This window comes from Aeromonas sp. 3P, assembly GCF_051919745.1.
Classification (GTDB): domain Bacteria; phylum Pseudomonadota; class Gammaproteobacteria; order Enterobacterales; family Aeromonadaceae; genus Aeromonas; species Aeromonas veronii.
The window spans coordinates 2,082,501-2,138,322 of record NZ_JBQBED010000001.1; the positions used below are offsets into that span (position 1 = coordinate 2,082,501).

The 55,822-nt window shown below is 59.3% G+C and carries 51 protein-coding genes and 1 tRNA gene (2 of these 52 only partly in view); 25 read left to right on the forward strand and 27 right to left on the reverse strand.

What is annotated here, in order from left to right; genetic code table 11:
- From ACTG19_RS09415 to ACTG19_RS09430, 4 genes are all read right to left on the reverse strand, one after another.
- Nucleotides 1-1,462, reverse strand: the 5' portion of a protein-coding gene (locus ACTG19_RS09415) for a putative bifunctional diguanylate cyclase/phosphodiesterase (protein ID WP_439989022.1). The gene continues 470 nt to the left of window position 1, outside the view; 1,462 of the gene's 1,932 nt are visible here — the first part of the coding sequence; its start codon is at nucleotides 1,460-1,462; its stop codon lies off the left edge, out of view.
- Between the two features lie 23 nt (nucleotides 1,463-1,485).
- Entirely contained in the window at nucleotides 1,486-1,986 is a 501-nt protein-coding gene (locus ACTG19_RS09420; RefSeq protein WP_005349099.1) for a molybdopterin-binding oxidoreductase, read from the reverse strand.
- A gap of 101 nt (nucleotides 1,987-2,087) precedes the next feature.
- Nucleotides 2,088-3,722, reverse strand: a complete 1,635-nt coding sequence (groL, locus tag ACTG19_RS09425) for a chaperonin GroEL (RefSeq protein ID WP_005340575.1) — start codon at nucleotides 3,720-3,722, stop codon at nucleotides 2,088-2,090.
- 43 nt (nucleotides 3,723-3,765) lie between these two features.
- Nucleotides 3,766-4,059, reverse strand: coding sequence for a co-chaperone GroES (locus tag ACTG19_RS09430; RefSeq protein ID WP_005340573.1), 294 nt, complete (start codon nucleotides 4,057-4,059; stop codon nucleotides 3,766-3,768).
- 260 nt (nucleotides 4,060-4,319) lie between these two features.
- Between ACTG19_RS09430 and ACTG19_RS09435 the strand changes: the two genes are divergently transcribed.
- Nucleotides 4,320-5,654 (forward strand): MATE family efflux transporter, encoded by a 1,335-nt coding sequence (locus ACTG19_RS09435; protein ID WP_234923198.1) that lies wholly within the window; start codon nucleotides 4,320-4,322, stop codon nucleotides 5,652-5,654.
- A 47-nt stretch (nucleotides 5,655-5,701) separates the two neighbouring features.
- Here the strand turns inward: ACTG19_RS09435 and ACTG19_RS09440 are convergent, their stop codons facing one another.
- The gene (locus tag ACTG19_RS09440) at nucleotides 5,702-6,178 is read right to left on the reverse strand and encodes an FxsA family protein (protein ID WP_005358147.1); all 477 of its coding nucleotides are present in this window, start codon (nucleotides 6,176-6,178) and stop codon (nucleotides 5,702-5,704) included.
- A gap of 442 nt (nucleotides 6,179-6,620) precedes the next feature.
- Here ACTG19_RS09440 and aspA point away from each other — a divergent pair, with 442 nt between their 5' ends.
- Both aspA and ACTG19_RS09450 read left to right on the forward strand, forming a co-directional pair.
- On the forward strand, nucleotides 6,621-8,063 hold the full coding sequence (gene aspA, locus ACTG19_RS09445) for an aspartate ammonia-lyase (RefSeq protein ID WP_005340569.1): 1,443 nt from the start codon (nucleotides 6,621-6,623) through the stop codon (nucleotides 8,061-8,063).
- A gap of 125 nt (nucleotides 8,064-8,188) precedes the next feature.
- Nucleotides 8,189-9,508, forward strand: coding sequence for an anaerobic C4-dicarboxylate transporter (locus tag ACTG19_RS09450; RefSeq protein WP_021229055.1), 1,320 nt, complete (start codon nucleotides 8,189-8,191; stop codon nucleotides 9,506-9,508).
- 248 nt (nucleotides 9,509-9,756) lie between these two features.
- On the opposite strand, the gene tsaD is transcribed toward ACTG19_RS09450, so the two are convergent.
- Nucleotides 9,757-10,770 (reverse strand): tRNA (adenosine(37)-N6)-threonylcarbamoyltransferase complex transferase subunit TsaD, encoded by a 1,014-nt coding sequence (tsaD, locus tag ACTG19_RS09455; protein ID WP_113740136.1) that lies wholly within the window; start codon nucleotides 10,768-10,770, stop codon nucleotides 9,757-9,759.
- Nucleotides 10,771-10,949: 179 nt separating this feature from the next.
- Here tsaD and rpsU point away from each other — a divergent pair, with 179 nt between their 5' ends.
- The 5 genes from rpsU to ACTG19_RS09480 all read left to right on the forward strand — a co-directional run bounded on the left by rpsU (nucleotide 10,950) and on the right by ACTG19_RS09480 (nucleotide 15,843).
- Nucleotides 10,950-11,165 (forward strand): 30S ribosomal protein S21, encoded by a 216-nt coding sequence (gene rpsU / locus ACTG19_RS09460; RefSeq protein WP_005309452.1) that lies wholly within the window; start codon nucleotides 10,950-10,952, stop codon nucleotides 11,163-11,165.
- 15 nt (nucleotides 11,166-11,180) lie between these two features.
- Nucleotides 11,181-11,624: a GatB/YqeY domain-containing protein gene (locus ACTG19_RS09465; protein ID WP_005349081.1), complete on the forward strand. Its 444-nt coding sequence runs from the start codon at nucleotides 11,181-11,183 to the stop codon at nucleotides 11,622-11,624.
- A gap of 88 nt (nucleotides 11,625-11,712) precedes the next feature.
- Entirely contained in the window at nucleotides 11,713-13,500 is a 1,788-nt protein-coding gene (gene dnaG / locus ACTG19_RS09470; protein WP_113740135.1) for a DNA primase, read from the forward strand.
- A 183-nt stretch (nucleotides 13,501-13,683) separates the two neighbouring features.
- The gene (gene rpoD / locus ACTG19_RS09475; RefSeq protein WP_263718854.1) at nucleotides 13,684-15,579 is read left to right on the forward strand and encodes an RNA polymerase sigma factor RpoD; all 1,896 of its coding nucleotides are present in this window, start codon (nucleotides 13,684-13,686) and stop codon (nucleotides 15,577-15,579) included.
- A gap of 187 nt (nucleotides 15,580-15,766) precedes the next feature.
- Nucleotides 15,767-15,843, forward strand: a tRNA-Ile gene (locus ACTG19_RS09480).
- Nucleotides 15,844-16,007: 164 nt separating this feature from the next.
- On the opposite strand, the gene ACTG19_RS09485 is transcribed toward ACTG19_RS09480, so the two are convergent.
- On the reverse strand, nucleotides 16,008-16,562 hold the full coding sequence (locus ACTG19_RS09485; protein WP_058059721.1) for a cytochrome b/b6 domain-containing protein: 555 nt from the start codon (nucleotides 16,560-16,562) through the stop codon (nucleotides 16,008-16,010).
- Nucleotides 16,543-16,881: a cytochrome b562 gene (locus tag ACTG19_RS09490; RefSeq protein WP_439989023.1), complete on the reverse strand. Its 339-nt coding sequence runs from the start codon at nucleotides 16,879-16,881 to the stop codon at nucleotides 16,543-16,545. Before ACTG19_RS09490 ends, ACTG19_RS09485 begins: the two co-directional genes overlap by 20 nt.
- 108 nt (nucleotides 16,882-16,989) lie before the next feature.
- Here ACTG19_RS09490 and ACTG19_RS09495 point away from each other — a divergent pair, with 108 nt between their 5' ends.
- A complete protein-coding gene (locus ACTG19_RS09495; protein WP_004576012.1) occupies nucleotides 16,990-18,408 on the forward strand; it encodes an IS66-like element ISAs21 family transposase in 1,419 nt (472 codons plus the stop codon).
- A gap of 324 nt (nucleotides 18,409-18,732) precedes the next feature.
- Here ACTG19_RS09495 and purD read toward each other — a convergent pair whose 3' ends face one another.
- Both purD and purH read right to left on the reverse strand, forming a co-directional pair.
- Nucleotides 18,733-20,019 carry a phosphoribosylamine--glycine ligase gene (gene purD / locus ACTG19_RS09500; RefSeq protein WP_005341242.1) on the reverse strand — a complete coding sequence of 429 codons (1,287 nt, stop codon included), beginning with the start codon at nucleotides 20,017-20,019 and terminating at the stop codon, nucleotides 18,733-18,735.
- A gap of 114 nt (nucleotides 20,020-20,133) precedes the next feature.
- Nucleotides 20,134-21,726, reverse strand: a complete 1,593-nt coding sequence (purH, locus tag ACTG19_RS09505; RefSeq protein ID WP_113740133.1) for a bifunctional phosphoribosylaminoimidazolecarboxamide formyltransferase/IMP cyclohydrolase — start codon at nucleotides 21,724-21,726, stop codon at nucleotides 20,134-20,136.
- A gap of 415 nt (nucleotides 21,727-22,141) precedes the next feature.
- On the opposite strand from purH, the gene zntR reads away from it, so the two are divergent.
- From zntR to ACTG19_RS09520, 3 genes are all read left to right on the forward strand, one after another.
- Entirely contained in the window at nucleotides 22,142-22,597 is a 456-nt protein-coding gene (gene zntR, locus ACTG19_RS09510; RefSeq protein WP_005341244.1) for a Zn(2+)-responsive transcriptional regulator, read from the forward strand.
- A gap of 176 nt (nucleotides 22,598-22,773) precedes the next feature.
- A complete protein-coding gene (locus tag ACTG19_RS09515) occupies nucleotides 22,774-23,025 on the forward strand; it encodes a hypothetical protein (RefSeq protein ID WP_162628431.1) in 252 nt (83 codons plus the stop codon).
- 46 nt (nucleotides 23,026-23,071) lie between these two features.
- Nucleotides 23,072-23,272 carry an alternative ribosome-rescue factor A gene (locus tag ACTG19_RS09520; protein ID WP_113740132.1) on the forward strand — a complete coding sequence of 67 codons (201 nt, stop codon included), beginning with the start codon at nucleotides 23,072-23,074 and terminating at the stop codon, nucleotides 23,270-23,272.
- Nucleotides 23,273-23,389: 117 nt separating this feature from the next.
- Here ACTG19_RS09520 and hemW read toward each other — a convergent pair whose 3' ends face one another.
- Together hemW and rdgB are read right to left on the reverse strand one after the other, a co-directional pair.
- Nucleotides 23,390-24,535, reverse strand: a complete 1,146-nt coding sequence (hemW, locus tag ACTG19_RS09525) for a radical SAM family heme chaperone HemW (protein WP_113740131.1) — start codon at nucleotides 24,533-24,535, stop codon at nucleotides 23,390-23,392.
- A 90-nt stretch (nucleotides 24,536-24,625) separates the two neighbouring features.
- Nucleotides 24,626-25,222, reverse strand: a complete 597-nt coding sequence (rdgB, locus tag ACTG19_RS09530; protein WP_005340539.1) for an RdgB/HAM1 family non-canonical purine NTP pyrophosphatase — start codon at nucleotides 25,220-25,222, stop codon at nucleotides 24,626-24,628.
- Nucleotides 25,223-25,460: 238 nt separating this feature from the next.
- On the opposite strand from rdgB, the gene ACTG19_RS09535 reads away from it, so the two are divergent.
- The 3 genes from ACTG19_RS09535 (at nucleotide 25,461) to ACTG19_RS09545 (ending at nucleotide 28,367) form a co-directional block, all read left to right on the forward strand.
- The gene (locus tag ACTG19_RS09535; protein ID WP_162628430.1) at nucleotides 25,461-26,624 is read left to right on the forward strand and encodes a multidrug effflux MFS transporter; all 1,164 of its coding nucleotides are present in this window, start codon (nucleotides 25,461-25,463) and stop codon (nucleotides 26,622-26,624) included.
- Nucleotides 26,625-26,759: 135 nt separating this feature from the next.
- Nucleotides 26,760-27,809 carry an oxidoreductase gene (locus tag ACTG19_RS09540; protein ID WP_113740130.1) on the forward strand — a complete coding sequence of 350 codons (1,050 nt, stop codon included), beginning with the start codon at nucleotides 26,760-26,762 and terminating at the stop codon, nucleotides 27,807-27,809.
- A gap of 309 nt (nucleotides 27,810-28,118) precedes the next feature.
- A complete protein-coding gene (locus tag ACTG19_RS09545; protein WP_005340533.1) occupies nucleotides 28,119-28,367 on the forward strand; it encodes a hypothetical protein in 249 nt (82 codons plus the stop codon).
- Between the two features lie 62 nt (nucleotides 28,368-28,429).
- Here the strand turns inward: ACTG19_RS09545 and rimJ are convergent, their stop codons facing one another.
- Both rimJ and ACTG19_RS09555 read right to left on the reverse strand, forming a co-directional pair.
- On the reverse strand, nucleotides 28,430-28,981 hold the full coding sequence (gene rimJ, locus ACTG19_RS09550; RefSeq protein ID WP_088870132.1) for a ribosomal protein S5-alanine N-acetyltransferase: 552 nt from the start codon (nucleotides 28,979-28,981) through the stop codon (nucleotides 28,430-28,432).
- The gene (locus ACTG19_RS09555) at nucleotides 28,981-29,535 is read right to left on the reverse strand and encodes a GNAT family N-acetyltransferase (RefSeq protein WP_005340529.1); all 555 of its coding nucleotides are present in this window, start codon (nucleotides 29,533-29,535) and stop codon (nucleotides 28,981-28,983) included. The genes rimJ and ACTG19_RS09555 overlap by 1 nt, the downstream gene beginning before the upstream one ends.
- Before the next feature lie 346 nt (nucleotides 29,536-29,881).
- On the opposite strand from ACTG19_RS09555, the gene ACTG19_RS09560 reads away from it, so the two are divergent.
- Nucleotides 29,882-31,657, forward strand: a complete 1,776-nt coding sequence (locus tag ACTG19_RS09560; RefSeq protein ID WP_113740129.1) for a M4 family metallopeptidase — start codon at nucleotides 29,882-29,884, stop codon at nucleotides 31,655-31,657.
- A gap of 32 nt (nucleotides 31,658-31,689) precedes the next feature.
- Here ACTG19_RS09560 and ACTG19_RS09565 read toward each other — a convergent pair whose 3' ends face one another.
- Nucleotides 31,690-32,583 carry a LysR family transcriptional regulator gene (locus tag ACTG19_RS09565; protein ID WP_113740128.1) on the reverse strand — a complete coding sequence of 298 codons (894 nt, stop codon included), beginning with the start codon at nucleotides 32,581-32,583 and terminating at the stop codon, nucleotides 31,690-31,692.
- A gap of 92 nt (nucleotides 32,584-32,675) precedes the next feature.
- Here ACTG19_RS09565 and mdtH point away from each other — a divergent pair, with 92 nt between their 5' ends.
- Entirely contained in the window at nucleotides 32,676-33,872 is a 1,197-nt protein-coding gene (gene mdtH / locus ACTG19_RS09570) for a multidrug efflux MFS transporter MdtH (protein WP_005340523.1), read from the forward strand.
- Between the two features lie 139 nt (nucleotides 33,873-34,011).
- The gene (locus tag ACTG19_RS09575) at nucleotides 34,012-34,926 is read left to right on the forward strand and encodes a bifunctional helix-turn-helix transcriptional regulator/GNAT family N-acetyltransferase (RefSeq protein WP_139440872.1); all 915 of its coding nucleotides are present in this window, start codon (nucleotides 34,012-34,014) and stop codon (nucleotides 34,924-34,926) included.
- 46 nt (nucleotides 34,927-34,972) lie between these two features.
- Here the strand turns inward: ACTG19_RS09575 and ACTG19_RS09580 are convergent, their stop codons facing one another.
- Both ACTG19_RS09580 and prfC read right to left on the reverse strand, forming a co-directional pair.
- Complete coding sequence (locus tag ACTG19_RS09580) at nucleotides 34,973-35,446, reverse strand: ASCH domain-containing protein (RefSeq protein WP_088870136.1); 474 nt, start codon at nucleotides 35,444-35,446, stop codon at nucleotides 34,973-34,975.
- Between the two features lie 57 nt (nucleotides 35,447-35,503).
- Entirely contained in the window at nucleotides 35,504-37,093 is a 1,590-nt protein-coding gene (prfC, locus tag ACTG19_RS09585; protein ID WP_085942070.1) for a peptide chain release factor 3, read from the reverse strand.
- A gap of 429 nt (nucleotides 37,094-37,522) precedes the next feature.
- Between prfC and ACTG19_RS09590 the strand changes: the two genes are divergently transcribed.
- Nucleotides 37,523-38,245 carry an SDR family oxidoreductase gene (locus ACTG19_RS09590; RefSeq protein WP_439989025.1) on the forward strand — a complete coding sequence of 241 codons (723 nt, stop codon included), beginning with the start codon at nucleotides 37,523-37,525 and terminating at the stop codon, nucleotides 38,243-38,245.
- A 141-nt stretch (nucleotides 38,246-38,386) separates the two neighbouring features.
- On the opposite strand, the gene ACTG19_RS09595 is transcribed toward ACTG19_RS09590, so the two are convergent.
- The 3 genes from ACTG19_RS09595 to ACTG19_RS09605 all read right to left on the reverse strand — a co-directional run bounded on the left by ACTG19_RS09595 (nucleotide 38,387) and on the right by ACTG19_RS09605 (nucleotide 43,537).
- On the reverse strand, nucleotides 38,387-40,234 hold the full coding sequence (locus tag ACTG19_RS09595; protein ID WP_439989027.1) for a tetratricopeptide repeat-containing diguanylate cyclase: 1,848 nt from the start codon (nucleotides 40,232-40,234) through the stop codon (nucleotides 38,387-38,389).
- A gap of 225 nt (nucleotides 40,235-40,459) precedes the next feature.
- Complete coding sequence (gene viaA, locus ACTG19_RS09600) at nucleotides 40,460-41,914, reverse strand: ATPase RavA stimulator ViaA (RefSeq protein ID WP_439989028.1); 1,455 nt, start codon at nucleotides 41,912-41,914, stop codon at nucleotides 40,460-40,462.
- Nucleotides 41,915-41,923: 9 nt separating this feature from the next.
- Nucleotides 41,924-43,537, reverse strand: a complete 1,614-nt coding sequence (locus tag ACTG19_RS09605) for an ATPase RavA domain-containing protein (protein ID WP_113740124.1) — start codon at nucleotides 43,535-43,537, stop codon at nucleotides 41,924-41,926.
- Nucleotides 43,538-43,851: 314 nt separating this feature from the next.
- On the opposite strand from ACTG19_RS09605, the gene ACTG19_RS09610 reads away from it, so the two are divergent.
- Together ACTG19_RS09610 and rimI are read left to right on the forward strand one after the other, a co-directional pair.
- A complete protein-coding gene (locus ACTG19_RS09610; protein WP_113740123.1) occupies nucleotides 43,852-44,286 on the forward strand; it encodes a DNA polymerase III subunit psi in 435 nt (144 codons plus the stop codon).
- A gap of 109 nt (nucleotides 44,287-44,395) precedes the next feature.
- Entirely contained in the window at nucleotides 44,396-44,845 is a 450-nt protein-coding gene (rimI, locus tag ACTG19_RS09615; RefSeq protein WP_005349003.1) for a ribosomal protein S18-alanine N-acetyltransferase, read from the forward strand.
- A 39-nt stretch (nucleotides 44,846-44,884) separates the two neighbouring features.
- On the opposite strand, the gene ACTG19_RS09620 is transcribed toward rimI, so the two are convergent.
- A complete protein-coding gene (locus ACTG19_RS09620) occupies nucleotides 44,885-45,388 on the reverse strand; it encodes a hypothetical protein (protein ID WP_371155262.1) in 504 nt (167 codons plus the stop codon).
- Between the two features lie 227 nt (nucleotides 45,389-45,615).
- Between ACTG19_RS09620 and ACTG19_RS09625 the strand changes: the two genes are divergently transcribed.
- Nucleotides 45,616-47,406 carry an AMP-dependent synthetase/ligase gene (locus tag ACTG19_RS09625; RefSeq protein WP_201990778.1) on the forward strand — a complete coding sequence of 597 codons (1,791 nt, stop codon included), beginning with the start codon at nucleotides 45,616-45,618 and terminating at the stop codon, nucleotides 47,404-47,406.
- A gap of 81 nt (nucleotides 47,407-47,487) precedes the next feature.
- On the opposite strand, the gene gshA is transcribed toward ACTG19_RS09625, so the two are convergent.
- The 4 genes from gshA to ACTG19_RS09645 form a co-directional block, all read right to left on the reverse strand.
- Nucleotides 47,488-49,086 (reverse strand): glutamate--cysteine ligase, encoded by a 1,599-nt coding sequence (gene gshA / locus ACTG19_RS09630; RefSeq protein ID WP_439989029.1) that lies wholly within the window; start codon nucleotides 49,084-49,086, stop codon nucleotides 47,488-47,490.
- 61 nt (nucleotides 49,087-49,147) lie between these two features.
- Nucleotides 49,148-51,961 (reverse strand): M16 family metallopeptidase, encoded by a 2,814-nt coding sequence (locus ACTG19_RS09635; protein ID WP_439989030.1) that lies wholly within the window; start codon nucleotides 51,959-51,961, stop codon nucleotides 49,148-49,150.
- Between the two features lie 27 nt (nucleotides 51,962-51,988).
- Complete coding sequence (locus tag ACTG19_RS09640; protein WP_005348990.1) at nucleotides 51,989-52,426, reverse strand: YqaA family protein; 438 nt, start codon at nucleotides 52,424-52,426, stop codon at nucleotides 51,989-51,991.
- Complete coding sequence (locus ACTG19_RS09645; protein ID WP_162628429.1) at nucleotides 52,423-53,400, reverse strand: NADP-dependent oxidoreductase; 978 nt, start codon at nucleotides 53,398-53,400, stop codon at nucleotides 52,423-52,425. The genes ACTG19_RS09640 and ACTG19_RS09645 overlap by 4 nt, the downstream gene beginning before the upstream one ends.
- Nucleotides 53,401-53,456: 56 nt before the next feature.
- Between ACTG19_RS09645 and ACTG19_RS09650 the strand changes: the two genes are divergently transcribed.
- Nucleotides 53,457-53,624: a hypothetical protein gene (locus ACTG19_RS09650; protein WP_201990789.1), complete on the forward strand. Its 168-nt coding sequence runs from the start codon at nucleotides 53,457-53,459 to the stop codon at nucleotides 53,622-53,624.
- Between the two features lie 54 nt (nucleotides 53,625-53,678).
- Here ACTG19_RS09650 and ACTG19_RS09655 read toward each other — a convergent pair whose 3' ends face one another.
- Entirely contained in the window at nucleotides 53,679-54,689 is a 1,011-nt protein-coding gene (locus ACTG19_RS09655) for a Preprotein translocase subunit SecY (protein ID WP_124930216.1), read from the reverse strand.
- A gap of 255 nt (nucleotides 54,690-54,944) precedes the next feature.
- Here ACTG19_RS09655 and ACTG19_RS09660 point away from each other — a divergent pair, with 255 nt between their 5' ends.
- Both ACTG19_RS09660 and ACTG19_RS09665 read left to right on the forward strand, forming a co-directional pair.
- Entirely contained in the window at nucleotides 54,945-55,241 is a 297-nt protein-coding gene (locus ACTG19_RS09660; protein WP_005348982.1) for a hypothetical protein, read from the forward strand.
- A gap of 19 nt (nucleotides 55,242-55,260) precedes the next feature.
- On the forward strand, nucleotides 55,261-55,611 hold the full coding sequence (locus tag ACTG19_RS09665; protein WP_201990775.1) for a hypothetical protein: 351 nt from the start codon (nucleotides 55,261-55,263) through the stop codon (nucleotides 55,609-55,611).
- A gap of 48 nt (nucleotides 55,612-55,659) precedes the next feature.
- On the opposite strand, the gene ACTG19_RS09670 is transcribed toward ACTG19_RS09665, so the two are convergent.
- A protein-coding gene (locus ACTG19_RS09670) for a ferredoxin--NADP reductase (protein ID WP_201990774.1) crosses the window boundary here: on the reverse strand, nucleotides 55,660-55,822 show its 3' end. The gene runs 578 nt beyond the window's last position; only the last 163 of its 741 coding nucleotides appear in the window; its start codon lies off the right edge, out of view; the stop codon is at nucleotides 55,660-55,662.

Consider the following 55,822-nt stretch of genomic DNA (forward strand, 5'->3'; position numbering starts at 1 on the left):
GCTCCATCAATGCCTTGGCCACCAGTTTGAGCAAATTGCGCTGGTACATGCCTGGCGAGATATTCACACACATTTGCAGATCAACCATACCAAGCTGGTGCCACTGATAGAGCTGCTCACAAGCGGTGTTCAGCACCCAGCTGCCAACCCGTTCGGCAAGCTGGAACTCCTCAGCCACCATAATCACTTCGTTTGGCGGAATGAAACCGAGCTCAGGATGCCGCCAGCGCAGCAGAGCCTCGACAGCTTCGCAGCGGCCACTCTCGAGATTGACGATGGGTTGGTAATAGAGTTCCAACGCATTGTGTTCCAGCGCCATGATCATGTCCGACGCCAGATGTTTGCGCCGCGCCGTCTCGTTGAGCAGGGAGTTATCGTAAATCACATAGGGGACATGGGTCTTGCGACTATGGAACAGGGCTTGTTCCGCACGACTCAACAGCTCCTGAGTCTTGTCGCTGTCCATCGGATAGAAGGCAATCCCGATCCCGACTTCAAGCCGGAAGGGATAGTTGTCATAGACAATATCTTGCTTCAGCGCATGCAGCAGTCGTGCTACCAGCCCCCTGACCTGACGCAGATCGCTGCTGCCACGCTGGATAATGGCAAATTGATCCCCCCCAAGACGTCCGCTCCACTCTCCCTCTTCGCAGAGCACTCGGATCCGGGTGGCAAACTCACAAAGCAGATAATCACCAGTGTCATAGCCAAACTTGCTGTTGATATCCCTGAAGTCGTTGATATCGACCAGCACCAGTCCAAACGGCACTTCCTGTGTGGCGTACAGCTCCATCCGCTCCAGCAAGGCAACCCGATTGGACAACCCGGTCAGCGGATCCCGTCTGGCCGCTCTGAAATGACGACGCCCTTCATATATAAGCAGCATGCTGAGCAGCAGCACTGACATGACCAAACCGGAGACCATCAGCAACAAGGCATTGCGCAACTGCCCAAAATGACGATCGTTCTCGGAATAGACGTTAATGTTCTTCTGCATCACAGAAGCGAGGGAGTAGGAGAGCGGCTCTTGCAGCGGGGCAAGGCGCATCATGATCTGCTGATAGTCAGATGCCCCGCTTTGCAACTTGGTGATGTCGGGCTCTATTTGGCGAATATTGGTTTCAATCAGCTGCACCAGACGCAAGGTTTTCTGCTTGTCCTGCATGCTCTTGCGCAACTGGCCGCTCAACAGGATGGGCGTTCTGCTCCAGAGAATGTCATAACGCAACATCAAAGTGTCATGATCAATCCCGCCATAGTGATAGACCTCTACCGCATTGAGGAAACGCCCGAGCTCCAGCTGCAACTGCATCAGCGCCCAGGAGACATCATAGGTGTATTTCTCCATCGCTCTGGTCGCATTCTGGATCTGCATCAGGCAATAGAGGGTGCTCCCGGTAAACGACAGGATGGATACATACAGAATGACGAGCAGTGGCCACGCCCTGGTCTTTCCTTTCACCCCATGCTCCCGTGCGGTTTTTATCAGTGCTGAATGTCTATCAAATCCAGCTGCCAGATCATCATGTCGGTATATTCGGATCGCTTCAATTCCGGATATTGATCAAGAGGCAGCATAAACCAGACCGGCCCCTTGTCACGCACCCGCATGACAGCCCCATTGTCTTCCCATGCAAGAATGGGCTCGTATTTGGCAACCTTGTCCCATTCAATGCGGATCTGGAAACTGTTCAGTGCCGTCAACGTAATGGTCTTGCCATCCGCACCGACTGCAGCCAATACATCGGCCAGTTTTGGGCCTCTGTAGGTGTGCGGCTTATCCACCCACGGGTTGCCGGTCACGATCTCATGTTGCGGCAGAGCCTGCAGTTTGGCCAGATCAAACAACACCTTGCCATCAACTTCGTCTGCCGACCTGATGTTACCACCGACTTTCAGGATCACCGGCCCAGTCAGCGCCTCAGCAGCCATCACCGGCATGATGACTAATGAACACAGTAGTGTCAGCCAACCAAACATTTTCATATCGCCCCCAGATTTGCTGTCTCAACAGACTCAGTTTAGCCAGATATAAAAAAACGGCTCGCCTTGAGCGAGCCGTTTGTCAAACAGAACAAGGGGGATGATTACATCATGCCCATGCCACCCATGCCGCCCATATCAGGCATCGCAGGGGTATCTTTCTTCGGCAGTTCGGTGACCATGCACTCGGTGGTAATCATCAGACCGGCGATGGAAGAGGCAAACTGCAGGGCGGAACGGGTTACCTTGGTCGGATCCAGGATACCCATGGCCAGCATGTCGCCATACTGTTCGCTGTAAGCGTTGTAACCGAAGTTGCCTTCGCCGTTCTTCACTGCGTTGGCAATGACGGAGGCTTCCTCACCGGCGTTGATGACGATTTGACGCAGCGGGGCTTCCATGGCGCGCAGGGCAACCTTGATACCGACATTCTGGTCTTCGTTGTCACCGCGCAGACCAGCCAGTTTGGCTGCAACGCGAACCAGCGCGACACCACCACCGGCAACCACACCTTCTTCAACCGCGGCGCGGGTAGCGTGCAGGGCATCTTCCACGCGGGCTTTTTTCTCTTTCATCTCGACTTCGGTGGCTGCGCCAACCTTGATCACGGCAACACCGCCAGCCAGCTTGGCTACGCGCTCTTGCAGCTTCTCACGATCGTAGTCGGAAGAGGTCTCTTCGATCTGCTGACGGATCTGGGCAACACGGCCTTCGATCACACCGGCATCACCCACGCCATCGATGATGGTGGTATTCTCTTTGGTGATGACGATGCGCTTGGCACGACCCAGATCTTCCAGAGTCGCTTTTTCCAGCTCCATGCCAACTTCTTCAGAGATGACGGTACCGCCAGTCAGTACGGCGATATCCTGCAGCATGGCTTTGCGACGGTCACCGAAGCCAGGCGCCTTGACGGCAGCCACTTTCACGATACCGCGCATGGTGTTGACCACCAGAGTCGCCAGGGCTTCGCCTTCTACGTCTTCAGCAACAATCAGCAGCGGCTTGCCAGCTTTGGCAACGCCTTCCAGCACCGGCAGCATTTCGCGGATGTTGGAGACTTTCTTGTCAACCAGCAGGATGAACGGGTCGTCCAGTTCAACGGAACCGGTCTCTTGCTTGTTGATGAAGTAGGGGGACAGGTAGCCGCGGTCGAACTGCATACCTTCAACAACTGCCAGCTCATCTTCCAGACCCTGACCATCTTCAACTGTGATGACGCCATCGCGACCCACTTTGTCCATGGCTTCAGCAATCAGCTTGCCCACTTTCTCGTCGGAGTTGGCGGAGATGGTGCCCACCTGAGCGATGGCATTGCTGTCAGCGCACGGCTGGGACAGCGCTTGCAGCTCGGCAACAGCAGCCACAACGGCTTTGTCGATACCGCGCTTCAGATCCATCGGGTTCATACCGGCGGCAACGGCTTTCAGACCTTCGTTGACGATGGCCTGAGCCAGAACGGTTGCAGTAGTGGTACCGTCACCGGCGGCATCGTTCGCCTTGGAAGCCACTTCCTTGACCATCTGGGCGCCCATGTTCTGGAACTTGTCTTCCAGCTCGATTTCGCGCGCAACAGACACACCATCTTTAGTAATGGTCGGGGCGCCGAAGGACTTGTCCAGCACCACGTTGCGGCCTTTCGGGCCCAGAGTCACCTTGACGGCATCAGCCAGGATGTTTACGCCTTCCAGCATCTTGATGCGGGCTTCGTTACCAAACTTAACGTCTTTAGCTGCCATTTTTCTTCAATCCTTAAATCAATTCGGGGAAAAGGAGGATGGATTACTCTTCGACAATCGCCAGGATGTCGGTTTCGGAGAGGATCAGGACGTCCTGACCATCCAGCTTCTCGGTCTTAACACCGTAGCCTTCGTTGAAGATAACCTTGTCACCAACCTTCACGGCCAGCGCTTTGACTTCGCCATTATCCAGGATGCGACCAGTCCCCACGGCAAGCACTTCACCACGGGTGGACTTCTGGGCCGCAGTACCAGTCAAGACGATACCGCCGGCAGATTTGGCTTCAGCTTCGATGCGCTTGATGATGACGCGGTCGTGCAGTGGACGAATTTTCATCGATAACTCTCCCAAAATGAGTCTCATTGTTGCTTTGAGGAATGGCCGTTCCAGGCCAAATTAGATATGTCACTGATGTGGGGCAGAGTTGCTAACCCTTCAAGGGCAAATACAAAAAAAATTTTTTCACGTACTATAAACATCTTCGATGGTTCAGCCATGTCCGCACTCTGGAGCAAGGTCGGTTCAAGCCGCCCGGTTTCCATGCCAGAACCTTCAAAGCCAGCTGTAGAGACGAGCCCTTGACCCGCACCAACCCCATGCTGACAGCCCCTATTCCGGTCGTACTGCGCCAGATGACGGGCCCCATGATCTTCGGCATTATCGCCATTCTGGCCTTCAATCTGGTCGATACCTTTTTTATCGGTATGCTGGGCACCGAAGCTCTGGCCGCCATCAGTTTTACCTTTCCTGTCACTTTTGTGGTTACCTCGCTGGCGATGGGATTGGGCGCCGGATTGTCAGCGGTGATCGGTCATACCCTGGGGCAGGGCAAACACGATGAGGCGGCCCATCTCGCCACCGACAGTCTGTTTCTGGCGGTGATCATGGTAGCCCTGCTCTCCGCGGGGGGCGCTCTCACCATCAAACCCCTGTTTACCCTGTTGGGGGCCAGTGCCGAGCTTATCTCTCTCATCCATGACTACATGCTGATCTGGTATCTCACCGTCCCCATGCTGGTGCTGCCCATGGTGGGCAATGCCGCCATACGGGCGACCGGCGATACCAAAACCCCCAGTCTGGTGATGGCAGTAGCTGGGTTGGTCAACGGGGTGCTGGATCCTCTGTTGATCTTCGGCATCGGCCCCTTTCCCGAATGGGGGATCCGTGGGGCCGCCATCGCCACCTCTCTCTCCTGGTTGATGGCGATGCTGGTCAGCCTCTATATCCTGCGTCATCGGGAAGGCTTGCTGCTGTGGCGCCTCTCGCCGCGGGCTCGGTTGCTGACCCACTGGCGGGCCTTGCTCCATGTCGCCGTCCCCGCCTCTTTTACCAATATGCTCAACCCGCTGGCCAACGCAGTGCTGATGACGATTTTCGCCGGTCTTGGTACTGAAGTGGTGGCGGCTTACGGCGCCGCGTCGCGGGTCGAGGCACTGCTGCTGATTGTGATGATGGCCCTCGCCTCCGTACTGGCTCCTTTCATCTCGCAAAACTGCGGCGCTGGCAATCCTGCCCGCGCCAAGGCTGCACTACAAAGCTGCATGGGGTTTGCGTTGCTGTTCCAGCTCGCCATCTATGGCCTGACCTGGCTACTGGCGCCACTCATCGCCAACCTGTTCAGCGATCATCCGCAGGTCATTCGCCTCATCATTCTCTATCTGCATCTGGTGCCGATCGGTTACGGCTTTCAGGGCATGGTGATGCTGCTGGCATCGGCACTCAATGGCGTGCGGGCATCCAGTATTTCTTTCTTGTTCAACGGATTGCGGCTGTTTGGTTTTCTATTGCCAGGAGCCTGGCTGGGGGCAAAGCTGGGGGGAGAACAGGGGATATATCTGGGGATCTTGCTGGCCAATCTGGCGGCGGGCACCCTCGCATGGTGGTATGCCCGACACCGCTTCGAGACCTTGTGCCATCAGGGCAAACCCTGATTCAGTCACTCACCTCGGGTTTTCGTCTCGTCGATTACTCTTTGCGCTCACTCTTTGCGCTCAAATTCGCCTTCGATGGTGGTGCCGCCCTGCTTGGCGTTCCCCAGATGATCATCGGACGGTGCGTTGCCAAACGGCGATTGAGTCGGCTGGAAACCGCCCATCTGCATCCGGAACTGGCTGCTGCCGATCAGCTTGTCAGCCAGTTTGTTGCGCAGCCAGGGTTGCAGCAACAGCACACCGAAAATGTCGGTCACGAAACCCGGGATAATCAGCAGCAAGCCGGCCAACGCCAGCATCATGCCCCCCATCACCTCGCGGCCCGGCATCTCGCCCATCTGCATCTTTTGCTGGGCGCTGAACAGGGTTTTGATCCCTTCACTGCGCACCAGCGAGGAGCCCAATACCGCAGTCAGGATGAGCAAGCCGACAGTCGGCAGCGCCCCGATTACCGAGCCGACCTCGATCATCACGGTGAGCTCCAGCACAACCAGACCCACCAACAACAAAAACAACTTGCCCATATCCACTCCAGCACCGGTAAATTGAGAAAAAGTGGCGCCTATCCAACGATGGTCAAAGGCGATTTTGCCGCCCCGTCATCACCACTTTCTGCCCTGAATAAATGGGGGCAACCCCCCTCTTTTCAAGTTGGCCAACTGACCCCTACGTCATCAGCAATCTAAAAAACCAGCAAAAAGTCACAAAAATTTATAAAAATCATCATGATAAAAACTTCATAACATATGTGTACTTTCCTCAAAGTAATTTGAAAATGTCGCAAATTTAGTGATCCACCTCTAATAACCGATACCTCAATTGGAGTAGTATATTGATTAGTTTTTCGGGAGGTCATTCTCCCAACCGCCCCACTCGATGTGTGGTGCTTCAGGATGAGCTGTGCGCAAGGAACTCGCGACCACTCGGTGAGGATTTTTCCATTTATCTGATTTCTGAGGCATTACAATGAGCGACATCAAGAACGTCCGCATTGAAGAAGACCTGCTGGGCACCAAAGAAGTTTCCAATGATCTCTACTACGGTGTGCACACCCTGCGCGCTGTCGAGAACTTCAAGATCAGCTCTCAGAAGATTTCTGACGTTCCGGAATTCGTCCGCGGTATGGTGCTGACCAAGAAGGCCGCTGCGCTGGCAAACGGTGAATTGGGTACCATCCGTCCTGAAATTGCTGACAAGATCGTAGAAGCCTGCGACCTGATGCTGAACACCGGCAAATGCTTCGACCAGTTCCCGGTCGACGTTTACCAGGGTGGTGCCGGCACCTCCGTCAACATGAACACCAACGAAGTACTGGCTAACATCGCCCTGGAAATCATGGGTCTGGAGAAAGGCCGTTACGACGTCATCAACCCGAACGACCACGTCAACAAGTGCCAGTCCACCAACGATGCCTACCCCACCGGTTTCCGCGTTGCTGTTGTGAACAGCACCGACGTGACTCTGCACGCGCTGGAGCACCTGATCGCGGCATTCGATGCCAAAGCGAAAGAGTTCAAAAACATCCTGAAGATGGGCCGTACCCAGCTGCAAGATGCAGTTCCGATGACCCTGGGTCAGGAGTTCCACGCGTTCGCCGTGACCCTGCGTGAAGAGATCAAGTCCATCAAGCGTTGCCAGGAGCTGCTGCTGGAAGTGAACCTGGGCGCGACCGCCATCGGTACCGGTCTAAACACTCCGCCCGAGTACTCTGCACTGGCCATCAAGCGTCTGGCCGAGATCACCGGTCGTGCCTATGTGCCGGCAGAAGATCTGATCGAAGCGACCTCCGACTGTGGCGCCTACGTCATGCTGCACGGCGCCATCAAGCGTCTGGCCATGAAGCTGTCCAAGATCTGTAATGACCTGCGTCTGCTCTCCTCCGGCCCGCGCACTGCACTGAAAGAGATCAACCTGCCGGAAATGCAGGCGGGTTCCTCCATCATGCCGGCCAAGGTCAACCCGGTTATCCCGGAAGTGGTCAACCAATCCTGCTTCAAGGTATTCGGTAACGACATCACCATCACCTTCGCCGCCGAAGCCGGTCAGCTGCAGCTGAACGTCATGGAGCCGGTGATTGGTCAGGCGATGTTCGAATCCCTGAGCCTGATGGAAAAAGCCTGTATTTCCCTGCGCGAGAAGTGCGTGGAAGGTATCACCGCCAACCCGGAAATCTGCATGAATCACGTGCTGAACTCCATCGGTATCGTGACCTACCTGAACCCTTTCATCGGTCACCACGAAGGGGATATCGTCGGCAAGATCTGTGCCCAGACCGGCAAGAACGTCCGCGAAGTCGTTCTTGAGCGCGGTCTGCTGAGTGCCGAGCAGCTGGACGAAATTCTCTCCATCGAGAACCTGATGAACCCGCAATACAAAGCTAAGCGTTTCACTCGCGAAGCTGCCGTATAAGCGAGTGTGGGCCGGGATCTTCCCGGCCCATAAAGTCAGTTCCCGATTGGTCTTTATCCCCAGCCCGATCGGGAATTGGCTTTTTGCCAAATAAAAACCAAAAACTAAAAAATGGAGTTATCGCTATGATTGGAATCGAGTTACTTGTCGTGCTCGCCGCTATCTATCTGGGGGCCCGGATAGGCAGCATCGGCATCGGCTTTGCCGGTGGTCTGGGGGTACTGGTATTGACGTGGGGTCTGGGCATGCCCATCCCGAGCGATCAACTGGTCAGCTACATCCCTTGGGATGTGATCATGATCATCGCATCCGTCATCTGTGCCATCGCCTGTATGCAACTGGCTGGCGGGATGGACTACCTGGTCTTCCTGGCAGAAAAAGCGCTGCGCAAGAACCCCAAATACATCACCTTCGCCGCCCCGGTGGTCACCTACCTGATGACCATGCTGGCCGGTACCGGTCATACCGCCTTCTCCACCCTGCCAGTGATCGCTGAAGTGGCCAAAGAGCAAGGGATCCGCCCATCCCGTCCGCTCTCCATCGCGGTTGTCGCCTCCCAGATCGCCATCACAGCTTCCCCGATCTCTGCCGCTGTGGTTGCCTTCTCCGGCATGCTCGAGCCGTTTGGTGTTGACTACCTGACCCTGCTGGCCATCTGTATCCCCTCTACCTTCCTGGCCTGTATCCTGGGTGCCTTCATTGCCAACATGATGGGCAAGCCGCTGGAGCAAGACGAAGTCTATCTGGAGCGTAAAGCCAAGGGCCTGATCAAACTGCGTGGTACTACCAAGCTCGAGATCAAGCCGTACGCCAAACTCTCCGTGTGGATCTTTATCGCAGCCATCGTAGCGGTCATGGCCTATGCCACTGCTATCTCCGGTAAAGTGGGTCTGATCACCAACCCGCCGATCCCCCGTGACGGCGCCATCATGGGCATCATGCTGGCCGCGGCCACCATCATGACCCTGGTGTGCAAACTGGACGCCACCCAAGTGACCAACATGCCGACCTTCAAGTCCGGTATGTCCGCCTGTATCTGCGTACTGGGTGTCGCCTGGCTGGGTAACGTCTTCGTAAAAGGCAACATGGACACCATCCAGCTGATCGCTGGCGACCTGCTGAACCAGTACTCTTGGCTGCTGGCCGTGGTGCTGTTCTTCGCTGCCATGCTGCTCTATTCACAAGGCGCCACCACCAAAGCGTTGATGCCTGCCGCACTGGCACTGGGTGTCAGCCCGCTGACTGCGATTGCCTCTTTCGCAGCCGTGAGCGCCCTGTTCGTACTGCCGACCTACCCGACCCTGCTGGCTGCGGTAGAGATGGACGACACCGGCTCCACCCGTATCGGTAAGGCGGTCTTCAACCACCCCTTCTTCGTACCGGGCACCGCCACCATCGCCATCGCCGTGGCGCTGGGCTTCTTCTTCGGCGGCATCCTGCTGTAATCCTGTCGCCTGCCGATAGCCAAACAAAAATCCCCGCCAGTTGGCGGGGATTTTTTTATCTCTTTACTCTGTACTTGGCTTGGCTGTCTGGCAGCGAGAGACCTGACGTATTATCCGGATGGCTCAACCACGGCGACAGCAGACACCACCACAGCGTGCCAGCGGCGCTATAACCACCGCTGCCGGATTGCCGGAGTAGTAGGCCACCATGGTACTCACCACCACGCCAGAAGGCGGGATCCTTCGGATCAGACCGGATCCAGGGTATCCAGCGGCCAGCGCGGCACGGCTTTAACAACCAGCGGCTCAAACACGCCTGCTTTAAGGCGCTGCATACCGGCGTAAGCGATCATGGCGCCGTTATCGGTGCAATATTCAGTGCGCGGATAGAACACCTCGCCCTTGAGGCTCTCCATCAGCTCGGCCAGTTGGGCGCGCAGATGACGGTTGGCACTGACGCCGCCAGCAACCACCAGACGCGTGAGACCTGTCTCTTTCAAGGCACGACGGCACTTGATGGCCAGGGTATCAACCACCGCATCTTCAAACGCCCGAGCGATATCGGCACGGGTCTGCTCATCATCACCATTGGCGGCAATGGTGTTGGCGGTGAAGGTCTTGAGGCCGGAGAAGCTCATGTCGAGCCCGGGACGGTCAGTCATGGGACGGGGGAAGTGGAAGCGCCCGGTGGTGCCCTTCTCGGCCAGACGGGAGAGCAGCGGACCACCCGGATAGTCCAGCCCCATCAGCTTGGCGGTCTTGTCGAACGCTTCGCCAGCGGCATCATCGATGGATTCCCCCAGCAGCTTATAGCTGCCGATGCCATCAACCCGCACCAGCATGGAGTGACCACCGGAGACCAGCAGCGCCACGAAGGGGAACTCGGGGGCTTTCTCTTCCAGCATGGGAGCCAGCAGGTGCCCTTCCATATGGTGGACAGCGATAGCAGGCTTGTTCCATGCCATCGCCAGCGAACGACCAATAGTGGCGCCTACCAGAATGGCGCCAACCAGACCCGGACCCGCGGTATACGCGATGCCGTCGATGTCATCTTTGCCCAGTCCCGCCTCTTGCAATGCGGCCTGGATCAACGGGATCGTCTTGCGAACATGATCCCGGCTGGCGAGTTCGGGGACGACGCCACCGTAGTCCGCATGCAGCTTGACCTGGCTGTATAACTGATGGGAAAGGATCCCTTTTTGATCGTCGAAGATCGCGATCCCGGTTTCGTCACAGGATGTCTCTATGCCCAATACACGCATTGCTAAAAAATTTCACTGCTAAAATGAGACGGCTATGGTAACCTTCGCGGGTTTTTTAAACCAGAGCGATCTCTGCGGGTTTACTTTCATTCCCTGTCCAGAGTATAATTTCGCACCATTTTAAGACATGCTGATCGATTGAAGATCAGCTAACAATTTATCACTGAGGTGAAAGGCACATGCCAGTAATCAAAGTCCGTGAAAATGAGCCGTTTGACGTTGCTCTGCGTCGTTTCAAGCGTTCTTGCGAAAAAGCCGGTATCCTGTCCGAAGTTCGTAGCCGTGAGTTCTACGAGAAGCCGACTACCATTCGTAAGCGCGCCAAAGCGTCTGCTGTCAAGCGTCACGCCAAGAAGCTGTCTCGCGAAAACGCACGTCGTATCCGCCTGTACTAATCGGGAGATATTGCCGTGTCTCTGAAGGATCAACTCAAGGATCAGCAAAAACTTGCCATGCTTGCCAAAGATAAGGCACGTCTGGGAGCGATCCGCTTGTTGATGGCAGAAATCAAGCAACGTGAAGTCGATACCCGTATCGAGCTGAATGATGAGGATATCCTCGCTGTCGTGACCAAAATGGTCAAACAGCGCCGCGATTCCATCAGCCAATTTGAAGCTGCCGGTCGCCAGGATCTCGCCGACAAAGAGTCCGCCGAGATCGTTGTGTTGCAGGAATTCCTGCCGCAACAGCTGACCGCAGATGAAATTGCTGCCCTGATCGAGCAAGCCATCACTGAAAGTGGTGCTGCCGTCATGGCTGATATGGGCAAGGTCATGGCTGTCTTGAAGCCGAAAATTCAGGGGCGTGCCGATGTCGGCGCCGTCAGTGCTCAGGTGAAAACCCGCTTGGCGTAACAGGCAACTCTCTTGTTTGGTCGAAGAAGCCGTGCTTCCCTTGGAATGCGCGGCTTTTTTATTTTCTCCGCAATGAAACAGGACGGTTATGGCAGGCAGGATCCCCCAATCCTTTATCGACGATCTGCTCGTACGCACAGACATAGTCGAGCTGATCGACTCGCGAGTGCGGCTGAAAAAAGCCGGTAAGAACTACCAGGCTTGCTGCCCTTTTCATAACGAAAAAAGCCCCTCTTTTACCGTTAGCCAGGAGAAGCAGTTCTACCACTGTTTCGGTTGTGGCGCCCACGGCAACGCCATCGGCTTTGTCATGGAGTACGACGGGCTCGAATTTCCCGATGCCATCGAAGAGCTCGCCAGCATGCAAGGCATGCAGGTGCCTCGCGAGCAGAGCATCGGTGGTTCGGCCAATAGCCAGCCCGCCGTCAGCAAGGATCTGTTCGAGCTGATGAACCAGATCGCCCGCTTCTACGAAAGCAACCTCAAGAGTGCTCCCCATGCGGTGGAGTACCTCAAAGGGCGCGGTCTGACCGGTGAAGTGGTCAAGCGCTTCAATATTGGCTATGCACCTAGCGATTGGGATCAAGTGCGTCGTCGCTTCGGCGCCAGCCGGGATCACGAACAGTTGCTTATCTCGGGGGGCATGCTGATCACCCGTGACAATGGCCCGGGGAGTTATGATCGTTTCCGCGATCGCATCATGTTCCCGATCCGCGACAAGCGTGGCCGGGTCATCGGCTTCGGTGGCCGGGTGCTCGGTGATGGCACACCCAAGTATCTGAACTCGCCGGAGACCCCCATCTTCCATAAAGGGAGGGAGCTGTTCGGTCTCTACGAGGTGAAGCAGGCACACAAGGATCCACGCCGGATCCTGGTGGTGGAAGGCTACATGGATGTGGTGGCACTCGGTCAGTACGACATCGACTATGCGGTGGCGGCGCTGGGTACTGCAACGACCAGCGACCATATCCACACCCTGTTTCGCACCACTGCCGAGGTAGTCTGCTGCTACGACGGTGACAACGCCGGTCGTGAAGCCGCCTGGCGCGCGCTGGATAATGCCCTCCCTCATCTGCAGGATGGCCGCGAGCTGAAGTTCGTGTTTCTGCCCGATGGCGAGGATCCCGACTCGCTGGTACGCCAGATCGGCAAGGAGGGCTTTGAAGCCCTGCTCGATCAAGCCCAACCGTTCGCCGACTTCATGTTCGAGCGTCTCGGCCGGGATGCGGCCCTCTCCGGTGAGGCAGGCAAGTTCGAAGTGGCCAACAAGGCCGCCGAGCTTATTCGTCGCGTTCCGGAAGGGTTTACCCGCGAAGGGCTGATCACTCGTCTCTCCAGCATGATGCGTTGGGGCGAGAACAAGCAGCGCATCGCCGAGCTCTTTGCCCGCAACAGTCAGCCCAAGGCCGAGGTCAACAAACCCAAGGCAGCCAAGCTGACGCCACTGCGGCGTGCGCTGGCACTGATGGTGCAATATCCGGCAGTAACGGCTGAGCTTCCCCCCATGCCGGAATTGGCCGGGCTACGCGTACAGGGCATCAAGTTCCTGCTGCAACTGCACCAGCAAATCCTGGCACAGCCCGGTATCACAACCGGTATCCTGCTGGAACACTGGCGTGGTACCAAGGAGGGAGAGATCCTTGCTCAGCTGGCCATGCACGACCTGTTCGAGGAGATCAAACTCGATCAAGAGCCGGATATTCTGGGAGAATTGCAGGACACCTTCGTCGGCTTCATCAACCAGTTTCTGAAACAGCGGATCGAAGAATTGCAGGCCAAAGTGGCTCAGGAAGGACTAAGCTCCGAAGAAACCCAAGAGCTGATGATGCTGATAAGAGAGGTGCAAATTGAGAAAAGAAATGAGAGTGGGGCTTGATATTTGAGTGATTAGTCCCAATATGGATAACGTTGCCCGAATCGACGGGATGAAAAGCAAAAATTTTATAACCGCCTGGCCCCGACAATACTGCGGGCAGGGGTTTCTCATGACCGACGCCGCAACCAGACATAGCATGTCTGGCGGTTTTCTATTAGAATTGGCTATTTGCGCAGCAGCGCACTGTACGCGCAACCTAGCAACACCAACCGGATGAGTTCTATGGAGCAAACCCCGCAGTCTCAGCTTAAACTCCTCGTTGCCAAAGGTAAAGAACAGGGCTACCTGACCTATGCCGAGGTGAACGATCACCTCCCGCAAGACATTGTCGATTCAGACCAGATCGAAGACATCATTCAGATGATCAACGATATGGGCATTCAAGTGGTTGAAAACGCTCCGGATGCCGATGACCTTATCATGGCTGAAGGTGGTACCGCCGATGAGGACGCTGCCGAAGCAGCGGCCCAGGCTCTGGCATCTGTTGAATCTGAGATTGGTCGCACGACCGATCCCGTCCGCATGTACATGCGGGAAATGGGTACCGTCGAACTGCTGACCCGTGAAGGCGAAATCGACATCGCCAAGCGGATCGAAGACGGTATCAACCAGGTACAAAGCTCCGTAGCCGAGTACCCTGAAGCAATTACTTACCTGCTCGAACAGTACGACAAGTACGAAGCCGAGCAGCTGCGTCTCTCTGACATCATCTCTGGCTTTATTGACCCGAACGAAACTGAAGATATGGCGCCTACCGCCACGCATATCGGTTCCGAGCTCGGCGAAGACGATCTGGCCGACGAAGATGAAGAAGACGAAGAAGACGAAGACGAAGATGGCGACAGCTCTGACGACGACGGTGACGGTGGTCCGGATCCGGAAGTCGCTCGCGAGAAGTTTGGTGAACTGCGTGCCCAGTATGAAGTGACCCGCCTCTCCATTCAGAAGAATGGTCGCGCGCACGAAGATACCCAGGCCGCCATCGCCCAGCTGGCCGATGTATTCCGTCAATTCCGCCTGATGCCCAAGCAGTTCGATCGCTTGGTCAACAACATGCGTGAAATGATGGAGCGCGTCCGCGTGCAGGAACGCATCATCATGAAGCTCTGCGTTGAGCAGGCCAAGATGCCGAAGAAAACCTTCGTCGCGGCCTTCACCAACAACGAGTGTGAAACTGCCTGGTTCGAATACCAGAAGCAGGCTGGCAAAGCCTGGTCTCCTCGTCTGGTTGAAATGGACGAGGATATCCAGCGCGCCATCGGCAAGCTGCAGCAGATTGAAGAAGAGACCGGTCTGTCGATTGCCCAGATCAAGGATATCAACCGTCGCATGAGCATCGGTGAGGCCAAAGCCCGCCGTGCGAAGAAAGAGATGGTTGAGGCCAACTTGCGTCTGGTTATCTCTATCGCCAAGAAGTACACCAACCGCGGTCTACAGTTCCTGGATCTGATCCAGGAGGGCAACATCGGTCTGATGAAGGCGGTAGACAAGTTTGAATACCGTCGTGGCTACAAGTTCTCGACCTATGCTACCTGGTGGATCCGTCAGGCCATTACCCGCTCCATCGCGGATCAGGCCCGTACCATCCGTATCCCGGTACACATGATCGAGACCATCAACAAGCTCAACCGTATCTCCCGTCAGATGCTGCAGGAGATGGGGCGCGAACCGAACCCGGAAGAGCTGGCCATGCGCATGGGCATGCCGGAAGACAAGATCCGCAAGGTACTGAAAATCGCCAAAGAGCCTATCTCCATGGAGACGCCCATCGGTGATGATGAAGATTCCCACTTGGGCGACTTTATCGAAGATACCACCCTGGCTCTGCCAGCGGATGCGGCGACCAGCGAAAGCCTGCGCAACGCCACCCGCGAAGTGCTGGCTGGCCTGACCGCCCGTGAAGCCAAGGTACTGCGGATGCGTTTCGGTATCGACATGAACACTGACCACACCCTAGAGGAAGTGGGCAAACAGTTCGACGTTACCCGTGAGCGTATTCGTCAGATCGAAGCCAAGGCACTGCGCAAACTGCGCCACCCGAGCCGCTCGGAAGTGCTGCGCAGCTTCCTGGACGAATAGTCCTGACCCTGTGTCAAACTGCTCTGCCAAAGCCCCGCCATGCGGGGCTTTGTTTTGTCTGGCATTTACCCTTGCGACCGGCTCTTCCCCCTCTATCGACCTGGACAATTAGTCGCCAAGTGGTTGATATGCCTATAGACTGCCCTTTCCTCTTCCCCTATAATCCACGCCGCTAAACGCACAATTTGGCCCCTTAGCTCAGTTGGTCAGAGCAGTCGACTCATAATCGATTGGTCGTGGGTTCAAGTCCCCCAGGGGCCACCAAATTGAAAAAGGCCGCTCATGATGAGCGGCCTTTTTGCATCTGCGGATCGAGCAATGTCCCGTGATAAGCTCGAGGAGGCCATAGAAAAGACCCGCCATGGGCGGGTCTGGGCAGGGTCCGGATCAGGCGCCTCACTCAGAGACAAGGAGCCTAATGCTGAGCCTCAGATTTGCTCGTTGCTGCCGCTCTGGATGGATGAGCGACGCTCGGCGGGTAGCATCCGGGTAACCAGATTGCTGCGCTGACGCCAGGAGGTGAAGACGATGGCCAGCAGGTGCAGACCAATCAGCCCCTGCAGCGCCACCACGCACCACTCATGCCACTCGTCAGCCCCCAGTTCAAATCCCGCCTCGGTATTTTGAAACCAGCCGCTGCCTGCTGTCGCCAGCACGACCAGCCAGAGCGCCCACACAGCCAGCTTGCCGCTGCCGTGATGACCCGGTGCCGGAGGCTGCCGCTCACGCATCTCGCGCGCCTGCTGGCGAAAGTCCTCACCGCTAGGAATGAGGGCACCAAGGCGGGCGTAGCCACGGGCAAAAGTGAGCCCCCAGAGCAGACGCAAGGAGACCAGCCCAATGGCGCCGTAACCCAGCCACTCGTGCCACTCCTCCCCCGCTTCGTTAACCCAGAGGTTGCCGATGCAGACCGCCGCCAAGCCCCAGTGGGTCAGGCGAACCAGCGGATCCCAGCGAAAGGGCTCACCCTTTTTGCTTGGCATATTTGTGGTACTCCTTCTTCAGGTCGTTGACCTTGGCCAGATGTTCGCGCGCCTTGGCCTCATCACCCGCCTTGAGTGCGGCCAGGCTGGCGTCCAGCTCGGCCTGTACCTCGTTCATCCCTTCAAGGAATTTCTCTTTCTTGGCGGCCGGCATGTTCTTCTGCTTGGCCACATCAAGCTGGGCCTTCATCTCGTTGATGTGCTTCTCCATGGTGGCTGCATCATCAGCCTTGACGGCCTGCTTGTAGTTGAAGCCAATCTTCTTCATCGGCTGTTCCAGATCACCCGCCACGGCAGGCAGGGTCATCAGGCCAAACATCAGGGGTAACTGTTCACCCAGATGGCATTGACAGGAAAAAGTGAGACGATCATCCCTTGATCCACTGTTGCCCCTTGCCTGATCCCGCCAGCTTGGCACCATCACGTCATGAGCAAACCCATTACGCCACCACCCGGCCTGCCGCTGACCCTCGAGCAAGCCAACGAGCTGATTTACAAGCTGATGGCGCGCATCGCCGAGCTTGAAGACCGCCTCAACCAAAACAGCAATAACTCCTCCAAGCCCCCCTCCACTGATGGCTCGGGGACCCCGCCTGCGCGCAAGCGCCCCGCTTCCGGCAAGGCTCGTGGTGCCCAGCCTGGCCACAAGGGGCAGCGGCGTGAACGTCATCCTGAGGACGACCGACTGACGGCAATACCACACTATCCTGCCCGGCAGTGCGCCTGCTGTGGTGAGCAGGTGGTGTCCCATGACAAGCCCTACCGGGTTCATCAGGTGTTTGACCTGCCCGAGGTCAGCTATGTGGTGACAGAGCATCAGCTGTATCGGGGCACCTGCCGTGGGTGCGTCACCACCAGTGAAGCAGCCCTGCCCGATACGGTGAGCCACAGCCAGATGGGGGCTAATCTGCTGAGCTATATCGCTTTGCAGAGTGGTCAGTTCCACCAGAGCATCAGCAAGATACAGCAGCAGCTCAAGCAGCACTTCGGTTTGAGCTTTAGCCGAGGCGCCATCAGTGAAGCGCAAGGCCGGGTCAGCGCCATGCTCACCCCGACCCACCAAGCCATCAAACAGCAAGTGCAGTCTGCCGCCATCATCCATGCCGATGAAACCCGGCACCAGCGGGGCGGTGAGCGACGCTGGATGTGGCTGGCCCTGAGCAAGGTCGCGGTCTGCTTCATGACGGCGTTTGGCCGCGGTCAGGAGGCAGCGAAGCGGTTGCTGGGCAGTGAGCTTGATGGGGTGCTGGTGACCGACCAGTATGCGGGATACCGCTTCATCGACAGCGCCCAGCGCCAACTGTGCTGGGCGCATGTGCTGCGCAACGTGGCGGCGATTGCCGAGAGTAGCGACGCCGTCAACCAGCCTATCGGAGCCCGGCTGGTACTGCTGGCTGACACGGTGTTCAGAACCCGGCATGGCTATGAACAAGGCTGCTTAAGCCGGGAGCAGTACCAGCGAAGGTTGCAGCGATGTCGGCAAAGCTGGCGAAGGCAGCTGGAGCGGGGCAGTGTACTGTGTTCCAAGCGCTACCGTGGGCGCTGCCAGTTACTGCTCAAGGACGATGAGATGCTATGGCGTTTTATGGAAAACGACGAGATAGCGCTGACCAACAATGAAGCGGAGCGGGCGCTGCGTGGCTATGTGCTGTGGCGCAAGGGAAGCTATGGCGTCTGGTCGCATCGAGGCGAGCAGTTCAGGCAGCGTATCCTATCGTTGGTGGAGACGGCCAAGCGATTGGGCCGCTGCCCGCAGGAGTGGCTGAGGGCAGTTGTCAGGTCCTGCATCGAGAAAACCGACTACCCGTTCCCGGAGGAGTTGGTGCTGTCAACACCGTCCCGGTGAACGGTTACCATCAGGGGCAGCAGCAGGGGGCGGACGGTTTTCAACATGGGATTTCCTTATATAACGACATGCTCGAATTGTTAGGGGTACTTATGAATCCAAACAAGAATTCATCACCAGCATGATGCCATGACTCATGGTGAAACGTTTGTGAAAAATGCTGTTTTTTGTGGCAAATAGTGACAGATATGCCGCGCTTGTTTGCGCTTGGTAACTGACTGAACGGCGGTGACGCGCAGCATGAGGATGGTTGAAAGCGGTAAACAGGGACAAAAAACCCCGCCGTAGCGGGGTCTGAATCAGCTGGCCAATGGCTTGCGTCAGTTACTCCTGTTCGCGAGCAATGGCGCGCCAGCCTATATCCTTGCGGTAGAAGACGCCATCCCACTTGATGCGGCCAGCGAGCTGATAGGCACGCTGCTGGGCTTCTGCCACAGTATGGCCGAGGGCGGTTGCGCACAACACGCGGCCGCCAGCGGTCAGGCTGGTATCGCCCTCCAGGCGGGTACCGGCATGGAACACCTTCTCACCCGCCACTTCATCCACCGGCAAGCCGCTGATGGGGTGGTTGGTGCTGTAATCGCCAGGATAGCCTCCCGCCGCCAACACCACGCCGATAGCGGCGCGGGGATCATAAATGGCCTCTTTCTGATCCAGCTTGCCTGCGCAAGCGGCCAGACAGAGCTCCACCAGATCGGATTGCATCCGCAGCATGATGGGCTGGGTCTCGGGATCACCAAAGCGGCAGTTGAACTCGATCACCTTGGGATTGCCTGCGCCGTCGATCATCAGACCGGCGTAGAGGAAACCGGTGTAGACGTTGCCTTCGGCCGCCATGCCGCGCACGGTCGGCATGATCACCTGCTCCATCACGCGTCGATGTACCTCGGCGGTCACCACAGGCGCCGGGGAGTATGCCCCCATGCCGCCGGTGTTGAGGCCGGTATCACCGTCGCCAACCCGCTTGTGATCCTGACTGGTGGCCATCGGCAGCACGTGCTCGCCATCGACCATGACGATGAAGCTCGCCTCTTCACCCTCCAGAAACTCCTCAATCACCACCCGGGAGCCCGCTTCGCCAAAGGCATTGCCGGAGAGCATGTCGCGCACCGCGTCTTCCGCTTCTTGCAAGGTCATGGCGACAATCACCCCCTTGCCTGCCGCCAGACCATCGGCCTTGATGACGATGGGGGCGCCCTTCTCACGCAAGTAGGCGAGTGCTGGCTCCACTTCGGTGAAGTTCTGGTACTCGGCGGTCGGAATGGCGTGACGGGCCAGGAAATCCTTGGTGAAAGCCTTGGAGCCTTCCAGCTGGGCAGCGGCAGCGGTCGGGCCAAAGATGGGCTGACCGGCAGCGCGGAAGGCATCCACCACCCCTTTCACCAGCGGCGCTTCCGGCCCGACGATGGTGAGGCCGACCTGCTTCTCTTTGGCAAAGGCCAGCAGCCCTTCGATATCGGTCGCCTCGATGGCGACGTTCTCGACACCCGGCTCAAGCTGGGTGCCCGCATTGCCCGGCGCCACAAAAACGTGACGTACCAGTGGGGAGTGTTTGGCCTTCCAGGCCAGAGCGTGTTCGCGGCCACCGTTGCCAATGATCAGTACTTTCATCGTATCGCTCGCTTCTATTTGTGGTCACTGGACGGCCACCCGGGCCGTCAGTCAGTGGAAATAGTCAGTTGAAAAGAGACAACAAAAGGGCCGCCATCGGCAGCCCCTGACCCATCAATGACGGAAATGGCGCATGTTGGTGAAGACCATACACATACCGTGTTCGTCGGCGGCATCGATCACCTCCTGATCGCGCATCGAGCCACCCGGCTGGATCACGCAGGAGATACCGGCCTGCGCGGCAGCATCGATACCGTCGCGGAACGGGAAGAAGGCATCGGAGGCCATCACGGAGCCCGCCACGGTCAGCCCTTCGTCCGCCGCCTTGATACCGGCGATTTTGGCCGAATAAACACGGCTCATCTGGCCGGCACCGACGCCGATGGTCTGGCCATCTTTGGCGTAGACGATGGCATTGGATTTGACGAACTTGGCCACTTTCCAGCAAAACAGCAGATCCTGCAGCTCGGCCTCGGTCGGCTGGCGCTTGCTGACCACGGTCAGGTCACCCAGCGTCACCATGCCGAGATCCCGCTCCTGTACCAGCAGGCCGCCGTTGACGCGCTTGAGGTCAAACCCTTGCGCCGGAGCCGTCCACTGACCGCATTCGAGCAGACGCACGTTCTGCTTGGCGGCGACCGCATCGCGGGCCTCCTGGCTGACGCTCGGGGCGATGATCACCTCAACAAACTGGCGGGCCACGATGGCTGCCGCAGTGGCGCCATCCAGCTCACGGTTGAAGGCGATGATGCCGCCGAAGGCAGAGGTGGGGTCGGTCTGGTAAGCGCGATCGTAGGCACTCAGCAGGTCGTTACCGATGGCCACGCCGCAGGGGTTGGCATGCTTGACGATGACGCAGGCCGGCTCGTCGAACTCCTTCACACACTCCAGCGCAGCATCGGTATCGGCGATGTTGTTGTAGGAGAGCGCCTTGCCCTGCAGCTGGATAGCGCTGGAGACGGAACCCGGCGCGGCATGCTCCTCGGCATAGAAAGCGGCAGCCTGATGGCTGTTCTCGCCGTAGCGCATGTCCTGCTTCTTGATGAACTGGCTATTGAAGGTGCGCGGGAAGCGGGACTCCTCGTCACCCTCCTTGTTGTCACCGTAGGAAGGAACCATGGTGCCGAAGTAGTTGGCGATCATGCCATCGTAGGCGGCGGTGTGCTCGAATGCCGCGATGGCCAGATCGAAACGGGTCGCCAGTTTCAGGCTGTTGCCGTTGGCATCCATTTCGCGAATAACCCGATCATAGTCGGCAGCTTTGACGACGATAGCGACATCTTTATGGTTTTTGGCGGCAGAACGCACCATGGTCGGGCCGCCGATGTCGATGTTCTCGACCGCATCCGCCAGGGTGCAGCCCGCTTTGGCCACGGTGGCGGCGAAAGGGTAAAGGTTGACGACGACCATGTCGATGGGGGAGATAGCGTGCTGAGCCATGATGGCATCATCCTGATCCCGACGACCAAGGATGCCGCCATGAACCTTGGGATGCAGGGTCTTGACCCGGCCATCCATCATTTCAGGGAAACCCGTGTAGTCGGAGACCTCGGTCACCGGCAGACCCGCCTCGCCAAGCAGCTTGGCGGTACCGCCCGTGGAGAGCAGGGCAACACCACGCTCGTTGAGTGCCTTGGCAAATTCCAGAATGCCAGTTTTGTCAGACACACTCAGCAGTGCACGGCGAATGGGTCGAGCTTGTTCCATCACACTATCGTCCTCAACATAACGGGGACCGTTCCATGGGAGGCGAGGCTCAACACAGAGAGTCCCCAAATAAATGGAAGTGGGGGATTTCGCAAACCACTCTCGCCCCGACATCCGGCAAAAGCGTTTTAGGAAATGCCCGCTTGGTGCGGCGCTCTGTTATGGGCGCGTATTCTACACAAAAAATGTGACCTGTGGTGGATTTTTTGAAACAGCAAAGCCTTATTTGGCGCGGCGTTAAACGTTTTCCACTTGATTTTCTCGAAACGTTTGCACTTTCAGTGTTTTATGGGAAAAAGGGTCGCCAGGAGATGTTTATCTGCCCCTTTTATGCCCTTGGCTGGCAATCCATGGGCAAAGGGGTGATAGTGGATTCCGGTTTTTGTGGCGGCATACATTCAAGGGGAGAGAGAGCATGTATCGGATCGGTGAACTGGCCAAGGCGTGCGGGGTCAAGGCAGATACCCTGCGTTTTTACGAGAAGAACGGGCTCATCTCACCGGGGATCCGCAACGAATCCGGCTACCGCCTCTACAGCGAACAGGACAAGCGGCGGCTGGAGTTTATTATCCGCGCCAAGTCGGTGGGATTCTCGCTGGCCGATATTGGCGAGCTGCTCGACCTCGATACCAACAAGGCCAAAGTCACCTGTCAGGAGGTAAAAGCGGTAGCCGACACCAAGCTGGCCCAGGTGGAGCAGAAGATCATCGAACTGACCCGCTTTCGCGACAACCTACGCGAGCTCTCCAATATCTGCTGCGGCGGGCCGCGCTCGGCGGAGCACTGCGCCATCCTCGAGACGCTGGAATCTGGCGCCCCGGCCCATCACGAGCATCACAGCCACGACCAGCATGACCCGGTTCACGGCTGACATGGTATGCCTGACTGAGCTTGCCTGGCTCAGTGTGACTGACTCGGCACGCCCGACGCATTGCTCCGGCGGCGATTTGGTGACAAAATCGCCGCATTTTTAACCTCTTCCGCAATCAAAATTGGGGGCTTTGCCAAACGCGAAGTCTCTATAACTAAATTTCACGAGATAAAAAGATGAATTATCAAGCTTATCAGTTGGCTCAGTCTGCAATTGCTGATTTAAAAAGTGCAGTTTATTTAGCCCTTGAGGCGTCAGGGGATGCTGGACTCACGAATGCGGAGCTGGGTCGTTCGTTAGGTATTTATGGCGGGCATGTGGGTCATGAAGGCCACATTTCAAGAACGTTACTGGGGCTATTAGAAAATGAAGGGGTAGTAGTTCAAGTGGCAGACACTAAACGCTGGTTTTTGAAGAAGTATAAGTAGGCAAAACCAATGAGGACTAGTTGTGATTAAGCACAGAAATAAACATATGAATGAAATTCCCGATATCACCTATGCCCATCAGCGCGGCGAGATAAAGGATAACCATCTGCATGCCCTGCTCTCCGATCCCCTGTTTCGCAGCCGGGTCGAGCGCAACAAGAAGGGCAAGGGGAGTTACCAGCGCAAGGCCAAATTCGGCAAGCGGTGGGAGCCCGGCCAACAGCAGATGATCCGCGTCTGCTGCTGATCGGGTTTCTACCGACCATAAACAATCAGGGCGCCATTGGCGCCCTGATTGTTTTGACAGAAGAAGCGATTTGGCAACGCCAACTCACCACCTCAAAGTTGCGCCTCAACAGGCCACTCACTCATCCATAAAGAGTTCGAGCAGCACGTTGAGATAGCGATGACCGAGGGAAGTAAGCTGCCAACTATCTCCCAGATCCTCGATCAGCTCCTTGCTTTGGGCAATGGTCAGCACCGTCTCCACCCGCTCCAGCGGCAGGCCGGTATAGGCCTCGAACTCCGCCTTGGGGGCCGGTTCAAACAGGCGGAAGCGGTTCATAAAGTATTCGAGCGGCAGATCGTCTGCCGTCACCTGCCACTGCTCGTCCAGATAGGGGCGACTCTTGTCCAGATACCCTTTCGGATGCTTCACCTTGGCGGTGCGCAGGATCTGCTGATTCACGAGATCGGTCACCTTGCCGTGGGCGCCACAGCCGATCCCCAGATAGTCGCCGAAACGCCAGTAGTTGAGGTTGTGATGGCACTGATAGCCCTCTTTGGCGTAAGCCGAGATCTCGTACTGGCGATAACCGCTGGCGGTGAGCATGGCGTGGCCCTGCTCGTAGATATCCCACAGGGTGTCATCTTCCGGCAGTTTGGGCGGTTTGGAGGCAAATGCCGTGTTCGGCTCTATGGTGAGCTGATACCAGGAGAGGTGCGGCGGGGCGCAGTCGATCGCCTGCTGCAGGTCATAAAGGGCGTCATCCAGACTCTGATCCGGCAGACCGTGCATCAGATCCAGATTGAAGGTAGGCAACTTGATGGCATGGGCCAGTGCAGCGGCCTTGCGCGCCTCTTCCGGGCCGTGAATGCGGCCGAGGCGGGTCAGCTTCTCCTGCTGGAAGCTCTGCACCCCGATGGAGATACGGTTGATGCCGGCGCGCTGGAAACCGGCGAACTTGTCCGCCTCCACCGTGCCCGGGTTGGCCTCCATGGTGATCTCGCAATCTGCGGCGAGCGGAATACGGGCCCGCACCCCGTCCAGCAAGGCTTGCATCGCCTCCACCGTCAACAGGCTGGGGGTGCCGCCACCGATAAAGATCGAGGAGAGCGGCCGCCCCTGTGCCCACTTCAGATCCTGATCCAGATCCTCCAGCAGGGCGGCGACATATTCGAGGTGAGGCAACTCCCCCTTCTGGGCATGGGAGTTGAAGTCACAGTAAGGGCACTTCTGGACGCACCAGGGCACATGAATATAGAGAGAGAGCGGCGGCAGTTGCAGCATGGGGCTTCCAATAAAACGGGGGCTCAAGGCCCCCATTGTAGATGACTATGTGTAATTGACCGTGTGTAACCGACAAGGTGGCGAATTGGCTCAGTGCGCCGCAGCCAGCGCCGCTTTGAGCTTGGCCAGCGCCTGACCGCGATGGCTCAGCTGGTTTTTCAGCTCGGCGGGCATCTGGGCGGCGGTGCAGTCGTGATCCGGCACGAAGAAGACCGGGTCATAGCCGAAACCATGCTGACCGCGCGGCTCGTCGATGATCATCCCTTCCCAGCTCGCCTGACAGATGATGGGGGTGGGATCATCGGCGTGGCGCATATAGACCAACACACACCAGAAGCGGGCGCTCTTCAGGTACTCGGGGGCACCTTGCAGCTCGCCGAGCAGCTTCTCGATGTTGGCCTTGTCGCCGGCACCCACACCGGCAAAGCGGGCGGAGTAGACGCCGGGGCGCCCTTGCAGCAGATCGACTTCCAGACCGGAATCATCGGCCACGGCGGGCAGACCGGTAATGCGGGCGGCGTGGCGGGCCTTGATGATGGCATTCTCGACGAAGGTGGTGCCGGTCTCATCGGCATCGGAGACCGCAAACTCGCTCTGTGGGATCACCTGGATCTTCATATCGGCCAGCATGGCGGCCAATTCCTTCACCTTTTTCTGGTTACCTGTTGCCAGGACAAGCTTGTTCATCGAGCACCTCCGCAAAAATAATCTGCGCATTCTATGCGGCGCAAGCGTTTAGTAAAAGCGTCAATTACACCCGCTGTGATGGGGTTACGGGGGATTTGTCGCCATCTAATAACCAGCTTTTTAATACATGTTTCCATAATGGAATAACCAAAGTGATTAAATACCATTTCTATTCATTACTGTGAGTCAGTAGACTCGCGCCCCAATTCATTAACCTGGCTGACTAAAGAGGTGACAGATGCCATTGATACTTTTACTCGTACTACTGGTGCTGTTCAGTCCGCTGGCTATCGACATCTACCTTCCCGCCATTCCGCAGATGGCCGAGCAGCTGGGCGCCGAAGTAACTCTGATGCAGGGCACCATCACCTGGTTCCTGTTCAGCATGGGGCTGGGGCAACTGCTTGTTGGCCCGCTGGCCGATCGCTACGGTCGCAAGCCCATCGCGCTGGGCGGCGTGCTGCTCTATGGCCTGAGCGCGCTGGGGGCCGGTTTTGCCGCCAGCCTCGGTGAATTGATGCTGGCCCGGGTGCTGCAGGGCTTCGGCGCCTGCGCTACTTCGGTCGCCGCCTTCTCGGTGGTACGTGACAGCTACGGCCCGAAAAAGAGCGGCCAGATGATCTCCTACCTCAATGGCGCCATCTGCTTTATTCCTGCGCTGGCCCCCCTGCTCGGTGGCTGGCTCACCGCCAAGGCGGGCTGGTCTGCAAACTTCTGGTTTATGGCCGGTTATGCGCTCATCGTCGGCAGCTGGCTGATGTGGCGGATGCCGGAGACCCGCCCGGAGGAGACCCGCAGTGAAGGGGCCCTCATCAGCTGGTCCCGCTACAGCCCGGTGCTGCGCTCCCCCAGCTTCCTGTTCAACGCGTCCCTGTGCATGCTGGCGATGGCGGTGATCCTCGCTTATGTCACCGCCGCACCGGTGCAGCTGATGGTGAAATTGGGGCTCGATATGAGCGGCTTTAGCTACTGGTTTACCGCCAACGCCGCGCTCAACATTCTGGCCTGCTTCATGGCGCCGCGTTTTATCGCCAAGGTAGGGCCAAGACGCACCCTGCGCATCGGCCTGCTGGTGTTGATGCTCTCGGCCATCACCCTGACTTTGGCCATGCACATCGAGCATCCGCTGGCGATGATGGGGCCGGTATTCCTCTCCAGCATCGGCTTTGCCATGATCTTGGGCGCTGCCGCCGGGATGGCGCTGGCACCGTTCGGCCACTGCGCCGGTACCGCCGCCGCCCTGCTCGGCCTGTTCCAGATGAGCGGATCCGGCGCTCTGGTTGGCCTGACCGGCGCCCTGATGCACGACCCGCTCAGCCAGCTGGCGCTGCATATGTGGCTGCTGCTGCCGCCTCTGGTGATGCTGATGACCCGCCGCGGCCGCCGCTTGTGTTTGCAATAAATCCTGTGCTCTGATGGGTACACTCAGGGGGCCATCGGCCCCCTTCTCGTTTGTATCGCCTTTACAGCATATGGCCATCCGGCAGAGAGCCTGTGATGGCAACCCCACTCACTCGATGTCAGCGGAGAACTCCCGATGAGCCACACTCTCAACGCAGCCCTGGTGGGCTATGGCTTTGCAGGCAAAACCTTCCACGCCCCCTTCCTCTCCACCACCCCGGGCTTGTCCCTCAGTTGGGTGGTGAGCCGCGATGCCGCCAAGGTGCAGGCCGATCTGCCCGGCTGCCGAGTCGGTTCACTGGAGGAGGTGCTAAGCGATGAGACCGTCGATCTGGTGGTGATCGCAACCCCCAACGACACCCATGCCCCCCTCGCCCGCCAGGCACTGCTGGCAGGCAAACATGTGGTGATCGACAAGCCCTTTGCGCTGGATCTGGCCGAAGCGCAAGCGCTGGTCGAACTGGCCGAAAAGCAGCAGCGACTGCTCAGCATCTTCCACAACCGTCGTTGGGACGGAGATTTTCTTACCGTGCGCCGTTTGATTGCCGAGGGGACGTTGGGGCAGATCGCCCAGTTCGAATCCCACTTCGATCGCTATCGCCCCGAGGTGCGCCAGCGCTGGCGCGAAGCGGGTGGGCCGGGTTCCGGACTCTGGTTCGATCTCGGCCCCCATGTACTGGATCAGGCGCTACAGCTGTTCGGCCAACCGGACTGGTTGCAGGCCGATCTGGCCGAGCAGCGCCCCGGCGCACTGGCGGACGACTACTTCCATGTGGTGCTGGGTTACGGTGCTCTGCGGGTTATTCTGCATGGCAGCTGTCTGGTCTCGGCCACCATGCCGCGTTTCATCGTCCACGGCAGCCAGGGCTCGTTCGTGAAATTCGGTATGGATGTGCAGGAAGATCAACTCAAGCTGGGCAAGCGGCCGCCGGCGGCGGATTGGGGCATGGATAGCGAACCCGGTCAGCTCAGCCGCATTGTCGATGGTCAGTTGCAGCAGCAGAGCGTGGTGGGTGAGGCGGGGGATTATGGCGCCTACTATCGCGGTGTCTGCGCCGCCATCAAGGGGGAGGGAAGCAACCCGGTGCCAGCAAGTGAAGCGCTGGCGGTAATGGCGCTGCTGGATCTGGCCCGTCAGAGCCACCTTGAGGGAAAACGGCTGCCCTGTCAGAAGCTGTCTGACTAAGGTGCGGGTCATCAGCCGCTATTGATCAACCTTGACCTTGCTAAACCGCCACAAGATGGCAGCAAAGTGGTGCTTTATTGTGCAATTAGCGCCATTTAACGGCATCTTGTATTGATATCAGTCGTTGCAGTGGAGCTTTTTATCCACGGCACGAAAAAATGTCATTGTGATATCCGTTTTCATCGGTAACTAATGGGGCTATATTGCGCCCGCCTGCTGCCTCCCGGCTTCTTGTTTCAATACCGGGCAACGGTGGGCGCTGTGATGGTTGCACAGACCATCTCTCCATCTTTTTTTGAGGGAATGCACATGAACAAAGTACTGGTAGCCGGTATCCTGGGTCTGATGTTGACTGCTTGCGGTCAGAAAGAAGAAAAAGCTGCCGCTCCTGCTGCTGCTCCGGCCGCCGAAGTTGCTGCCACTGTAGAAAAAGCCGCTAGCGAAGCCACCTCTACCGTAGAGAAGGCCACCTCCGAAGCGACTGCAACCGTAGAAAAAGCAGCTACCGAAGCCGCTACCAAGGTTGAAGCTGCAGTGAGCGATGCCAAGGCCAACTAAGCCTGCACCTCATTCGAAGACGGGTCCGAAGGCAACTTCGGGCCCGTTTTTTTATCTGTCGCTCAGGGGGCCGGATTAATCAGCGAGGTGAGGATGTGATCCTCCCAGCGACCATTGATCATCAGATACGCCCGCGCGAATCCCTCCCGCTCGAAGCCGAGCCGCTCCAGCAAGGCGCCGCTACGCTGATTGGCTGGCATATAGCAAGCCATGATGCGATGCAGATCGTGCTCCCGAAACAGGTAGTCGATGGCGGCTGACAGCACCTCTCCCATCACCCCCTGCCCCTGATGCTGCTGGTCGATGGCATAGCCCAGATGACACGCCTTGAAGACGCCCATCAGGATATTGCTGAAGTTGCAGGTGGCGATCACCCGTTCGCCAGCCGGATCGAGGGCCACCAGATTGACGCCGGTGCCGTTGAAGAACTGGCTATAGCTGTCCTGCAGCCGGGCATGCCAGTAAGAGAGGGTGTAAAAGTGCTCGTCCCGAAGCGGTTCCCAGGGGGTGAGATGGTCACGGTTGCGCCGGTAGAAGTCGAGCATCATGGGGGCCTGATCCGGCGACAGTATGGTCAGGTGGGTGCGGGCCGTCTTGATATGTGGCAGCGCCATCAGGACTCCCGCTGTCTTAGCCACTCATCGCGCAGCAGGCTGTAGTGGGCATGGTCCACAATCCGGTTGCCCAGACGCTCTGCGCGCCGGGTCACCCCCTCCAGCTGCATCCCGAGCCGTTCACAAACAGCCCTGCTGGGCTCGTTATCGGTGGCAGCGCTGATCTCCACCTTCTCCATCCCCATCTCTTCGAAGGCGTGGTGGATCAGGGCCTGACAGGCCCGGGTGATGATGCCGTTACCCTGCCAGCGCTCCGCCAGCCAGTAACCGATGACCACCTTGCCAAGGTCGTGATCGATGCTGTTGTAACCTATGACCCCCACCACCTCCCCCTGATACTCGATGGCGGTGGTGAGCCCCTCGCCCCGGGCGAACTTCTCGATGGCACTGCGAATGAAGAGGGCGCTGTCGACGGGGCGCTGGATCAGTGGCGGCCAGGGTAGCCACTGGGAGAGGTACTCCCGGTTGTCATTGCAGAGGGCAAACAGTTCGCTCGCCATATCGGGCTGCAAGAAGAGCAGCGCAAGCTCGTCGTCCAACTGCCATGAAAACATGGGATTCTCCTTTCAAATCAGTGATCAAATCGCGAACCAGCACCCAATGTAGCCAATCGCCACTGGCCGCGCCAGCCACTTTTACGGCCCTCATCCGGCAGGCTTCGCAGAGGGTGACTGCGCACGATCTCTCCTCCCTCAAAAGAGGAGGGTGGGTGTCTGAAACCGGATAATGCTCTCCACATGGCGCCGATGAATGCCCCAAAACGGCACTTTGGCAGATCCTGCTACCCCTTTGTGCTGCGCTGTCACTTTTGACAGGGGGCACTTTCCCCCACCGGCACTAGCTTCAAAACGCCCGACCTTCGGTCGGTTTATCAACCTCATCGATTTAAGGAAAGAAGAGATGAATAAAATTTATCTGGCCGTTGCGCTGGCCTGCTGGGGAAGCGCCGCACTGGCGGCGCAAGAGGTAGAGATCAACGTAACGGCAAACGGCATCCGGGCCATGACAGGCCTCAGTGCCGCGAGTGGTACCTTGCAGCTGGAAGATGGCGAGTTTCGTCAGGTACGGGTGGTCAAGCTGCCCAACGGCCAGCAGCGGATCCGCTACGAGCAGGTCTGGAACGGCATCCCGGTAATGGGTCAGGTGGTGGTGGCTGACAAGAGCCTGAACGGCCAGCTGCAACAGGCCAGTGGACGCATGCTGCGCCAGATCGATCAGGATGTGGCAAGCCCGGCCGCCACCCTCTCGCCACAGGATGCCGCCAGCAAGGCCAAGGCGGGCAGCAAGGGGAGCAACGAGCAGGTCAAACTCTACGTGATGCAGGATGAGAACGGGCTGGCCCGGCTGGTTTATCAGATCTCCTTCATCGCCGAAGGTGACAAGCCGAGCCGCCCCTTCGTCATTCTTGATGCCCAGAGCGGTGAGGAGCTCAAACGCTGGGAGGGGATCAACCACAAGGACGCCAGCGGCCCGGGGGGCAACATCAAGACCGGCAAATACGTCTACGGCACCGACTTTGGCCCGCTCATCGTGGATGACAACTGCCGGATGACCAGCCCCAACGTCGATACCATCAACCTCAACCACGCCACCTCCGGCGGCGCCATCCACCAGTTCACCTGTCCGGAGAACCGGGTCAAGGAGATCAACGGCGCCTACTCGCCCCTCAACGACGCCCACTACTTCGGCAACGTGGTGTTCGACATGTATCGCAACTGGTACAACACGGCGCCCCTCACCTTCAAACTGAAGATGCGGGTTCACTACAGCAAGAATTACGAGAACGCCTTCTGGGATGGCAGCCAGATGACCTTCGGTGACGGCGCCACCACCTTCCACCCGCTGGTGAGCCTCGATGTGGCGGCCCACGAGGTGAGCCACGGCTTTACCGAGCAGAACTCCGGGCTGATCTATTCAGGACAATCCGGCGGTATCAACGAGGCCTTCTCCGATATGGCGGGGGAAGCGGCCGAGTTCTACATGAAGGGGAGCAACGACTGGCTGGTCGGCGCCCAGATCTTCAAGGGCAACGGCTCCCTGCGCTACTTCGAGGATCCGACCCGGGATGGCAGATCCATCGGCCATGCCGCGGACTATCAGGAGGGGATGGATGTACACCACAGCTCAGGGGTCTATAACCGCGCCTTCTACCTGCTCGCCACCAGCAGTGGCTGGAACACCCGCAAGGCATTTGAAGTGTTCTTGCTGGCCAACCGCCTCTACTGGGGCGCCAACACCAACTACCAGCAAGGGGCCTGCGGCGTCAGCCGGGCGACCGCCGACCTGGGTTACAGTCAGGCGGATGTGGCACGGGCCTTCCAGACCGTCGGAGTCGATGCCAGCTGCGGCAGCACACCGCCACCAAGCGACAACGTACTGCAAAACGGCGTGCCGGTGAGCAACCTCGCCGCCAGCAAGGGTGGCAAACTCAACTACACCCTGAACGTACCGGCGGGCACCAGGTCGCTGCAGATCAGCAGCAGCGGCGGTACCGGTGATGCCGACCTCTACGTCCGCTTTGGCAGCGCCCCCACCAGCAGCAGTTACGACTGCCGCCCCTACAAGGGGGGCAATAACGAAAGCTGCTCGTTCACCAATCCCAAGGCGGGCACCTGGCATGTGCAGCTGTCAGGGTTTTCCGCGTTCAGTGGCGTGACCCTCAAGGCCAGCTACTGATCCACCCGATGCGGGCCTTGTCCCGCATCGCTCTACTCATTGCGCCACCGTTTCGCCAGCGTGCGGGCGGTGGCCAACACGGTTTCCCGGGCCGGGTTGGGCCGCTTGCCACCGCGCCACGCCATCATCACATCCCAATGCTCCTGCGGCAGATTGCGCACATCGAGCCTGACCAGCCGCCCCACCTCCAGATCCCGCTTGATGGCTAGCTCCGGCATCAGGGTGATAAACCCGTGTTCCAGCGCCAGATCCCGCGCCGCACTGGCGGGCTGCACCGCATGCAGGGGGCTGGCGGCCCGCCGCAGCCGCCGCAACTGCTGGATAAAGACGTCACACCCCGGTCCCCACACCTGAGGCGCCAGCCGCTGGTCGGCAATATCCTCCAGGGTGAGGCCGTGACAACCGGCCAGCGGATGCAATGGCGAGGCGATAGCGATAATGGGGGAGCAGCAAAGCAGCTCCATCTGCAGGCCCGCAACCGGCGGGCGCTTGAGCACAAAGCCGATATCGGCCTCGCCGGTCAGCAGCGACTGCATGATCTCGCCGGAGTGATCCGTGGTGCAGCGGATTTCGAACGGCTCATCCACCAGCTCCATCAATAGCGAGCCAAACACCACCGAAGTAAGAGATGGCAGGCTGGAGAGACGGATACATGGCAGTGCTGGCGCCCCCTGCAGTGCCAGTCGCCCTTCGCTCAGAGTGGCCAGCACCGAGCGGGCGGCAGGGAGAAACTCCTCGCAGGCACGGGTCGGCGTCACCCCGCGCCGATGACGCTGAAACAGCGGCGCCCCGAGGCTCTCCTCCAGCTGGGCAATCCGCTGGCTCACCAGCGGCTGTGACCAGCCACGAATGGCCGCCGCCTGACTGAAGCTGCCCAGCTCGGCCACATCCAGCAGCAGTTGCAGATCGTCCAGATCCATAGACATAAATAATCCTGATATGAAATATAGGTAGTTGTCGTCTACCACTATATCTAAACCCTCTCCAGAATGAAGGTATCTGTGAATGAGAGGGCGTTATGGTCGATAGGGCGAGGTTTTGGGGACGCTGGTTTCTGGCGCTGGATACCACACTGGTGATCCTGGGTTTCTTTGTGGTGATGCCGATGATCAGCCTGCGCTTCGTCGATCAACTCGGCTGGGCGGCCGGTCTGGTGGGGCTGGCCCTCGGCCTGCGCCAGCTGACCCAGCAGGGGCTGGGGATTTTCGGCGGCTCGCTGGCCGACCGCTTTGGCGCCCGCCCGCTCATCGTCACCGGCATGCTGTTGCGCGCCGTCGGCTTTGCCACCCTGGCCTGGGCCGACAGCGGCGCCATGCTGATCTTCTCCTGCTTCCTCTCCGGACTGGGCGGTTGCCTGTTCGACCCGCCACGGGCGGCACTGGTGATCAAGTTCACCCGTCCCCATGAACGGGGCCGCTTTATCTCCCTGCTGATGATGCTGGAGAGTGCGGGAGCCGTCACCGGTGCCCTGCTAGGCAGCTGGCTGCTGCGCTTTGACTTCACCTACGTCTGCCTGCTGGGTGCCGGGCTCTTCACCCTGGCGGCTCTCTGCAACTGGACCCTGCTGCCCGCCTACCGCCTCTCGGTCAAACCGACCCCGATGCGGGAAGGGTTGGGGCAGGTGCTGGCGGATCGCGCCTTCTGCCGACTGGTACTGATCCTGAGTGGCTACTACATGCTGTGGGTACAGGTGATGCTGATTTTCCCCATTCTGGTCAAGCAGCTCTCCGGCACCACCACGGCAGTGGGCTGGATGTACAGCCTGGAGACGGCGCTGTCACTGGCGCTGCTCTATCCTATCGCCCGTTTCAGCGAGCGGCGCTATCGGCTGGAGAGCCGACTGATGGCAGGTATCCTGCTGATGACGGTGGGGATCGGGCTGGTCGCTTTCGTCAGCACCCTCTCCGGCATCTTCGTACTGCTGGCCTGCTTCTATCTGGGGATCATCATCTGTGAACCGGCCCGGGAGACCCTGATGACCCGGCTGGCCAACCCCACAGCCCGCGGCAGCTACATGGGCTTCAGCCGCCTCGGACTGGCGCTTGGAGGCATGACCGGCTATGTGGGCGGCGGCTCCCTCTATGACTTCTCGCTGCAACAGGGACAACCGGCCCTCCCCTGGCTGGTGCTCGGTACCATAGGCGTCGCCACCATGTTGCTGCTGGCCCGCTGCTTCTCCCGCCGCCCGGAGCTGGCCATCAGAGCCGCCGCCTGACGACCGCCCCACCTGCGGCAGCCCAATCAACGGGGCTGCCGCTCACCCCATATTCTGCAAGTCATCACAGCAAAAGGTTGCGAATTACAACTTTTACGCTATTTTAGTTGTCATGCACAACTAAAAAGGAAACCACGATATGGATCCCCGTCCCCTGCGCGCCCTGTCGCGCGATCTGGTTCGCGAACTCGGCATGCTCTCCCAGCAATGCGGCAATCTGGCCCTCACCCCCATCGAGGCTCACCTGCTGATCGAGCTGGAAAACGCCCCGGCTACCAACCAGCAGCTGGCAGAAAAGCTGCACATCGACAAATCCAACGCCAGCCGTCCGCTGGCACGCCTCGCCGAGCGGGAGCTTATCAGCTGGCACCCGCACCCCTCCGACGGCCGCAGCAAGGAGGCCCGCCTCACTGTCAACGGTCAGGGGATGCTGCTGGAGTTGCACCGGGAGATGGACGGGGCGATGGAAGAGATGCTGGCGCAGTTGAGCCTGCCCGAGCGGGAGCAGCTGTGGCAAGGGCTGCGGCTCTATCGCAGCGCCCTCTCCCGCGCCCGTCGCCAGCGGGGCTACCAGATCCGCCCCATCACGGCGGCGGACAATGCCCAGATCGCCTTGGTGATCCGCGCCGTATCGGCCGAATATGGTCTCACCGCCGACAAGGGGTATGGGGTCTCGGATCCCAATCTCGACACCCTCTCCCAGAGCTATCAGGGGGAGAAGAGTCGCTACTGGGTTATCGAAGGGCCGGACGGTTCCATCCTCGGCGGTGGTGGTATCGCGCCATTGGCGGGAGAAGAGGGGGTCTGCGAGCTGCAGAAAATGTATTTTATGCCCGCCCTGCGCGGACTGGGCCTTGGCAAACGGCTGGTATTGCAGGCACTGGACGAGGCGCGCGCGCTTGGTTATCAGCGCTGCTATCTGGAAACGACCGAGGTCTTGCGCGAAGCCACCAACCTCTATGAATCACTGGGCTTTGAACACCTGCCCGGCCCCCTTGGCTGCACCGGCCACGGGGATTGCGAGATCTGTATGGTGTTAGACTTGGCGATCTAAAGTGATAGCGGCAAGCAGAAGTATCCCCTGCTTGCCGCTTTGTTTACTATGGCAGCGCCACTACCCGGAATCGCTCCAGCACCAGCGTGGCGTGCTCATCAAATTCTCTCCCTTCCGCCTTCATCTCGCGTTCGAAGAAGGCCTTGTGCGCCTCGTGCCACCAAGCCAGAGAGCCATCTCCCTCCCCTTCCTCGGCGGCAAACGCAGCATCAATCTCATCGAATGGACACAAGGTGACTGACACCAGTTCAACAAGAGCCTTGGGCAGACCACTCCAGTCGGTCACCACCAGTAGGTCCCCCTGTTCCGGCATCCGCTCGCCCTTCTCCAGATACCAGTAAGCGAGGCTACAGGTTGCTCGCTTGCGGCCTGCTACTACCAGCGCGGCACAGAGGTTGGCATTGTGTGCATCAGCACAGAAGTAGTCCGCCGAGACATGACGAGCCCGTGCTGCCACCGGCAGGGATAACAGATAACTCTCAGCCAGAGCCGAGCAGGCAGGATTCATCGATTCAACCATCACCTCTCCTTGATGCATAAAAAAATCCCGCCATCTGGCGGGATTTGGTAAGCAGTATCAGTGCTCGCGAGTCTGGCGGAACTCCACGTCGGGGTGGCGCTCTTGGGCCAGGCGCAAGTTGACCATGGTCGGCGCGATGTAGGTGAGGTTGTCACCGCCATCGAGGGCCAGGTTGACCTCGTTCTTGCGCTTGAACTCTTCGAACTTCTTGACGTCGGTCCCTTCCACCCAGCGGGCGGTAGAGACGTTGACCGCCTCGTAGATGGCCTCGACGTTGTACTCGCTCTTCAGACGAGAAACCACCACGTCAAACTGCAGTACACCGACCGCACCGACGATGAGATCGTTGCTAATCAGCGGACGGAACACCTGTACCGCGCCCTCTTCGGAGAGCTGGACCAGCCCCTTGAGCAGCTGCTTCTGCTTGAGCGGGTCGCGCAGACGGATACGGCGGAACAGTTCCGGTGCAAAGTTCGGGATACCGGTGAACTTGAGATCCTCACCCTGGGTGAAGGTGTCGCCGATCTGGATGGTACCGTGGTTGTGCAGACCGATGATGTCACCGGCGAAGGCGTCTTCCGCCTGCTCACGGTCACCGGCCATAAAGGTCACGGCGTCGGAGATGTTCACATCCTTGCCGATACGCACGTGGCGCATCTTCATGCCCTTGCTGTAGGTGCCTGATACGATACGCATAAAGGCGATACGGTCGCGGTGTTTCGGATCCATGTTTGCCTGGATCTTGAACACGAAACCGGAGAACTTCTCCTCGGTCGCCACCACTTCGCGGCTCTCGGCCTTGCGCGGCATGGGAGACGGCGCCCAGTCAGTCAGGCCATCCAGCATGTGGTCAACACCGAAGTTACCCAGTGCGGTACCGAAGAAGACCGGGGTCATCTCGCCAGCGATAAAGGCATCGTGATCGAACTCGGGAGAGGCGCCCTGCACCAGCTCCAGCTCGTCACGCAGTTGCCGGGCCAGATCTTCGCCGACGGCGGCATCCAGATCCGGGTTGTTCAGCCCCTTGACCACCCGCTTCTCCTGGATGGTGTGGCCCTGGCCGCTCTGATAGAGATAGGTCTCATCCTTGTAGAGGTGATAGACACCCTTGAAGGATTTGCCACAGCCGATCGGCCAGGTGATCGGGGCGCACATGATCTTCAGCTCGCGCTCCACCTCATCCATCACTTCCATCGGATCGCGCACTTCACGGTCCAGCTTGTTCATAAAGGTGAGGATGGGGGTATCACGCAGACGGGTCACTTCCATCAGCTTGCGGGTCCGGTCTTCAACACCCTTGGCGGCATCGATGACCATCAGGCAGCAGTCGACCGCGGTCAGGGTACGGTAGGTATCTTCAGAGAAGTCCTCGTGACCCGGGGTGTCGAGCAAGTTGACCAGACAATCGGCATAGGGGAACTGCATCACCGAGGTAGTGATGGAGATACCACGCTGCTTCTCCATCTCCATCCAGTCGGATTTGGCGTGCTGGCCCGAGCCACGGCCCTTGACGGTACCGGCGCGCTGAATGGCCTGTCCGAACAGCAGGACTTTTTCAGTGATGGTAGTTTTACCCGCATCCGGGTGCGAAATGATCGCAAAAGTGCGTCTCTTGGAGACTTCACTCAGAAATTCAGCTGACATAATTCAACGTTCTTCTATTGAGCGGTGGCATCAACCACCGTGGGAATAAATCCGGAATGCCGCTCACGGCACATGTATACGCAACGAAAGCCACGCCAGCTGGCGTCTTGCCAACCTGGTGGAGAGAGGGAGGAGGGTTGCGTTACATGGGTCTTCTCGCCTGAGTCAAAGCAAAATTGCGCGACATTATACCCGCGCGAGTGAAAAATACCCAGCCTGACAAGAGATGATAATTTGGCCGCTCCTCCGTTCCACAGGTTCCAACTGAACAGAAAATCAAACACTCCGAATCGGATGGCAGCATCCGGACCACGTGGACTTGGCCCCCTCCTCATGCCAGCAACAACCACTCTTGATAAATTTTCATACTTGGACTTTCCCTACCCAGCTACAAATATGTAAATCGTATCTACATAATGGAGAGGTCATTACATGAAACATTCCACCCTGCGCAATCAACAGATCGTCATTATCGGTGGTACCTCGGGTCTTGGCCTGGCCACCGCCCAACAAGCGATCGAGCAAGGCGCCAAGGTCATTATCGGCGGTTCCAGCCGTGAGCAGCTTGCCACAGCACTGGCTGAACTGGGCCCAAATGCCAGTGGCCATCAACTGGATATTCTCGACGTCGACTCCGTCAATCACTTTTTCAACCAGCTGGATTCGCTGGATCATCTCGTCATTACCGCCGCCGTCATGCGACCAGGCAGCTTTCTCACCTCTGCCATCGAGGATTTGAAAATCAACATGGACAGCCGCTTCTGGGGAAGTGTTCATGCGATCCGCGCCGCAGCACCCAAACTGTCCGAACGCGGCTCCATCGTGCTCACGTCCGGGATGGTGACGCGCCGCCCACAACTGGGTAAAGCACTCCCTGCCGTTGCAGCTGGCGCGGTTGAAACGCTGGCTCACAGTCTGGTTACCGAGCTGACCCCCCGTCGGATCAACGTCATCAACCCGGGCCCCATGCGCACACCCATGATGCTTAAAGCTCTGGGCAATGACCCACAAAAAGTGGCTGCCGTGGCGCAAAGCCTGCCGTTGAAGCGCTTGGGAGAGGGAGAGGATTATGCACAGGCCGCACTGTTCCTGATGAGCAACAACAACATGAATGGTGAAGTGCTTCATCTCAATGGTGGCAGCGCCTGGGCATAACGCCCTTCTGACGGTCTTCTGCGCTCGCGCTTGCCAATCTGTCATCGCAGGCAAGAACGAGCGCAGGGGACGAGCATCATCGCCGTATCAGTGTGCTCCCCAATATCGATGACACCCTGCTGAGTGACAATACCCAGCCCGTCACTCGTCTGTTTCCACCCGGTTGCGCCCCGCCTCTTTCGCACGATACAGCGCATTGTCGGCACGCTGGATCAAGGCCGCCAGATCCTGATCATCGTCTCGCAGAGAGGCACATCCGATACTGATGGTTACCGGGTACGACATGCCGGGCAACGCCCGGTTGGCGACCGAGTGACGGATCCGCTCAGCCACCCGGCACGCCTCTTCAAGGCTGGTATCCGGCAGCAGGATCAAGAACTCCTCTCCGCCGGTACGCCCCAACTGATCCTGGTGCCGCAGTTGACGATCTGCCGCCCGAGAGACCCATTGCAGCACCCTGTCTCCTTGATGATGGCCCAGGGTATCGTTGATCCGCTTGAAGTGATCGATATCGAACACCAGCAGACAAAATGGCGTGCCCTGCCTGCGAGCCAGCGCCAACATATCGCTGCCCTGCCGCAGCACCCGACGGCGGTTGTTGATGCCGGTCAGCTCATCGGTAAAGGCCAGACGACGCATCCGACGGTTGCGATCAAGCAGCCACCCCATCGTCAGCAACGCCAGTACCCCGCAAAGCACCATCACCACCAGCAGCCAGAAACGACGCTCCTTGACCTGCTCCAGCTCCTGCTGCTGCAGTCGCTGCTCGACTCGCAGTCGCTCGTTCTCCCCCTCCTGACGGGCCAGTTCGAACTCGCCGCGAACCCAGGCCGTGCTCTGTTCCCGTAACAGCTGATCGAGCCGCTGCTCCTGCACCAGATGCTCCCGCAATGCAGCCAGCGCAGCCGGATAGTCGCCTTGCAACTCGAGCGCCCGACTGCGTACCCAGTAGAGCTCGAGCAAAAAGCGTACGTGCCCTTCCACCTTCAAAATCGGCTCAATCTTCTCAAGCGCACGCAAGGCTGGCGCCGGTTCCTGCTCTTCGACTCTCAACCTCGCCCGCACCAGCTCGAGATGCGCATGGAGGATGGGGTCAACATCGGGAGAGAGCACCTTCGCCGCTTGTGCCAACAAGCGTCCGGCATCAGCGGGGCGATCCAGCCCGAGCAGAGCCTCGGCCTGCATCACCATGCGTTCGGCATGCTCAATCAGATATTGAGGCTGATTATAAAAGGCCGCACTGCGTTCAAGCTCGCCCAGCGCATCCTGATAACGCCCGGTCTGCAGATAGACCATCGCCAGTTGATCACTGAGCCTTGCCGAGCCAAACCCGTCGTGACTTCTGGCAAAATGCTCGCTCAACCGGTTGAGGGTGGCGAGCGCTTCGGCATAGAGGCCCATACGACGAAATGTGGCTGCAATCTCGAGCTGCGCCTGGTGATACCAGGTGGGCAACCCCAGCTGCTCATAGATATTGTGCGCCTTGGTGAGATCCATCAGCCCCTGGCCTGAGACCCCCTGAAAAGACAGCATGGCCCCCCGGCGGGCCAGCGCCAGCGCCTCCAGCTTTGGCACGGCGGCCTCCCTTGCCAGCCGCAGCCCCTCATCGTAATCGTGACGAGCCTTCGCTACCTCGCCGAGCAGCTGATTGAACCAGCCGCGGCAAATCGTCAGCTCCGCCACGGCGGTGTCATTCCCCTGCTCGCGCGCAACGATCAGCATCCGCTCCGCATTGGCGATGGCGGTTCGGGATTCCTGCATGTCATCGGCCGATTGGGCCCAGCAAGCCAGACGACTGATCCGCATCTGCTGCGACGGCGGATAGGCGTTGCCGTCCCGCTGCAAACGGGCAACGCGCTCCCGCAGCAACTCGATCGGCTGATAGACCCGCTCCATCCCTCCCAGTTCATTTTCCAACTGTTCGGGGGACAAGGGTTTGGCTGCCAGCCCGAACACCGCCAGCAACAGCAGCAAGGCAAGTCGGCTCATACATACTCCGGATCAATGGGAAAGATCATCGGGCAAGCCGATGCCGGAAAATCACCATCTTTCCCCTGTAACAATGGTTGTAAAGGCTATCACCCGGACAGAGAGCCCGAATGGCAGGCTAGTCACATTTTACTGCGATATCATCGTGTTGGAATGAAAGCGGGGACGCACAGCGAAAAAGAGGGGCGGGATAACAACTCAAGAGGGGTTGCCCCCTCCCGGTCACTAGTGATGCTGCCAGCGCCGCAGCAGCCGGCCGCGCAGGCCGCAATCGAGCAGCCAGCTGTTGTCAAATACCCGCAGCAGCGCCTGCTTGGCGTGGCGGGACATGGCGACGGCGTGAAAACGGGTCTGGCGCTGGCGATAGCGGTTCATCTGATCGAGCAGGGGATGAGGCAGGCTCTGGGCGATAAAGTCGGAGATGACCAGCACATCCGCCTTGGCAAAGGCGGGATCATCGAGCTTGGCCAGCGCTTTTTCCAAGCAGGGCACCAGATCGGTACCGCCGTGAAAGCTCATGGAGAGGAAGCGCTCCGCCTTGTCCAGCCCGGTATCTGCAGTGATCTCGAGGGCCGCCACCTCGGTGGAGAAGAGCATCAGATAGCAGCCGCGCTTCTCATCCATCGCCACCTTGAGCAGCGCCAGAAACAGCGCCTTGGCACACTCCTCGGGATAACCACCCATGGATCCGGAGGTATCGACGCAGACGATAAAGGGGCCTCGCTGCTGCAACTGCTGCCCCCCCTGCTCCGGGGTGCGCAGCATGATGCGCTGGCGCGGCAAGGTGCCACGTGACTGGTAGCTGAGCAGACGCCGCTCCAGATAGCGACGATAGAACTCCAGCTCCAGCTCGGGCAAGCCCAGCATCACCGCCTCGCTTGGCAGCAGCCGCATCAGATCGTTAGCCTGATGAATGCCCACCAGATCGTCCGGCACATCGTCGCTGGGGGCGGATTCCAGCTCCAGCACCTGAACCGGCGGCACAGGTTGCTCCTGCGCCCGCCGATCCCGCTCGCTGCGCCCGAGCAGGCCGGCAATCTCCGCCAGCAAGGGCTCGCGCTGCAACATGCGGGCATACTGCTTGACCAGCACCAGACTGCGCTTGTGCCAGTGTCCCTGCGCCAGATCCCAAAGACCACCAGCGGAGATCTGGTTGGGATCGAGGGCATCGGCCAGGGTGCGGCTCGCCAGCAGCTGATCTTCAATCTCCTGACGCTGCTTCTCCCGTTCCGCTTCGGCTATCTGCTGCTGCAGTTGCAGCAGGCTCCCCACCAGACTGGCGCGCCACTTGTCGATAAAGAGCTGGCGCAGCCCCTCGGTGGGGTGGGCCGTCAGCTGACGCACCAAGGATCGTGCCTCACCGGCGAAGGGGCTGTACTGCTCCAGCGACTCCAGCAAGCCGGGCAGGCGACCAATCAGCTCGGTCATCGGCAGTTGCCGATGCGCCTGATAGAGCAGGTACTCCTGCTCCAGTGCCACCGGCACCGGCTTGTGGCGGATCTCCTCGCCAAGCTGCTCACCCCAGCTCTGCAGGCGCTTTTTCAGCAGCTTGCCCTGTAGCGGGGAGCGTTTGATAAATTCGGAAATCTTGGGCGAGGCCGCCAGCAACGCCACCACCTCTCCCGCCAGCTCACCCTCTCCCATGAGAAGACCCAGATCCAGCATGCCTATCTCAAGCATGAGCGCTCCTTACTCGTCCAGCCTTGGCAACCGCTCGCGCCACTGGGTCAGCTCGTTGCGCAGCAGTTCGAGATCCCGGTTCAGCACAAAGAAGCTGTCTTCCACCTGCTGCAGCCAGCGCTGGGCGATAAAGAGGTGTTGCTGGTGACGCTCGAACAGGCTGCGCTGCTGTTTGAGCTCCTGCATCACCTTGCCGACCTGAACCAGCTGCTCGTCGAGCGACTGCAACCAGGGCGCCAGCACCACCTCGGGGATGGCGTTGCGCTCCATCAAAACCAGCGGGATCTGCTGGCGCTGGATATCGAGCACCTGCAGCCGCAGCTCATCGTCCAGTACCAGCTCGTAATGCCCCTCTTTCGGGTTGCCAAACTCATAACCTACCAGCGCCTCACCGGTCGGATGCCAATGGGAAAGAAGGGTGCGATCGAACACCAGGGTGCGGGTAAGACGCTCGGGATCGCTGCCATCCAGCGGCGCCGGGGTGAGCAGATGGAAATGCACCTGCTTGCCAAAGGGTCTGGCATTAGCAAGCGGGATCTCGATACCCCGGGCCCGCCGGCCAAACCACTGCTTGCGTTGGCGGGCCTTTGTGCAAAGGCGCTGGGCCACGCTCTGTTTGAGCTGTTTGAACTGATCCCGCAACGCCAGCAGCTGACGGGTCATCGCCAGTTGCTGATAGCCGTAAAGGCGGGAAAACTCGGTCATCATCTCCAGCAGGGCGGTGCGGGACTCCTCGTCATGCCAGAGACAATCCTTGAACAGCAGCAGATCTACCGGTGCGACTTCATCGCGGCCATTGAAGAAGGCGCTCGCCTTGATGAGCCGTACCGCCTTCTTCCAGCGACGATCCGACACATAGCAGCGGTGGGCCAGCTGGCTGTCGAGCTGCTGGCGCAGCTGATAGATGAGCTCGAAACAGGCATCCGGCAGGCGCACCTGTTCAATCTGGCTCTGCCACTGCTCGTACTCATCCCCCCGGATCTGCAGGGATTCCGGCAGATTCTGGTGGGCGTGACCATCGCTGGCCAGCATGGATTGAAAGTTGGCTTTCTCCTGCACCCGGTCCATCCAAATCCGCACCAACATCCGGTCGTAGAGCGCTTCCAGCCCGCTGTCCGGCGCCGGCAGCTCGTTGGAGGCAGTCACCAGCAAGCGCATCGGGATGGGGTGCTGGCTGTCGCCGTTGCGAAACTGCCGCTCGTTGATGGCGGTGAGAAGGGTGTTGAGGATGGCAGGGCCCGCCTTCCAGATCTCGTCGAGGAACACCACCTCGGCCTCCGGCAGATAACCTGTGGTGAGGCGCAGGTATTTGCCATCCTCTTTCAGCGCCTGAATGGAGAGGGGGCCAAACACCTCCTCCGGCGTACTGAAACGGGTCATCAGGTATTCAAAGTGGCGGGCGTCGTGAAAGGCCAGCTTGAGGCGGCGGGCAATCAGGCTCTTGGCAATACCGGGTGGCCCCAGCAAGAAGACACTCTCGCCACTGAGGGCAGCCAGCAGACCGAGGCGCAAGGCATCCTGCCGTTCGTAAAGTCCCTCACCGAGGGCGGCCAGCAGCCGGGGCAAGCGCTCCTGGATGGGAATAAGACGCGCAGGGTTCTGGGCTTGAGCTAAAGACGACATAGAGAGTGTTCCGAAGCTGGGATGATGTTAGCCCCAAGGCGCGATATCCATTTGCTCGACCTTGGGTTTTGTCTTGTTATGATGTTTATTCTGGTATCTCTTGCCGCACAATACCCGCCTCTGGCAGGAAAAAACGCAAGGGCAGTGCGATACCGTATCGGCAGCGTACTGCGCCCATGCATAGCCAGTGTCGTGATGAGTACCATGCCCGCATGCGCCAGATGATGCGTTGCAAAGGGTGCAGCAAAAGCGGTTCGAGTGTACCCTGCGCAACACAATTTTCCCCAATGCAGATCAAGAGTGAGTCGCCTCAAATGCAAGATCCCGTTCGTCAGAGCATGTTGGCCCGCATGGGCATTCAAAGCTGGCAACTGCGTCGTCCGGCATTGCTGGGCGCAGCACCCGCTCCCGAGCTTGAGCAAGATGCCGTGCAGCCCGACCAGACGGCACCGGCCACCCGCGCTCCGCTGCCCAGCGGCAAACTCTGGTTGCTGGCGCCTCAGCTGCCTGCCACCACGCTGCTGGCGGATATCTGCCAGTTGCTCGGCATGACCCCCGACGAGGTCTCACTGCTCAGCGAGCTGCCGCCTGCCGACCTGCAAGCGGCGGATACCTCCCCCCTGCTCTGGCTGACAGAGGCCAACCCCGCGCGGCCTGATGCGCTGATCTGCCCGCTCACCCCCAGCGCCGCGCAAAAGCGCGCCCTGTGGCAACAGCTGCGCCAACACCTTGCAGCCAACGCGGCGTGATCCTGCATCATGCCGCCAAGACCCACTGTGATGCCGCTCTTTTTACCTGATTTTACAAATGCCACCTCTGCCAACCCCAGTGCCCAACATCTTGCCATCCGGAGCCCCCATGCCTGAGTTTCGTCCCCTGCTCGAGAGCGATTTCGACCTTGTCTACCCCATCGAGCAAGCCGCTCACAAGGAGCCGTGGAGTGAGGCCAACCTGCTCTCCTGCTTCGGCCCTCGCTATCTCAACGGCTTGATGCTGGTCGATGGTTCCCCGGCGGGCTTCTATATCTCGGATCTGGTGGCCGGTGACAGCTCGCTGATGAACATCTGTGTGCATCCGGCGTTTCAGGGCAAGGGGTTGGGACGAGCGCTGTTGCAGGCCTATCTGGCGCGCAGCAAGCAAGCCGGGGCAGAGGCCTGGTTTCTCGAGGTGCGGGCCGGTAACCAGACCGCCATCAACCTCTACGAGAGCGCCGGTTTTGCCGAGTATTGCCGCCGCGCCGACTACTACGGCACCGGCAACGACAGGGAAGATGCGGTGCTGATGTCGCGACTGTTCGATTTCGGCTGATCCAGCCTGTTCGTCGCGCCCAAACCTTTTGTCCCCCCCTCAATCGAGGGGGGCATTGTCCAGTGCGGGGTCCTGCAAAGCCAGGGTGGTATGCACCACCGCCTCGAATCCGGCCCCGGAGAGCGGCATATAGAAGCCACGCTGCCAGGTTTTCCCCGGCATCCAGATCTGGTCGATATCCACCACTATCTTGATGGGTCTGAGGGGCTGGCCCGGCTGCTGGATATAGATGCCGGGCGGCGTGGCGACTTTGGGAAAGCGGCGCAGGATCTGCTCGCTGCCATCCCCCTTGCCCGGGTTGAGCCGCACTTTCACCAACCGGGCAAGCGGGCCAGCCATCTCCTTGCTCTGCCAGAATTTCTTCTCCAGATCGCCGCAGCGGCGGCACTTGGGGGTCTCCAGCACATAGAGCAGCGGATAGCCCAACGCCAGCGCCTGTTGCTGCGCCTGCTGATACCCCTCGGCCCCCTGATACCAGGGATTGGCGGGCCCCTGTGATGACGTTCCGGCAAAGAACCAAAACGCAGCGCCCCCCACCACCATCAGCCCGACCGCGGCCAACGCCCCTTTCACCCACAGATTCATATCGTTAACCCTCTCTCTGCCTCCTAGCAGTATCGGCCAGTCTGCGCAAAGGGAGAGCTATTTGCGCTCTTTGTGATCCAAGACAAACGGCGAACACTTGTAAGCTGTAATGTTGGAGTTTAAACTCTAGCCCGATTTTTAGTGCCCTCGCGGGCGTACAACTGTAATTAAAGGATGTTTAACTGATGCCGAAGCTTCATCTGGTTCGACTGATGCGTGAACGTATTGCCCAGCTTGGCAACAAGGCTGCCCTGCGGGTTCAGCAAGATGGCCAGTGGCGCGCCATCGGCTGGCGTACTCTGGGCCAGGCCATGGACTACTGCGCACAGGCGCTGATCCGTGCCGACCACCAGCCAACCGAAATGGTCGGCATCTATGCCCGCAACATGCCGGAGTGGACCCAGGCCGATCTCGGCATCCTTGCTGCCCGCGGTGTCAGCGTCCCTATCTACCCCACCAGCACGCTCGATCAGCTGCGCTACATCGTCAAAGATGCCGGCATCAAGGTACTGTTCGTTGGCGAGCAACCCCAGTTCGATCAGGCGCTGACCCTGCTGCAAAACGGCGAAATTCGTCAGATCGTCGCTCTCGATGGCAACGTCAATCTGCGCGGCTGCGAGCAGGCGAGTCACTTCCAGACATTTCTGGTCTCCGGCAACCATCAGCCCAGCGAGCAGGAGCTGCGCGAGCGGGAAACCCAGTACCGGATGGATGATCTGCTGACCCTGATCTACACCTCCGGCACCACAGGCGAGCCCAAGGGAGTCATGCTCGATTTTGCCAACATCGCCGCCTGTTTCGAGATGCACAACAGCCGCCTCGACCTCAATCAGCAGGATGTGTCGCTCTGCATGCTGCCGCTCAGCCACGTGTTCGAGCGGGCCTGGAGCTATTACGTGCTCTACTGCGGCGCCGAGAACGTCTATATCCGCGATCCGCAGAAGGTGATGGATGTGATTGGCGAGGTGCAGCCGACCGTGATGTGCGCCGTGCCGCGCCTCTACGAGAAGGCCTATGCCATGATCCAGGCCAAGGTTGCTCAGGCTCCTGCTCTGCGTCGCGCCCTGTTTGGCTGGGCGACCCGGGTCGGCAAGCAGATGGTTGCCACCCGTCAGGCGGGCAAGTCCGCCTCCCCCCTGCTCTACGGCCAGCTCTGGATCGCCGAGCGACTGGTGTTTCGCAAGCTGCGTGCCCGCTTTGGCGGCCGCACCCGCTTCCTGCCGGTGGCTGGCGCCCGTCTGGCCGACGATGTGAACCTCTTCTTCCAGGCGATGGGGCTCAACCTCAAGTACGGCTACGGCATGACCGAAACCACCGCCACCGTCTGCTGCTACGAAGACAGCCAGTTCAAGTTGGGCTCCATCGGCACGGCACTGAACGGCATCGAGGTGAAGCTGGGTGAGAACAACGAGCTGCTGGTGCGCTCCCCCACCGTGATGCGCGGCTACTACAACAAGCCGGACGCCACCGCAGAAGTGATGACCGAGGATGGCTTCCTGCGTACCGGCGATGCCGGTGAGCTCGACAGCCAGGGCAATATCTACTTCACCGAGCGCCTCAAGGAGCTGATGAAGACCTCCAACGGCAAGTACGTAGCGCCGCAACTGGTCGAGGGGACCATCGGCAAGGATCGCTTCATCGAACAGATCGCCATCGTCGCCGATGCCCGCCACTTCGTCTCGGCGCTGATCGTCCCCTGCTTCGAGTCGCTTGAGGAGTACGCCAGCTCCATCAACCTGCAGTATCAGTGCAAGACCGAGCTGCTGCGCCACTCCCGGGTGATGGAGTTCTTCGAAGCCCGCATCGCCGACTTGCAAAAAGAGCTGGCCAAGTTCGAGCAGGTGAAGAAGTTCACCCTGCTGCCGAGCGCCTTCTCCATGGAGCTGGGTGAGCTGACCCCCACCATGAAGCTGCGCCGCAAGATCATCGAGGCCAAGTACCAGAGCGAAATCGAGGCCATGTATAACCACGTCTGATATCGCTCAGGTTCAGAGGAATAAAAAAGCCGCTCACTCGAGCGGCTTTTTGTTGGCACTTTGGTCGGTACGAACCCGCCTTCAGGCCGTGGTGGTAGTGGTACCGAAGTAGTCGGCCAGGAAGTCATCGAACGACAGACTGTCGCTGCGCTCGCGTTCGCGCTGCTTGGCCAGCGAATCCTTCGCCTCACCGGCAAAGTAGGCTTCATCCCAATATTGCAGCTCCCCTGCCAGCAGCTCCTCGCGATAGCGGGTCGCCAGCTTGTCACCGTAGCAGCCGTTGTCCTTGCCGCTCTCCAGCAGTTCCCTGAGCATGCGGGCGGAGTAGGTGAGCTCGGGGTTGAGCAGCTTCTCGCGGTGCATCGCCAGCGTCTCGCGATAGCGGTTGCGGCCACAGCAGCGATCCAGCAAGTCGGCCACCTGAGCCAGTTCGTCAAACAGTTTGAGGCCGTACTCTTTGAGGCCAATGGCATTGCCCTGCTCATCTTCAAGCATCAGGCCGGGACGACGTCCTTCCAGCACCACCTTGTTCTGGTTGCGGCGGTTGCGGGCAATCTCTTCATCACTCAGCACCGGAGAGGGGCGCAGCAGGCACCAGACCAGGAACAGATCGAAGAAGCGGATCTGGTCGGCATCGATACCGAGCGGGGTGAAGGGGTTGACGTCCACGGTGCGCAGCTCGATGTATTCGATGCCGCGCTGATCCAGCGCATCCGAGGGCTTCTCGCCACTGCGCGGGGTGCGCTTGGGGCGGATTGGGGCGTATAGCTCATTCTCCAGCTGCAACACGTTGTCGTTAAGCTGACGATACTCCCCATCCACCTTGACCCCGATCTTGGCAAAGTCGGGATTGTGGGTGTTGATGGCGCGGCGCAGGCTGCTGACATAGGCCGGCAGATTGTCGTGGCTGATCTTGAGCCCAGCCTGGGCGCTGTTGGTATAACCCAGATCAGAGAGACGCAGCGCGGTGGCGTAAGGCAGATAGAGGGTGCCCTGGCCGGTCTTCTCGAACGGCAGGTTGCTCTTGCGCCCTTTGAGGAAGGATTCGCAGATGGCCGGGGAGGCGCCAAACAGATAGGGCACCAGCCAGCCGAAGCGGTAGACGTTGCGAATAAGCCCCATGTACTTGTCGGAGATAAAGCGCTGGCTGCAGCACCCTTCGCACACCAGATCCTGCCACTCGCTCCAGAAGCTGTCGGGCATGGAGAAGTTAAAGTGCACCCCGGCGATCACCTGCATCAGGCTGCCGTAGCGGTTCTTCAAGCCCTGACGGTAGAGGGTCTTCATCCGGCCGATATTGGAGCTGCCGTACTGGGCCAGCCGGATGCTCTCTTCCCCACCGACGAAGCAGGGCATGGAGAGCGGCCAAATCCGCTCGTCACCCAGATGCTGAATCACATGGTGATGGATGTCGCCCAGTTGCTCCATCAGGCTGTCGATGGAGTCGGTGGCCGGGGTGATGAACTCCAGCAGGCTCTCCGAGTAGTCGGTGGTGATATTGGGATGGGTCAGGGCCGAGCCCAGCGCCCGGGGATGGTCACTCTGGGCGAGTCGGCCATCCGGCGTGATGCGCAGGCATTCACGTTCGATCCCGCGCCGGATCCCCTTGAGCGCGGTGAGGCGCTCCGGTGATCCCAACGCATTCAGCAACTCGGTGAGCGACAAGCTTGTTGTAGTCATATTCACGGCTCATGTGAGGCCGCCCCATCCGGGGCGGCTCTTGATTTTTATAAAGCGTCAGTTACGGCAACTGCAGCGGATAGATGGGAAGATGAAGCTCCTTCAGGGGTTTTTCAAGCTTTTGCTTGTCTCCCACCACCACGATCACCATGTCGGCCGGATTGAGCCAACGGGCCGCACTGGCTTTCAGCGCCTCGGGCGACACCGTTTTGATCAGGTTGTTCTGGGCCTGCACATAGTCCGGTTTCAGGTCATACATCACCATCTGCAGCAGGAAGCCCGCCTTCTGGCCCAAGGTCTCGTAAGAGAGGGCATCCTGCTGGGAGACCGCGCTGCGCATATAGGCCAGCTCCACCGGGGTCGGGCCGCTCTTGCGGTAGTTGTCCATCTCCTTGAGGAACTGGCGGATGGCATCCACAGTCGCATCGGCCCGCACATTGGCGCCGGTGGCGAAGGTGCCTACCTCGCGGTTGGCGGAGAAACCGGAGCTGGCGCCGTAGGTGTAACCCTTGTCTTCCCGCAGGTTGAGGTTGATGCGGCTGTTGAAGTTGCCACCCAGGTTGAAGTTCATCAGCCCGGCGGTGAAGTAATCCCCCGTGGTATCGAACGGCATGGCGCGACGACCGATGCGGATCACCGACTGGGGCGCCCCCGGCTTGTCGACCAGATAGATGCCCGGCTTGGCCTGCTCACCCTTGAGCTTGAGATCCCCCAGAGTCGGCGTGGCCCCCTTCCACTCGGTCAGGAAGCCAAGTTGCTCCTCGATCTGCTTCTGGCCCACATCACCGACCACCACCACTTTGGCGTTAGTGGGGTTGTAGTAGGCCTGATAGAAGTGCTTCACGTCCGCCAGGGTCAGCTTGGCCACATCGGCCGCCACCCCATCGGTAGGTTGACCGAGGCGGTTTTGCTTGCCGTAGACCAGCTCGCGGAACGCCTGCCCGGCCAGCCACTCGGGCTGCTGCTGGGCCTGTTGCATCCCTTGCAGCAGCTGCGCCTTGACCCGCTCGAAGTCAGCCTCCCGCATGCCCGGGCGCTCCAGCACCTCGCGCACCAGCGCCAGGGTCTGGGGCAGCTTGTCCGCCAGCGAGCTGACGGTGATGAGGTTGTTGTACTGGGCGCTGGAGACATCGATGGAAGATCCCAGCTTTTGCAGCTCGTCGCTCAGCTGAGCCTCGGTCAGGCGCACCGTGCCCTGCCCCATCATGGCAGCGGTCAGATTGGCCAGCCCCAGTTGCCCCTTATCTTCGGCACGAATGCCGCCCGGCAGGGCGATCATGATGGAGACCGCGGGGATCTCGTCACTCTTGGTGCCGATGATCTCGATGTTCTTGTCGAGCTTGCCGTGCCAGATGGCAGGCACCTTGACGCTCACCGCCTCGCTCGCCTTGGGCTGCACGCTGCGCTCGAAATTGTCTTTTACCGGTCGTTCGGCCAGCGCTTCGTCATGCTTGCTGTAATCCGGCAACTCGCGCTTGGCGGGGGTAAAGTTCGGGGTGGCGACCTGCCACTCGGTCTTGCCCTTGGGCACCACGCTCAGCACCACCGCCGGCTTGCCGGCGATGAACTTGTCGTAGGCGGCCTTCACCTGCTCCGGTGTCACCTTGCCGATGGCATCGAGAGTCTTGAACACATAGTTGGGATCCTGGGCAAACACCTGACCCATGGCGAGCTGGCTCACCTTGCCGGAGACGCTGTCCAGACCCCAGATGGCGGAGGCGCGGTACTTGGCGATCGCCTTCTCCAGATCTTCCGGCTTGAGGCCGCGCTGGGCGAACTCGCCGATCACCTTGTCCACCTCCCCCTTGAGGGTCTTGAGGCTGCCATCCTGCGACGGGTTGGGATAGGCGTAGACCGTCAGGGTACAGGCCAACTCTTCGCAGTAGTGGGACGCCCCCACATCGATCGCCTTGCCGGTTTTCACCAGCGACTGGTAGAGCATGGAGCTGGCGGAACCGCCCAGCACGTCGGCAAACATGTCGAGCGCAGGCTCCTGCGGGTCACCAAGGGATACGGTGGGGTAGCTGATATAGAGCAGCGGCAGGTGCACCTTGTCCTGCAACGTCACGTAGCGGGTCTCGGGCAGAGTCACCGGCTTTGGCGTCGGCTCGGCCACGTCCGGGCCGCGCGGGATGGAGCCGAAGTACTTCTCGATCCACTCGAGGGCCTGCTTGCTGTCAAAGTCACCGCCCAGGGTCAGGGTGGCGTTGTTGGGGCCATACCAGCGCAGGAAGAACTGCTTGAGGTCGTTCACATCGACCCGGTCGAGATCTTCCACGTAACCGATAGGCTGCCAGGAGTAGGGGTGAGTACGCGGATAGAGCGCCTCCCCCACCTTCTCGCTCACCAGCCCGTACGGCTGGTTGTCGACCCGCTGGGCCCGCTCGTTCTTGACGGTGGCACGCTGGATCTCGAACTTCTTCTGGCTCACCGCATCGAGCAGGAAGCCCATCCGATCCGCCTCCAGCCAGAGCACTTTTTCCAGCTGGTTGGCCGGCACAGTCTCGTAGTAGTTGGTGCGGTCCTTGTTGGTGGTGCCATTCATGTCGCCACCGGCTTCGTTGATGATCCGCATATGCTCCTGATCACCGACGTGTTTCGAGCCCTGGAACATCATGTGCTCGAAGAAGTGGGCAAAACCGGACTTGCCGACCGTCTCGCGGGATGAGCCGACGTGATAGGTCACATCGAGGTGTACCAGCGGATCGGAGCGGTCGGGGGCCAGGATCACGGTCAGGCCGTTGTCCAGCTTGTACATCTGGTAGGGGATGGCGAGCTTGCCCTCCTCCTTGCCCTGTTCGGCGATCAGGGTCGGTGCCGCCAGCACCGGCAGGGTGAAGCCCAGCAGAAGCGTTAAAGGTATGACTTTGTTCACGGTAACCTCGTGAGTGACAAAAACAGGCTAGAAAATGTGACTGGCCAGCAGAAAAACCAGGGCATAACGGAACAATTTGCCGAGCCCGATCAGAATGAGAGAGCGCCAGAAGGAGAGGCGCAGCCAACCGGCCAACAGACAGAGACCATCACCGACCACCGGCGTCCAGGCAAGCAGCAGACACCAGTGACCATGTTGTTTGAGCCAGCCTAAGGCTTTTTGTTCCCCACGGCCTTGAAAATCTTCCGGTTTTTTCTTGAAGGTGGCGAGCCATCCAAGCCACCAGGTGGTCATGGAGCCGAGGGTATTGCCCAGCGTCGCCCACAGCAGCAGGCTCGCCATGCTCCACTCCCCCTTGGCCGCCATGGCCCCCAGCAGCACTTCGGAGCTGCCGGGCAACAGGGTGGCTGAGGTAAAGGCGCTTAAAAAGAGCCACCCCAGCCCCATCTCCATCATCTCGCTCATCCGGGATAGCCGTCGGCCGCAGGCATCCGCAGCAGCAGCTTGCCGCGTACATGGCCCCCTTCGATGGCCTGATGGGCCAGCGCCCCCTCGGCCAGGGGGAATTCACCGGCGAGGGTGACCTTCACCTCCCCCTGACGCAGCAGCATCAACATCTGACCCAGCTGCTTCTGGTCGGGGTGAACCAGCATGCCGACCACCTCGATCCCCACCGCAGCCCCAGCATCCTTGATCTGCTGGGCAGTGATGGTGGGTACCGTCACCAAGCGGCCACCCGGCTTGACACAGGCCAGCGCCGCCTTGCCGCTCTCGCCGCCTACCAGATCCAGCACCAGATCGACCAGGCCGACCTCTGCCACCACCTGAGCTGGCCAGTTCGCATCATGGTAATCCACCATCCAGCGCGCCCCCAAAGCATGGAGGAAGCCATGGTTGTCGGGGCTGGCGGTGGCCACCACCTCGGCGCCATAGGCGCTGGCAAACTGCACCGCCAGATGGCCGACACCGCCGGCACCGGCGAGGATCAATACCCGCTGACCGCTCTTGAGGCCGCCATGCTCAAGCAGCCCCTGCCAGGCGGTAAGACCGGCCAGCGGCAACGCCGCCCCCTGCTGCAGGCTCACCCCGTCGAGCTTGACCAACTCACTCTCGCTTGCCACCACAGACTCCCCGTAGCCACCGGCGGTAAGGGGAAAACCGACCATGCCGCACACCCGATCCCCCTCGACCAGCGAGGTTACGCCGGGGCCCACTTTCTCTACCACACCGGAGACGTCATAACCCGGTGTCCAGGGCAGCTTGTCCTTGTTCTGGGCCGCCGCCCAGCCAAGACCTGCGCGAGTTTTGGCATCGATGGGATTGACCCCCGCAAAGCAGATGCGTACCCGCACTTCGCCATCGGCTGGCACCTTATCGAGGGAAGGGTTGAGCTTGAGTACCGAGGGGTCACCGAATGCGGTAATCTGTAGTTGCGTCATTGCACAATCCATCCTGTTGATTGATCAAGGGTCAACAGAATAACAGCGAGGACACCATGGCTCGAATGTTTCTTATTCCTCTGTTGCTGGCACTGGGGTGGTGGGCGTTTCTGCTCTACTTCCGCATCCCGCTCAAACAGGGGGCCAAGGGGTTTTACTGGATCATCGGCACCGGTGGCGGACTGGCCGCCTTCCTCAGCCTGATGATGGTGCTGACTCACTGAGTACAACAGCCACTCGATAACGAAAAAGGCCACCGAGTTTCGGTGGCCTTCTCACTATCCGGGTTGCTGCTCCAGCGCCGGATTGAGGTAGTAGTGTCGATTGCTCCCCTGCCCCAGCACCCCTTGCGACAGCAGATGGTGGAACACCCGGTCCACCTCCTCCAGCGAGAGTGACAGCGCCTGTGCCACCGAGCGCTTGCTGCACTTGAGCTCACCGCTCACCAGCGCACCGCGCACCTGCGCCAGCACTTCGGGAGCGGGCTCGGGGGGCATGATGGGCTCGGGCTGTGCTGCCATCGCCAACGCCTCCTGCGCCTCTCTGCGAGCTTGCTCCTGCTGCCAGCGCCATATCCGGCGAAAGCGGTTCTCCTCGCCGATCAGGCTGACGAAGAAGGCACCGAACACATCGAGCAGCACCGAGAGGAAGCAGACCAGCAGGAACTGCACCTGACTGATGCTCATCCCCACCCCGTCCGCCAGACTGCTCATCAGCCCCAACATGGAGGATTGTTCGTTGACCGGCTTGGCATCGCGCTGCTGGCGCAGCTCATCCTGCTGCAAGCGCAGCTTGGTGTTGGCGTGCTGCAACGAGGAGACGCCACTGGAGATGCGCTCCAGCTCGATATATTTGCGGGCCGCCTCCTCGTTGAGCTGGATCTGCCGCTCGATGCTGGCGATCTGCTCGTCGAAACGGGCCAGTTCCCGTTCGTGGCGAGCCTGCTGGCTCAGTACCGTATTGGTGGCGCTGTTGATGCCACCGATACTGCCGCCGATGGAGATGGCCGCCAGCACGCTGTAGAACAACAGCGACCAGAAAGCGCCACTCAGATCCCGCCGCGCCTTGCGCTCGCCGTACTCGTACCAGACGTAAAACTTGCCCAGCTCGAAGATGATGGCCAAGCCGCCGAACAGCCACTTCATCAGCGGGTTGTCATCGATGGAGAGGAACAGCAGCAGGGAGAAGATAATGGAAGCCAGAATGGCCAACCCGGTGAAACTGTATACCGTCGTCAGAGCAAACCACCCCTTGGGGTAGCGCAATGTAGATGAGTCCTGTGTGGTCATGATGAAGGGGTGTGCTGTGCAGGAAAAGTTGGCTGCCGATTATAGTCGCCAGACTCGCCCAGAGAAGGGCAAATGACTGAATTCCTTCAGATTGGCAACCAGCTGCCCAGAGTGCGACCAAAACGGACAAATCGGCAGCAGAAAAGCGATACAATCCCTCCCTGACTTGATCATGTAGTGAGATGGGGAACAGTTCCGCCCGGGTTCAGCTCCGGTCTGTACACTCATCCACCGTTGCAATTATCCGAGGCCATCATGAACAGTAAGACCACTTTGCTACTCTCCCTTCTTCTGGTTACCGGCAGCGCCGCAGCGACCCAGCAATATCAAGAGAGCAGTGGCTCCGAATTCTCCGTCGATGAGCTTAAATTCAACCTGGACTGGGATGACAAGCAGTTCGGCTGGACCCAGAACGACTGCCTCGACTTGGGGGTCGGCGAAACCGCCCCGGCCGACTGCAGGGCAGTCAAATTCAATCTGGAAGATGAAGAGAACCGCAACCAGCCGCCGCAAACCAACCAGCTCCCTGCCAACTCGCAGAGTGGCCAATAACGACAGGAGTCCCCTTGCGATGACCCAAGCCAAACACAACCCCGTTATCCGGCGCGGTGCCCTGCTGCTCTCCCTGCTGATGGCACATGGCATCGCGGTTGCGGCGCCGCCAGGCAAAAATGGCGATGGCATCAAGATCTCCGGTGATGACATCAAGATCAATCTCGACTGGGATGACAAAGAGTACGACTGGTGGCAGGACAACTGCCTGGATCTTGGCATTGGCGACAGCCGGATCAAACTCAACTGCGACAAGATGGATGGCAAGTACCGGGATCACTACAACCGCAGCATCCACAGCGGCAATAACCCCGGGCAAGGTCACGACAAACAGAAGGATAAAAACAAGGGCAACGGCAAGAAGAACTGAACGCCCTCTCCAGATGCAGCAGGGGCCTGGCGCCCCTGTGCTGATTGTTTACCAATAATTCTCCGCACTGATATTGCCCGGCGCCCGCCGCAGGTTCTTGGCCAACCCCAGTGCCAGCAAGGTCTGCTGGGTCTCTTTCACCATCTCCGGATTGCCGCAGATCAGCACCTGACTCAGCTCGGGTGAGAACTCCAACCCCACTCGATCCTGC

What these genes read in the sequence shown, in the direction of transcription:
- rimJ (WP_088870132.1), bottom strand. Translation starts at nt 28,981, where the DNA reads ATGGCGCTGCCACATATCAAGACGGCCCGCACCCACCTGACCATACTG.
- ACTG19_RS09625 (WP_201990778.1), top strand. Translation starts at nt 45,616, where the DNA reads ATGCCGAAGCTTCATCTGGTTCGACTGATGCGTGAACGTATTGCCCAG.
- ACTG19_RS09435 (WP_234923198.1), top strand. Translation starts at nt 4,320, where the DNA reads ATGCTGACAGCCCCTATTCCGGTCGTACTGCGCCAGATGACGGGCCCC.
- ACTG19_RS09430 (WP_005340573.1), bottom strand. Translation starts at nt 4,059, where the DNA reads ATGAAAATTCGTCCACTGCACGACCGCGTCATCATCAAGCGCATCGAA.
- ACTG19_RS09620 (WP_371155262.1), bottom strand. Translation starts at nt 45,388, where the DNA reads ATGGTGGTGGGGGGCGCTGCGTTTTGGTTCTTTGCCGGAACGTCATCA.
- purH (WP_113740133.1), bottom strand. Translation starts at nt 21,726, where the DNA reads ATGGAACAAGCTCGACCCATTCGCCGTGCACTGCTGAGTGTGTCTGAC.
- ACTG19_RS09535 (WP_162628430.1), top strand. Translation starts at nt 25,461, where the DNA reads ATGCCATTGATACTTTTACTCGTACTACTGGTGCTGTTCAGTCCGCTG.
- ACTG19_RS09595 (WP_439989027.1), bottom strand. Translation starts at nt 40,234, where the DNA reads ATGAGCCGACTTGCCTTGCTGCTGTTGCTGGCGGTGTTCGGGCTGGCA.
- ACTG19_RS09555 (WP_005340529.1), bottom strand. Translation starts at nt 29,535, where the DNA reads ATGTTTTCATGGCAGTTGGACGACGAGCTTGCGCTGCTCTTCTTGCAG.
- ACTG19_RS09660 (WP_005348982.1), top strand. Translation starts at nt 54,945, where the DNA reads ATGAACAGTAAGACCACTTTGCTACTCTCCCTTCTTCTGGTTACCGGC.
- ACTG19_RS09560 (WP_113740129.1), top strand. Translation starts at nt 29,882, where the DNA reads ATGAATAAAATTTATCTGGCCGTTGCGCTGGCCTGCTGGGGAAGCGCC.
- ACTG19_RS09440 (WP_005358147.1), bottom strand. Translation starts at nt 6,178, where the DNA reads ATGGGCAAGTTGTTTTTGTTGTTGGTGGGTCTGGTTGTGCTGGAGCTC.
- dnaG (WP_113740135.1), top strand. Translation starts at nt 11,713, where the DNA reads ATGGCAGGCAGGATCCCCCAATCCTTTATCGACGATCTGCTCGTACGC.
- mdtH (WP_005340523.1), top strand. Translation starts at nt 32,676, where the DNA reads ATGGTCGATAGGGCGAGGTTTTGGGGACGCTGGTTTCTGGCGCTGGAT.
- ACTG19_RS09590 (WP_439989025.1), top strand. Translation starts at nt 37,523, where the DNA reads ATGAAACATTCCACCCTGCGCAATCAACAGATCGTCATTATCGGTGGT.
- ACTG19_RS09450 (WP_021229055.1), top strand. Translation starts at nt 8,189, where the DNA reads ATGATTGGAATCGAGTTACTTGTCGTGCTCGCCGCTATCTATCTGGGG.
- gshA (WP_439989029.1), bottom strand. Translation starts at nt 49,086, where the DNA reads ATGACTACAACAAGCTTGTCGCTCACCGAGTTGCTGAATGCGTTGGGA.
- ACTG19_RS09485 (WP_058059721.1), bottom strand. Translation starts at nt 16,562, where the DNA reads ATGCCAAGCAAAAAGGGTGAGCCCTTTCGCTGGGATCCGCTGGTTCGC.
- ACTG19_RS09655 (WP_124930216.1), bottom strand. Translation starts at nt 54,689, where the DNA reads ATGACCACACAGGACTCATCTACATTGCGCTACCCCAAGGGGTGGTTT.
- ACTG19_RS09495 (WP_004576012.1), top strand. Translation starts at nt 16,990, where the DNA reads ATGAGCAAACCCATTACGCCACCACCCGGCCTGCCGCTGACCCTCGAG.
- rpsU (WP_005309452.1), top strand. Translation starts at nt 10,950, where the DNA reads ATGCCAGTAATCAAAGTCCGTGAAAATGAGCCGTTTGACGTTGCTCTG.
- ACTG19_RS09575 (WP_139440872.1), top strand. Translation starts at nt 34,012, where the DNA reads ATGGATCCCCGTCCCCTGCGCGCCCTGTCGCGCGATCTGGTTCGCGAA.
- ACTG19_RS09580 (WP_088870136.1), bottom strand. Translation starts at nt 35,446, where the DNA reads ATGGTTGAATCGATGAATCCTGCCTGCTCGGCTCTGGCTGAGAGTTAT.
- ACTG19_RS09605 (WP_113740124.1), bottom strand. Translation starts at nt 43,537, where the DNA reads ATGTCGTCTTTAGCTCAAGCCCAGAACCCTGCGCGTCTTATTCCCATC.
- ACTG19_RS09610 (WP_113740123.1), top strand. Translation starts at nt 43,852, where the DNA reads ATGCAAGATCCCGTTCGTCAGAGCATGTTGGCCCGCATGGGCATTCAA.
- tsaD (WP_113740136.1), bottom strand. Translation starts at nt 10,770, where the DNA reads ATGCGTGTATTGGGCATAGAGACATCCTGTGACGAAACCGGGATCGCG.
- ACTG19_RS09640 (WP_005348990.1), bottom strand. Translation starts at nt 52,426, where the DNA reads ATGAGCGAGATGATGGAGATGGGGCTGGGGTGGCTCTTTTTAAGCGCC.
- ACTG19_RS09665 (WP_201990775.1), top strand. Translation starts at nt 55,261, where the DNA reads ATGACCCAAGCCAAACACAACCCCGTTATCCGGCGCGGTGCCCTGCTG.
- ACTG19_RS09420 (WP_005349099.1), bottom strand. Translation starts at nt 1,986, where the DNA reads ATGAAAATGTTTGGTTGGCTGACACTACTGTGTTCATTAGTCATCATG.
- zntR (WP_005341244.1), top strand. Translation starts at nt 22,142, where the DNA reads ATGTATCGGATCGGTGAACTGGCCAAGGCGTGCGGGGTCAAGGCAGAT.
- ACTG19_RS09515 (WP_162628431.1), top strand. Translation starts at nt 22,774, where the DNA reads ATGAATTATCAAGCTTATCAGTTGGCTCAGTCTGCAATTGCTGATTTA.
- viaA (WP_439989028.1), bottom strand. Translation starts at nt 41,914, where the DNA reads ATGCTTGAGATAGGCATGCTGGATCTGGGTCTTCTCATGGGAGAGGGT.
- rimI (WP_005349003.1), top strand. Translation starts at nt 44,396, where the DNA reads ATGCCTGAGTTTCGTCCCCTGCTCGAGAGCGATTTCGACCTTGTCTAC.
- groL (WP_005340575.1), bottom strand. Translation starts at nt 3,722, where the DNA reads ATGGCAGCTAAAGACGTTAAGTTTGGTAACGAAGCCCGCATCAAGATG.
- ACTG19_RS09645 (WP_162628429.1), bottom strand. Translation starts at nt 53,400, where the DNA reads ATGACGCAACTACAGATTACCGCATTCGGTGACCCCTCGGTACTCAAG.
- ACTG19_RS09565 (WP_113740128.1), bottom strand. Translation starts at nt 32,583, where the DNA reads ATGTCTATGGATCTGGACGATCTGCAACTGCTGCTGGATGTGGCCGAG.
- purD (WP_005341242.1), bottom strand. Translation starts at nt 20,019, where the DNA reads ATGAAAGTACTGATCATTGGCAACGGTGGCCGCGAACACGCTCTGGCC.
- ACTG19_RS09650 (WP_201990789.1), top strand. Translation starts at nt 53,457, where the DNA reads ATGGCTCGAATGTTTCTTATTCCTCTGTTGCTGGCACTGGGGTGGTGG.
- aspA (WP_005340569.1), top strand. Translation starts at nt 6,621, where the DNA reads ATGAGCGACATCAAGAACGTCCGCATTGAAGAAGACCTGCTGGGCACC.
- ACTG19_RS09545 (WP_005340533.1), top strand. Translation starts at nt 28,119, where the DNA reads ATGAACAAAGTACTGGTAGCCGGTATCCTGGGTCTGATGTTGACTGCT.
- hemW (WP_113740131.1), bottom strand. Translation starts at nt 24,535, where the DNA reads ATGCTGCAACTGCCGCCGCTCTCTCTCTATATTCATGTGCCCTGGTGC.
- ACTG19_RS09540 (WP_113740130.1), top strand. Translation starts at nt 26,760, where the DNA reads ATGAGCCACACTCTCAACGCAGCCCTGGTGGGCTATGGCTTTGCAGGC.
- ACTG19_RS09520 (WP_113740132.1), top strand. Translation starts at nt 23,072, where the DNA reads ATGAATGAAATTCCCGATATCACCTATGCCCATCAGCGCGGCGAGATA.
- rdgB (WP_005340539.1), bottom strand. Translation starts at nt 25,222, where the DNA reads ATGAACAAGCTTGTCCTGGCAACAGGTAACCAGAAAAAGGTGAAGGAA.
- ACTG19_RS09490 (WP_439989023.1), bottom strand. Translation starts at nt 16,881, where the DNA reads ATGTTTGGCCTGATGACCCTGCCTGCCGTGGCGGGTGATCTGGAACAG.